Here is a 56,057-nt window from a genome sequence, read left to right as displayed (position 1 = left end):
CCTATGCCGTGCCGGTCGGCATGCGCGTCGTGCCAGGGTCGATCGTGCGCGTGCCGCTCGGGCCGCGCCAGGTTGCCGGCATCGTCTGGGATGGCGCGGTCGAGACTGTCGACGCGAAAAAACTGCGCGCGATCGAACAGGTCTTCGACTGCCCGCCGATCGACCGTTCGATGCGCCGTTTCGTCGACTGGGTGGCGCAATACACGCTGTCGGCGCCGGGCATGGTGGCGCGCATGCTGCTCAGAGCGCCGGAGGCCTTTGACCCGGAGCCCTGGATCGAGGGATTGCAACGCACGCTTATCGTTCCCGACCGGATGACGGATGCGCGGGCGCGCGTGCTGGAAACGGCCGAAGGCGGGCTGGCCTGGACGCGGTCGGGCCTCGCGCATGCGGCGGGTGTGTCGTCGACGGTGATCGAGGGGCTGAAGGCGCAAGGCGTGTTCGAGACGGTGATGATCCCGCCGCGCCCGGTCGTGGCAGCACCTGATCCGAGCTATGCCGTGCCGGAATTGATGCCGGACCAGAGCGACGCCGCATCGATGCTGCGCGCCAATGTCGCGGCCGGCGCCTTCAACGTCGCGCTGCTCGACGGCGTCACCGGGTCTGGCAAGACGGAGGTCTATTTCGAGGCGGTGGCGGCGGCGCTCGACCAGGGCAAGCAGGTGCTGATCCTTTTGCCGGAAATTGCGCTGACCCACGCTTTCCTCGAACGCTTCCAGCAGCGCTTCGGCGCCAAGCCGGGCGAATGGCATTCCGACCTGCCGCCCAGGATGCGCGAAAAAGTCTGGCGGCAGGTGGCGGAAGGCACGGTGCGCGTCGTTGCCGGCGCGCGCTCGGCGCTGTTCCTGCCGTTCAAGGAGCTTGGCCTGATCGTCGTCGACGAGGAGCACGACCCTGCCTACAAGCAGGAGGACCGTGTCTTCTACAATGCGCGCGACATGGCGGTGGTGCGCGGCCATATTGGCGGCTTTCCGGTGGTGCTGGCGTCGGCGACGCCTTCGGTCGAGAGCCGCGTCAATGCGAGCCAAGGCAAGTACAACAGGGCCATCCTTTCCGCCCGCTTCGCCGAGGCGGCGCTGCCGCAGCTGAAGTCGATCGACATGCGGCGCGCGCCACCGGCGCGTGGCGGCTTCCTGTCTCCGGTGCTGATCGACCATATGCGCAAGACGCTGGAGAAGAAGGAACAGTCGCTCCTGTTCCTCAACCGGCGCGGCTATGCGCCGCTGACGCTGTGCCGCGTCTGCGGCCACCGTTTCGGCTGCCCGGTCTGTTCGGCCTGGCTGGTCGAGCATCGCTTTCGCGGCCAGCTGGTCTGCCATCATTGCGGGCACAATGAGCGCCGCCCCGAAGCCTGCCCGGAATGCGGTACGCTCGACCATCTGGTCGCCTGCGGCCCGGGTGTCGAGCGCATCGCCGAGGAGGTCGTCACGCATTTCCCCGATGCGCGCACCATCGTCTTGTCGTCCGACCTGATGGGCGGGGTGCGGCGGCTGCGGCTGGAACTGGAAGCGATCGCCGATGGCGAGGCCGATATCGTCATCGGCACGCAGCTCGTGGCCAAGGGCCACAATTTTCCCAACATGACGCTGGTCGGCGTCGTCGATGCCGATCTCGGTCTTGCCAATGGCGATCCGCGCGCCGCCGAGCGCACCTTCCAACTGCTCAGCCAGGTGACCGGCCGCGCCGGCCGCACCGGCAAGAAGAGCCTCGGCCTGCTGCAGACTTTCCAGCCCGACCATCCGGTGATGCGGGCGATCGTCTCGGGCGATGCCGAGGCTTTTTACGAGCGCGAGATCGCCGAGCGGGAGCGGGCGGCCCTGCCGCCCTTCGGCCGGTTGGCCGGCGTCATCGTCAGCGCGGTGACGCGAGCGGAAGCGGAAGGGCATGCACGCGGCCTGCGCCGCGCTGCGCCCGAGGCGTCGGACCTGTTCGTGCTGGGGCCGGCGGAAGCGCCGCTCTCCCTACTCGGCGGTCGCCATAGGTTCCGCCTGCTGATCCAGGGCGAACGGCGCGCCGACATGCAAGGATTTATCCGCACCATGCTGGCCAATGGGCCGAAGCAGCGCGGCTCGGTCCGGGTGCAGGTCGACATCGACCCGCAGAGCTTTTTGTAAGGTCGCCATATCGGCGATAGGCTGCTGGCCAGCGAGAAACGGAAGATCACATGAAAACCCTTGGCTTGCTCGGCGGCATGAGCTGGGAATCGACCGCCATCTACTATCGCCTGCTCAACGAGATCGTGCGCGATCGCCTTGGCGGGCTGCATTCGGCGAAGCTGCTGCTCTGGTCGTTCGACTTCGCCGAGATCGCCGAGCGGCAGCATCATGGCGAATGGGACGGCGCCGGCGTGCTTCTGATTGATGCCGCGCGCAAGCTGGAGGGCGGGCGGCGCGGAGGGTCTGGTTCTGTGCACCAACACCATGCACAGACTGGCTGACCAGGTGCAGGCGGCGGTGTCGATCCCCTTGATCCATATCGCCGACGCCACGGCGGCGGCGATCAAACGCACCGGCATGCAGCGCCCGGCGCTGCTGGCGACGCGCTTCACCATGGAGCAGGATTTCTACAAGGGCCGGCTCGCCGACAAATACGGGCTGTCGCCGGTCGTGCCCGATGCGGCGGGGCGGGACATGGTGCATCGCGTCATCTATGACGAGCTCTGCCAGGGCATCGTCACCGAAGCCTCGAAGGCGGCTTATATCGAAGAGGCCGAACGCCTGCGCCGCGACGAGGCCGCCGACAGCATCATCATGGGCTGCACCGAGATCACCATGCTGATCGGACAGGACGATTTCGACATTCCGGTATTCGACACGACACGCATCCATGCCGAGGCGGCGGTGGAATTCGCTCTGGCTTGATGCGTTTCTCCTAAAGTGCCTGATGCCATCTGGCGCGCATTCTTTCCTTCGCTAGAATGCCGGCAATTTCAAAACAGGCATTTTGAGGGGACAAGATGGATTTTGCGCTTCCATGGCCGACGAGCCAGGGCGAATGGCTGGCCTGGTCGAGCGCCGTCTTCACCGTTCTGCTCGGGCTTGTGTTTTTCCTGGCACCCAGCCTGGCCTTCCGCATCCTGCGCCTGCAGGCGAAACCGGAGAAAGCGGCGGCGATCGCCGAAGGGCGCGGCAGGATGTCGGGCTTTTATCTCGGCGTCGGCCTGTGCTGCATCCTCTTGGCGCAGCCGCTGGTTTACATGGCGCTCGGCTTCTCTTGGCTGTTCACGGCCTTCGGCCGGCTGCTGTCGATGATGTCGGATGGCGCCAACACACCTTTCAATTGGGTTTCCATTGTGGTGGAATTGGTCCTGGCGGCGTTGCCGCTTGCCTTTGCCTTCGGCTTTGTGCCGTGAATCCAAGGGTATTCCGGCGCATAAGGCGCGAGTCTTTCGCCGGATGCGACAATAGTGCCTGAAAAGCATGCGGAACGACGCATTGCGGTCTTAAAATGCCTGTGCTAGACGGCAATCGACTTTCGGCCGGGGATAGCGGAAGCCGCGCCTCCGTGCTTGAAAAAATGCAGTAAGGTCAAAGATTTAGCCAGAGTTTTTGCTCGCGCCAACAATCTGCGGCCTGTCAGACAAGAGAAAAGACGGTCCGTGGCCCAATCGTCATCGCCAATCTCAAGTGTCGCAGAACGCTACGCGGGTTCGCTGTTCGAACTCGCCCTGCAGGCAAATTCCGTGGCCAAGGTCGAGTCCGACCTCAACAGTTTCGAGGCGATGCTGGCTGGCAGTTCCGACCTGACCCGGCTGATCAACAGCCCGGTGTTCTCCAGCGAGGAGCAGGCCAAGGCCATCGCGGCGATCGCCGACAAAGCGGGGATCACCGGCCTCACCGGTAATTTCCTGCGCGTCGTCGCCCGCAATCGCCGGCTGTTCGCCGTGCCCGGCATGATCAAGGCGTTCCGCCAGATCGCCGCCGAGCATCGTGGCGAGACCGCCGCTGAAGTGACGTCGGCTCATGAGCTGACGGCTGCCCAGCAGACCGAACTCAAGGCGGCGCTGAAAAGTGTTGCCGGCAAGGACGTGGCCATTTCCGTCACCGTCGATCCGTCGCTGCTCGGCGGGCTGGTGGTCAAGATGGGCTCGCGCCAGATCGATACGTCGCTCAAAACCAAACTTAATTCGCTCAAGCTTGCACTGAAAGAGGTCGGCTGATGGACATCCGCGCCGCGGAAATTTCCGCAATTCTGAAAGACCAGATCAAGAATTTCGGCAAGGAGGCCGAGGTCTCCGAAGTTGGACAGGTGCTGTCCGTCGGTGACGGTATCGCCCGCGTCTACGGCCTCGACAATGTCCAGGCCGGTGAGATGGTCGAATTCCCCGGCGGCATCCGCGGCATGGCGCTCAACCTCGAAGCCGACAATGTCGGCGTCGTCATCTTCGGCGCCGACCGCGACATCAAGGAAGGCGACACCGTCAAACGCACCGGCGCCATCGTCGACGTTCCGGTCGGTCCGGGTCTGCTCGGCCGCGTCGTCGACGCGCTCGGCAATCCGATCGACGGCAAGGGCCCGATCAAGGCGACCGAACGCAAGCGCGTCGACGTCAAGGCGCCCGGCATCATCCCGCGCAAGTCGGTGCATGAGCCGATGTCGACCGGCCTCAAGGCCATCGATGCGCTGATCCCGGTCGGCCGTGGCCAGCGCGAGCTGGTCATCGGCGACCGTCAGACCGGCAAGACCGCCATCATCCTCGACACGATGCTCAACCAGAAGTCGGTGCACGACAACGGCCCCGAGAAGGAAAAGCTCTACTGCGTCTATGTCGCCGTCGGCCAGAAGCGCTCGACCGTCGCGCAGTTCGTCAAGGTGCTGGAAGAGCGCGGCGCGCTCGAATATTCGATCATCGTCGCCGCCACCGCTTCCGATCCGGCGCCGATGCAGTTCCTGGCGCCGTTCGCCGGCTGCACCATGGGCGAGTATTTCCGCGACAATGGCATGCATGCGCTGATCAGCTACGACGATCTGTCGAAGCAGGCCGTCGCCTATCGCCAGATGTCGCTGCTCCTGCGCCGCCCGCCGGGCCGCGAAGCCTATCCGGGCGACGTCTTCTATCTGCACTCGCGCCTGCTCGAGCGCGCCGCCAAGCTCAATGACGATCTGGGCAATGGCTCGCTGACGGCTCTGCCGGTCATCGAAACCCAGGCCAACGACGTGTCGGCCTACATCCCGACCAACGTGATCTCGATCACCGACGGCCAGATCTTCCTCGAAACCAACCTGTTCTTCCAGGGCATCCGTCCGGCCGTCAACGTCGGCCTGTCGGTGTCGCGCGTCGGCTCCTCGGCGCAGATCAAGGCGATGAAGCAGGTTGCCGGCTCGATCAAGGGCGAGCTCGCGCAGTACCGCGAAATGGCGGCCTTCGCGCAGTTCGGCTCGGATCTCGATGCCGCCACGCAGCGCCTGCTCAACCGCGGATCGCGCCTGACCGAACTCCTGAAGCAGCCGCAGTTCTCGCCTCTGAAGACGGAAGAGCAGGTCGCGGTGATCTTCGCCGGCGTCAACGGCTATCTCGACAAGCTGCCGGTCAACCAGGTCGGCAAGTTCGAGCATGGCCTGCTCAGCCACATGCGTGCGGCGGGCAAGGACGTTCTCGACGCCATCCGCAAGGAAAAGGCGCTGTCGGACGATCTGCGCGCCAAGCTGAAGGCAGAGATCGACGCTTTCGCCAAGACCTTCGCCTGAGCGAAGCGACAAGACGGGATCAGGTTTGAAGCATGCCTTCATTAAAAGACCTTCGTAACCGTATCGCCTCGGTCAAGGCGACGCAGAAGATCACCAAGGCGATGCAGATGGTCGCCGCGGCGAAGCTGCGCCGTGCGCAAGAGGCAGCGGAAGCGGCGCGCCCCTATTCGGAGCGCATGGGTTCCGTGCTGGCCAACATCACCCAGGCAATCGGCGGCGGCGGCGATGCCCCGGCGCTGATGACCGGCACCGGCAAGGACAACGTGCATCTGCTCGTCGTCTGCACGGCCGAGCGCGGCCTGTGCGGCGGCTTCAATTCGCAGATCGCCCGCCTGGCCCGCGATCATATCCGGCGGCTTCTGGCCGACGGCAAGCAGGTCAAGATCATCTGCGTCGGCAAGAAGGGTTTCGACATCCTGCGCCGCGACTATGCCTCGATGATCCTCGACCGTGTCGACCTGCGCGAGGTCAAGACGCTCGGCTTCGTCAATGCCGACGCGATCGCCAAGAAGGTCATCCACCTCTTCAACGAGGGCGCCTTCGACATCTGCACGCTGTTCTATTCGCAGTTCAAATCGGTGATCAGCCAGGTCCCGACGGCGCAGCAGATCATTCCCGCCGGCGTCGCTTCGGCTCCCGCCGCAGCGGTGGATGGCGGCAATGCCGTCTACGAATACGAGCCGGAGCCGGGCGAGATCCTCTCCGACCTCATCCCGCGCAACATTTCCGTGCAGGTTTTCCGGGCGCTGCTCGAAAATGCGGCCGGCGAAATGGGGGCCAAGATGAGCGCGATGGACAATGCGACGCGCAACGCCGGCGAGATGATCAACAAGCTGTCGATCACCTATAACCGCCAGCGGCAGGCGCAGATCACCAAGGAACTGATCGAAATCATTTCGGGCGCCGAAGCGCTCTAGGCGCGGTTCGCGGGCCATCGGCCCGCTACCGGACCGCGTGAGAAACAAAGGACGAAAAAGGGTAAAGACGATGGCGAAAGCAGCGACCCCCAAGACGGCGGCCCCCAAGGCCGCAGCCCCCGCAAAGGCGGCCAAGGCTCCGGCAGCCGCCGCGAAGGCAGCTCCGGCAAAGACGGCGGCAGCGCCGGCCAAGGCCGCGGCGGCCAAGACTTCGGCCGTGGCCGCCAAGGCAACCGGCGTTGTCGGCAAGGTCCGCCAGGTCATCGGCGCCGTCGTCGACGTGCAGTTCGGCGATCACCTTCCGGCGATCCTGAACGCGCTCGAGACGACCAATGTCGGCAATCGTCTGGTGCTCGAAGTTGCCCAGCATCTGGGTGAAAACACCGTTCGCTGCATCGCCATGGACTCCACCGAAGGTCTGGTGCGCGGCCAGGAAGTGCGTGACACCGGTGCGCCGATCACCGTGCCGGTCGGCCCGGGCATGCTCGGCCGCATCATCAACGTCATCGGCGAGCCGGTCGACGAAGAGGGTCCGGTCGACGCGATCGAAATGCGCTCCATCCACCAGCCGGCTCCGACCTATGTCGAGCAGTCGACGGAAGCGCAGATCCTGATCACCGGCATCAAGGTGCTCGATCTGCTGGCACCCTACGCCAAGGGCGGCAAGATCGGCCTGTTCGGCGGCGCCGGCGTCGGCAAGACCGTGCTGATCCAGGAACTGATCAACAACATCGCCAAGGCGCATGGCGGCTATTCGGTGTTCGCCGGCGTCGGCGAGCGCACCCGCGAGGGCAACGATCTCTATCACGAGTTCATCGAATCCGGCGTCAACAAGAAGGGCGGCGGCGAAGGCTCCAAGGCGGCCCTCGTGTATGGCCAGATGAACGAGCCGCCGGGCGCGCGCGCCCGAGTCGGCCTGACCGGCCTGACGGTGGCTGAATATTTCCGCGACCAGGGCCAGGACGTGCTGTTCTTCGTCGACAACATCTTCCGCTTCACGCAGGCGGGTTCGGAAGTGTCGGCTCTGCTCGGCCGTATCCCGTCGGCCGTGGGCTATCAGCCGACGCTCGCCACCGACATGGGCGCGCTGCAGGAACGCATCACCACCACCACCAAGGGCTCGATCACCTCGGTGCAGGCCATCTACGTGCCCGCCGACGACTTGACCGACCCGGCGCCGGCGACCTCGTTCGCCCACCTTGACGCGACGACGACGCTGAACCGCGCCATCGCCGAAAAGGGCATCTATCCGGCGGTCGATCCGCTGGATTCGACCTCGCGCATGCTCGACCCGATGGTTGTCGGCGAAGAGCACTATGCGGTTGCCCGCCAGGTGCAGTCGATCCTCCAGCGCTACAAGTCGCTGCAGGACATCATCGCCATCCTGGGCATGGACGAGCTGTCGGAAGAGGACAAACAGACCGTGGCCCGCGCCCGCAAGATCGAGCGCTTCCTGTCGCAGCCTTTCTTCGTCGCCGAAGTGTTCACCGGCGCGCCGGGCAAGCTCGTCGACCTCGCCGACACCATCAAGGGCTTCAAGGGCCTCTGCAACGGCGACTACGATCACCTGCCGGAAGCTGCCTTCTACATGGTCGGCGGCATCGAGGAAGCGGTCGAGAAGGCACAGCGCCTGGCGGCCGAAGCGGCTTAATTTAGGGAATAGGGAGTAGTCAGTAGTGGGTAGGGAATAGCAGCTGCGTGATGCGGCCCGGTTAGGGCCACTTACTACTGCCTAATTCCTATTCCCTACTCACTAAATTGACATGGCTGAAGCTTTCAAATTCGAACTGGTCTCGCCGGAACGCCTGCTGGTTTCCGAGCAGGTCGAATCCGTCGTCATTCCGGGCGCCGAAGGCGAGATGACCGTGATGGCGCATCACGCGCCGGTCATGACCACGATCAAGCCGGGTGTCGTCACGGTGAAGGCCGCCTCGGGCGGCGAAGAACGCTACGTCGTGTTCGGCGGTTTCGCCGACATCGTTCCGGCCGGCTGCACGCTGCTGGCGGAATCGGCTGTCGCGGTGAAGGATGTCGACCGCGCCGATCTCGCCCGCCGCATCCAGGAAGCCAAGGAAGATGCAGCCGACGCCAAGGACGACCAGGCGCGCAGCAAGGCCGAGCAGTTCCTCAGCCAGCTCACCACGTTGGAAGGCGCGATTCTTCCGGCCTGAAATCCGCATCAGATGACTTGATGAAAAGCGGGGCCTTGCCTCGCTTTTTCGTTTAGATGCCCAAGGCGGCGAAGGCCAGCGTCGGACCGTCCCGCCGCAAATGCACCAGATGCACCGCCGTGAGCTCGATCAACGTCTGGCGTTCGGCGTGATCCCTGGCAAAGCCGGCCAGGTCGAACACGGCCGTTACGGTTTCGTTCGCCGGCATTTGCTGGTCCAAAAGTGCCGTCAGCGCCGCATCGAGCGGATCGGTGAAATGGTTTTCGGGCAAGGTTTTTCCGCGCGCGGCGCAGGCGGCGATCCAGGCCGCCACCACCAGCGTGAGATGCACGAACTCGGTGCCGGCTTCGAGGCACTCGATGGCGGAAGCGATGATGCGCTGCGGCAGTTTCTGGCTGCCATCATTGGCGATCTGCGCCGTGCGGTGCGCGAGCGCGGTGTTTGAAAAACGCTCGGCAAGCTCGGCTGTGTAGGTCGCCGTATCCAGTCCGGCATCTTCAGGCAATGTCGGGATGGCCTCGGCCCAGAGCCCGTCGACAAATCGCCGGATCGCCGGATCGGCGAAAGCGCGGTCGACGGTGGCGTGGCCGCTGAGCAGGCCGAGATAGGCGATGCCCGAATGCGCGCCGTTGAGCAGCCTGAGCTTCATATCCTCGAAGGGGCCGACATCGCCGACCATGGTGACGCCGAACTTTTCCCAGTCCGGCCTGCCGGCGGAGAAATTGTCTTCGACCACCCATTGGCGGAATGGCTCGGTCATCACCGGCCAAGCATCGTCGACACCGAGTTCGCCGGCAATGCGTGTCCGGTCGGCGTCGGTGGTTGCCGGTACGATGCGATCGACCATGCTCGACGGGAAGGCGACCTGGTTTGCGATATGGTCGGCGATTCCGGTGTCGCCTGCTGCGGAGAGGCTGCCGTCGCGCAACGCAGCGAATTCGGTCAGCAGCCGGTGCAGCGTGGCGCCGTTGGCAGGCAGGTTGTCGCAGCACAGCACGGTGAAGGGCGGGGTGCCGGCGGCCAGTCTGCGGGTAAGCGCCTCGGCGAGGAAGCCATGCGCCGTCCTCGGCATTTGCGGATTGGCCAGATCGTGGATGATGTCGGGATGGGCGGTGTCCAATCCGCCGCCCGCGGCCCTGAGATAGGCTTTTTCGGTGATGGTCAGCGTGACGATGCGGGTGCGCGGATCGGTCAGCGCGGCCAGCACAGCGCCCGGATCTTCCGGCGCCACCAGCATCGACTGGATAGAGCCGATGACGCGCAACTCCTCCTCGCCACTGCTGCGGATCGCCAGCGTGTAGAGCCCGTCCTGCGGCGACAGCGCGTCGCGCGTATCGGGGCTGCGCAAGGAGACGCCGACGATGCCCCAGCCCGTTTCGCCCGCCGCCAGGCACTCGTCGACATAGGCGGCCTGATGGGCGCGATGGAAGGCGCCGACGCCGAGATGCACGATGCCTGGAGCAACGCGGCCGCGGTCATAAGCAGGGATTTTGGTCCCGGCGGGCAGCTTGTGGAGCGTGGCGTCGGATAGATGGCTTCTGGTCATCAGCATACCGGGGCTGGGGGCTGTGGATGACAGGCGGGGTAACACCTGTTCGAGCCTGCCGCAAGGATGCCGCTTTGCCGACGCACATTGACATCGCCTAGGCCCGAACGTACCGGTATCCAGACTGGAGGAGCCGCTTTCCCCATGGTCGCGCTGACCGATCCGGACCTGCTGTTTCCGCCCGAAGCGCATTCGCGCTCGCTTGCCCGCGGCCTTTACGCCGGCATCAAGGACCTTCCCATCGTCAGCCCGCACGGCCACACCGATCCGCGCTGGTATGCGCTGAACGAGCCGTTCCCGGATCCAGCGCAACTGCTCATCGTGCCCGACCACTACATCTTCCGCATGCTGTTCAGCCAGGGCGTGCGGCTGGAGGATCTCGGCGTGGTCAGCCTGGATGGCGCGCCGGTGGAGACCGACGGCAGGACGATCTGGCGGCGCTTTGCCGAGCACTATTACCTGTTTCGCGCCACGCCGACCCGGCTGTGGTTCGACCATGTGCTGGCGCATCTGTTCGGCATTGAAGAGCCGCTGGATGCCACGACGGCCGACCGCCACTACGACACGATCGCGACGGTGCTGCAGTGGGAGAATTTCCGCCCGCGCGCCCTGTTCGAGCGCTTCAACATCGAGGTCATCGCCACGACCGAAGGCGCGCTCGACGATCTCAAATGGCATAAGATGATCCGCGACAGCGGCTGGGAAGGCCGCGTCGTCACCGCCTATCGGCCGGACGCGGTCATCGACCCCGATTTCGAAGGCTTTTCGGCCAATCTCGACCGGCTTGGCGAGATCACCGGCTGCGACACCGGCAGCTGGGCCGGCTATCTCGACGCGCATCGGCAGCGGCGCGCCTTCTTCAAGGATTATGGCGCGACCTCGTCGGATCATGGCCACCCGACGGCGGAGACCGCCAATCTTTCCGACGCGGCGGCGCAGGAGCTGTTCAACCGCATCCGCCGCGGCTCGCAGGATGAGCGCGAGCGCAAACTGTTCCGCGCCCAGATGCTGACCGAGATGGCCAAGATGAGCCGGGATGACGGGCTGGTGCTGCAGATCCATCCCGGTTCCTGGCGCAATCATTCGCCTTCTGTCTTCCAGAGGTTCGGCCGCGACAAGGGTTTCGATATCCCGATGCGGACCGACTATGTGACGGCGCTGAAGCCGCTGCTCGATTGCGTCGGGCTGGAGCGTGATCTGACGGTGGTCCTCTTCACGCTCGACGAAAGCAGTTACGCGCGCGAGCTGGCGCCGCTGGCCGGTGTCTACCCGGCGCTGAAGCTTGGCCCCGCCTGGTGGTTCCATGACAGTCCGGAAGGCATGCGCCGGTTTCGCGAGATGACGACGGAAACGGCCGGCTTCTACAACACTGTCGGCTTCAACGACGACACCCGTGCCTTTCCCTCGATCCCGGCCCGCCACGACGTGGCGCGGCGAGTCGACTGCGCTTTCCTCGCGCGCCTCGTCGCCGAGCATCGGCTGCGCGAGGACGAGGCGCATGAGCTGGCACGGGAATTGGCCTATACGCTGGCGAAGAAGGCGTACCGGCTTTGATGGCGGCGGCCCAATATCCCAACGGCGCCGGTGGTTGGATCAGCGTGACAGGCTGACATGAACAGCACCGGCATCGATCTCTCCGCCTTCAGCCTGGCCGGCAAGCGCATCCTGGTCACCGGCGCCAACACCGGCATCGGACAAGGCATCGTCCTCTCGATCGCGCGCGCCGGCGGCGCGGTGGTCGGCGTCGGTCGTTCGTCGATGGACGAGACGGCGAGCAAGGTCGCGGCCATCGGTGCCAGGTTCGAGGCGGTGAGCGCCGACCTTGCCGACACGGCGACCGCCGGTCCGATGCTGGATCGGGTGTGGGACGAAAGCGGGCCGCTCGACGGGCTGGTCAACAATGCCGGGATCATCCGGCGCGCCGATGCCGTCGATCTGGCCGAGACCGACTGGGACGACGTCATGGACGTCAATTTGAAGACGGTCTTTCTGCTTTGCCAGTCCTTCGCCAGGCGCGCGCTTGCCGAAGGTCGCCGGGGCAAGATCGTCAACATCGCTTCGGTGCTGAGTTTCCAGGGCGGCATCCGCGTCGCCTCCTACACCGCCTCCAAGCATGGCGTGCTCGGCATCACCCGGTTGCTCGCCTGCGAATGGGCGGCCAAGGGCATCAACGTCAACGCCATCGCGCCGGGCTATGTCGAGACCAACAACACGCAGGCGCTGCGCGCGGACCCCGACCGCAGTGCCGCCATTGTCGGGCGCATTCCGGCGGGGCGGTGGGGCGAGCCGTCGGACATTGGCGATGCCGCCGTCTTCCTGCTGGCACGGGCTTCCGACTATATGCACGGCGCGGCGGTGCCGGTGGATGGCGGCTGGCTGGCGCGATGAGGAGAGGACGATGACGAAGCCAAAGATCTTCGCGCATGCCGATGAGGGCGCCTGGACTCCGACGCCAGACGGCAACAGGCGTCGTGTTCTCCTCTCCACCGATGAGCTGATGCTGGTCGAATTCGGCTTCGACAAGGGCGGCGTGGGCGCCTTGCATTCGCACCCGCATGTCCAGTCAAGCTATGTCGCCGAAGGCCGTTTCGAGGTGACCATCGACGGGAGGACGGCGATCCTTGAAGCCGGCGGCAGCTTCATCGTGCCGTCAGGCCTGGTGCACGGCGTCAAGGCGCTGGAAGCGGGACGGCTGGTCGATAGCTTTACGCCGCACCGTGCCGATTTTCTTGCTATAAATCAAATAGATAGCCCGTGATGTCGTCCGAAGCCGCTTCACACTTTTCGGCATCATGCTTTGGCCGATGATTTGCCTAGCCAAGACTGGACGATCGAGTGCGGGCGAATGACCCGCGCCCCAAAAGAGGCGCGGGTTGTTGCCTGGGCGCTTGTGGCGCCGCGGTACTCAAGACATGACCGCAGGATGTGAAGCCTGCCGCATCGTGGTGAAGATAAGCTTAATGCGCCGTACAACCGATGGCTGTCCCAGAGCGGTTCCTGGAATTGCTCTGGGTCAGGTGATGTGCCGGAGAAGGCCGAAAAGCCGCTCGAACGTCTTGCCGTAGGGCGGGCGCAGCAGGGCGCCGGCGCTCAGGCGCGACTGCAGGAAAACCGGCTTCTCCTTGCTGAAGGTGCGGAACCCCCATTCGCCGTGATAGGCGCCCATGCCGCTGGCGCCGACGCCGCCGAAAGGCTGGTTCTCCTGCACCAGATGCAGCATGCAGTCGTTGATGGTGACGCCGCCGGCGGCGGTCTCGCGCAGGATGCGCTGGCGGTTGGTGCTGTCCTTGCCGAACCAGTAGAGCGCCAACGGCCGGTCGGCCTGGTTCACATGGCTGATCGCCTCGTCGATGGCGGCGTATTCGACGATCGGCAGCACCGGACCGAAAATCTCCTCGCGCATCAGCCGCAAATCCGGGCCGGCATTGCTGACCAGGGTCGGCAAAAGCTTGCGGCTCGTGGCGCCGAAGTCTTCGCCGGCCGGGTTGATTTCGACGACATCGGCACCGGCATCGCGGGCTTCCGCGATCATGGCGCGCAGGCGTTGAAAATGCCGGTCGCTGATGATGGCGGTGTAGTCGGGGTTGTCGCGCAAGGTGGGATAGAGCCGCGCCACCGCCGCAGCGAGCTTGGCGGCGACCGTGCCGGACTGTCCCTTGGGCACCAGCAGATAGTCCGGCGCGATGCAGGTCTGCCCGGCATTGAGCAGCTTGCCATAGGCGATGCTGGCCGTTGCCGCATCGAGATCGCAGGAGGGATCGAAGATCGCCGGCGACTTGCCGCCGAGTTCGAGCGTGACCGGGGTCAGGTTGGCGGCGGCGGCGACCGCGACCTGTCGGCCGACCGCGGTCGAGCCGGTGAACAGCAGGTGATCGAACGGCATCGAGACGAAAGCCTTGCCCATCTCGGCATCGCCGGTGATGACGCTCAACTCGTCGGGCGAAAAATGTTCGCTGGCCAGTCCGGCGAGCAGCGCCGAGAAGGCCGGCGTCAGTTCGGACGGCTTGACCAGCACGCGGTTGCCGGCGGCGAGCGCTGCCGTGACCGGCGCGACGGCAAGCTGGAAGGGGTAATTCCACGGCGAGACGATACCGACGACACCAAGCGGCTGCGGCAGGAGGCGATTGCGGCCCGGCAGGAACGGCAAGGTGGTGGCGACACGACGCTCGCGCATCCAGCCGCTCAGATGAGACAGTGTGTGGCGGATGCCGGCGCGCACGACAAACAGTTCCGCAAGGCGCGTCTCATGCGCCGAGCGGCCGCCGAAGTCGGCGTCGATCGCGGCGCAAATGTCGGCCTCATGCCGCTCGGTCAGGGCCAACAGGCGCTTCAGGCGGTCTTTCCGAACGCTTAGATCCGGAAAGGGCTGCTTTTCGAAGGCGGCGCGTTGCAGCTGGAACCGTTCGCCCAGGACATCCTGTCTCACCTGCAGCATCGCGCCCTCCCTGGCTCGTCCGACCAAGCTTACATCCTGGCGCGTAAAGGAATCCAGCAGGGGTGCGGGTGTCGCAGGGGAAGGTGTGCCTTCGCCAGCCGCTGCCAATCAGTCCGCCGTCAACATGGGATGACTGTTCCGGTTGTGTCCCGAGGGCGGCTGCGCTACTCCAAAGCGTCTCGCGGAGAGCATCTTGATCGATTCCCACATCCTCTCCCATCCCCGAAAAATCGCTTCCCGTCCGGTGTCCGCCTGATGTCGGCACAGGCAGCGAGTGTTCGGGCGGAGGATCCCAAGCAGCGCGTCCTGAAGGACGTGTTCGGCTTCGACGATTTCCGCCCCGGCCAGGCAGATGTCATGGACGCGCTGCTCGGCGGGCGCCATGTGCTGGCCGTCATGCCGACGGGTGCGGGCAAATCGCTCTGCTACCAGGTGCCGGCGCTGGTCATGGGTGGGCTCACCCTGGTCGTGTCGCCGCTGGTGGCGCTGATGCAGGATCAGGTCGCGGCCTTGCGGCTGGCGGGCGTTGGCGCCGATACGATCAATTCCTCGCTCGACCGGGAGGCCAATGTCGCCGCCTGGCGACGCGTGGCATCAGGCCAGACGCGGCTGCTCTATCTGGCGCCGGAACGGCTGATGACCGAGCGCATGCTCGAGGCGCTTTCCAGGCTCGAAATCAGCCTGATCGCCATCGACGAGGCGCATTGCATCTCGCAATGGGGTCCGGCGTTCCGGCCTGAGTATGAGGATTTGTCGCGCCTGCGCCACATCTTCCCCAACGTGCCGATCATCGCGGTGACGGCGACGGCGGACGAGAGCACGCGCAGCGATATCGAGGCGCGGCTGTTCGCCGAGCGGGTCGAAACGCTGGTGCTGGGTTTCGACCGGCCAAACATCAAGCTCGCGATCGAATCCAAACAGGACAGCAAGCGGCAATTGCTGCGTTTCATCGAGCGTCACCCGGGCAAGAGCGGCATCGTCTACTGCCTTTCGCGCAAGAAGACGGAGGAGATGGCGGCCTTCCTCGAGAAGAACGGCGTCACCGCGCTCGCCTATCACGCCGGCATGAGCAAGGACGCGCGCGAGGCCAATCAGAACGCCTTCATGACGCTGTCCGGCGTCGTCATGGTGGCAACCATCGCCTTCGGCATGGGCATCGACAAGCCCGACGTCGCCTATGTCTTCCACACCGACATGCCGGGCAGCCTGGAGGCCTATTATCAGGAGATCGGCCGTGCCGGCCGTGACGGGCGCAAGGCCGAGGCGCATATGCTGTATGGGCTTGGCGACATCCGCATGCGGCGGCTGTTCATCGACGACGAGGATGCTGCGGTCGAGCACAAGAAGCGCGCGCATCGCCGGCTCGACACCCTGATCGGCTATTGCGAGACTGCGCAGTGCCGCCGCCAGGTGCTGCTTGGCTATTTCGGAGAAGAAGCCGAGCCCTGCGGCAATTGTGACAACTGCCTCGAGCAGGTGCCGCGCGCCGATGGCGGCGCGGAAGCACGCATCATCCTGGCCGCGGTCGCGCAGAGCGGCGAGCGCTTCGGCGCCGCCCATGTCATCGATATCCTGCTCGGCCATGAGACCGAGAAGATCGTGGCCCGCGGTCACCAGAAGCTTGCCAGCTTCGGCAGCGGCGCGGCGCACAAGAAGGATCTCTGGCAATCGCTGATCCGGCAGCTCGTCGCCGGCGGTTTCCTCGAGCCGGATCCGAGCGGTCATGGCGGCCTCGCCATCGCCGAGAAAGGCCATGCGCTCGGCCGTGGCGAGATCCCGTTCCACTATCGTGTCGAGATGCGCAGCCGCGCCTTGCGCAAGATGCGAGCCGCGGAGGGTTCGGGTGCCGAAGGCGTCGATGCTTCGCTGCTGGCGACGCTCAAATCCCTGCGGCTGCGCCTCGCCAAGGAACGCCAGGTGCCGGCCTATGTGGTGTTTTCCGACCGCACGCTGATCGACATGGCCGAACGCCGCCCGCGCGACCTCGACGCCTTTGCCGAGGTCAATGGCGTGGGAGGGGCCAAGCTCAAGGAGTTCGGGGAGATTTTTCTGAAGGCGATTGCCGCGCACCGGTCCGAAGGATCGGTCTGAAAGCCCTAACCAGATCCTGCAGCAATCGTCACATCTGGATCGACGCCATCGACGGTCAGGCGGGCGTTTGCCCCTCAATTCGCCTTCCGCACATCGCGCCCAAAAAGCTAGATCAACCCGCCGCTACCGTGAATGAGCGGCGGGATTTTGTGTTGGAACTTTAGTTAGAAAGCGGCCCAGCATCGTGTTAGCTAAAATACAAGGAATCAAACCAGAGTGAATGCTTTGACGGCTTGCGCAAAGCAACCAACCCCTCCGCCGCTCGTTGACCTAAGCTGGGATGATCCCTAGCCACCTCTTGGCCCGCCCTTGGTCCCCATTCCGGGCGGGCTCTTTTTGCCTATTGGGCGCCAGCATTTCGATGCCGGGCAAGAACGCATCCTCAGCTCGTCCCTTGCTTTTTCGAGGAAGGTCGCCGCCGTGCAGTTGCCGGGGAGACCAAATACCTTCGTCGCGACCGCTCGACCTCGCGTCGCAATAAAAGTTTCGGAACCATTTTAGTGTATGCTAATTGAATCGCGATTGTCGCGGCCAGGTTTATGCGTTTCGCCACAAGATTTCGGGAGGAATGAAAAGGTGAGCGGCAAACCCGATGATCCACCAATCGAACGACGCTCACTTCCCCGGGCGGCCGTTCTAAAGGATGGAACCATTATCACGGAGGATACGACGATCGCTTGCTCCGTCAGAAATCAGCACGCTCATGGTGCGGAGCTACGGGTGGAGCCGGGCGTGGTTGTTCCCGAGCGGTTCGTCCTGCACGTCCCTGCGGATGGTGTCGAATATCGTGCCGTGGTGCGATGGAGGAAGAACGAGCGGCTTGGCGTACAGATCAATTGAAACAGGACGCCATTGACTAATCGGACGACGGAACCCAGGCAACTGGCCGAATTTATCGCGTCATCAGCACTCGCGGAGTGCGCGATCCTCGATGCGATTTGTCATTGGTGGCGGAGAGGGAGACCGCCGTAGTCGAGATGTCAGGAGGTGACATGCCGCGCCAGACTGGCGAAAAATCATATAATTTACAGCCGTTTGCCTATTTTCATCGAGCCGCGCACTGACATATACTCCCACCTGATGACGTCCTTGAGGTGCAAGGAAAGGTGCAAGAGATATGGCGCGCCCTATCAACAAACTCTCCGCTTTGGAAGTGAAGTCCGAAACGAAACCCGGACGCCATGGCGATGGCGGCGGCCTCTACCTGCAGGTTGAGCCGAGCGGGTCGAAATCTTGGGTCTTCATGTGGAAGCGTGATGGCAAGCGCACAGCGATGGGGTTGGGAGCATTTCCTGCCGTTGGCCTTGCTGATGCGCGGGAAAAGGCGGGGGCGGCTCGCAAAAACCTCTCTGCTGGCCGCGATCCCCTGCTGCATGCTCGTCAGGAGGCGGAACGAGAGGAGGCCGAGCCGACATTCGCCGAGGCTGCGGAGGCCTTTCTCGACGAGGACAGAATGGCTTCGTGGAAGAATGCTAAGCACCGGGCTCAGTGGCAAATGACGCTCGGCGACGCCTATTGCAAATACCTCGGCCAGATGAAGGTTTCGGCAATCGAAACCGCTGACGTACTTAAGGTTCTGAAGCCCATCTGGTCAGCCAAGCCCGAGACAGCCTCGCGACTTCGCGGTCGCATTGAACGGGTGCTCAGCTTTGCCAAGATGCGTGGCTGGCGGTCCGGCGAGAACCCTGCCATGTGGCGTGGTCATCTCGATGCCATCCTGCCAAAGCCTGAAAAGCTGAAGCGGCGTGGCCATCATCGCGCGATGGTCTATCAGAACGTGCCGGCATTGATACGGCGACTGCGCGAGGCCGGCGGCATGGACGCGAAGGTCCTTGAGTTTACGATACTCACCGCCGCACGGTCGGGCGAGACCGTCAACGCGATATGGGACGAGGTTGATTTCGAACAGAAGGTCTGGACGGTCCCGGCAAACCGCATGAAGGCCGGGCGCAAGCACGAAGTCCCACTGTCGCCTCGCGCCATAGCGCTTCTCCGCTCACTGCCGAGGCGGAGTGATAACCCGCATGTTTTCTCCGGCTTGCGCAAGGGTAGATCGATCTCTGCCGCCTCGATGGAGATGTTATTGCGCCGATGGGAACTCAAGGACCAAACGACAATCCATGGTTTCAGGTCCTGTTTCCGCGACTGGACTGGCGATTGCACCACTTTTCCGCGTGAGGTGGCAGAGGCTGCGCTAGCGCATGTCGTCGGCGACAAAGCCGAACAGGCATATCGACGCGGAACGGCATTGGAGCGTCGTCGCAAGCTAATGACAGCTTGGGCCGACTTTCTGGCCAGCGCCGATGGCAAAGGCAAAGTGATCCCGCTTGCCGGACGGCGCAAGGTGGCTGCAGAGTAGTCGCAATGGACAAAAGGCCCGACAGCGCGAAGGCCATCCGCGCCGCTTATTTGAAGGCGATGGCAGACGAAGCCGACGAGACCGGCGTCTTCGCCCATATCGTTCGGATGCTCTGGAGGTCCGACGACCCTGAGCAGCGCATGGCAGCCAAGCTCTTGCTCGGGTACTGCAGGACGGGCCAATTCTCTGAAGCAGCAAAGGCGATGATCGGTAGGCCGACTGGTTCGGTCAAATGCATAAGGACCCCGACAGGTGAGCGCAAGGCGTGCGAGGTTCCTCGCAACGAGATTGCACTTTCGGTGTTCCTTCGGCTTGGGCCCGACCCCAGGCCTCCCATGTTCGCGCTGGCAGCAATCTTCGACGCGGATGAACGCGGGCGCTCGCTGCGCCGGCGCAAGCTGGGGAAGGCCGTCGCCGACACGGCTCTCTTCTTCGGCATAAGCGAGAAGGTGGTGCGAGACTGTTTCGACGGGCACTGCAACGAACTTCTCCTGTTTGGCAACGTGATCACATGGTCATGACGAAAAGTGCGCCGGATTGACCGTCTTTATCGTTATGAAACAGCCAAATCGTTGTTTTGCCTCGCACTTTCATTAGTGCTGTCATGGGCTGACCACACCTCTCAAGGATTGCCAGCCATGAACACGACTGCAGGGGTTGAGCGTACCGATCCCATAGCGAACCTTCTTTCGACGATGCCTGACAACCGGCTTACCTATTCGATCAAGGAGGTCGCCGCCATGACAGGCCTGAGCCAGCGGACAGTTCTACGCCGCATCGCCGACGGCAGCCTCCCAGCGATCCGCAGCCACGGCAGAACGTTGATCCCGAAGCAAGGTGGCTACGAGGCAGCCTAAACCCGCCGGCAGGTTCCCAGCTCGGCGGGTCAAGGTTGTTTTCGGGCTGGTGAGAAGGTCCAAAATTACCCTCCGTTTGCAGTCTAGGTCAACTGCCCGGCACCTTACAATGTGAGGGCCGATGCCTGCACAGCTACCCGTAAAACTTCGCCCGGATCTCAGGCCGGATAATTCCGACCTGATGGTATCCGTCCGGCTGGTGCGCTTGGCGCGCAATGCTCTACAAGCGGCGACGCTAAAGCTCGATGAAGCCGGATATGCCTGCGAGGCGCTAGGCGACCTTTACGCTGACTGCGCCGGACTTATCGCCGACTGGGCCGGCCGTACACCCAAATCCATTCCCGATCACATCGTCCGCGCCGCTGTCGACTATCGCCAACAGCACGGCAGGAGCTATTGATGGACACCCTCCCGTACAAGCGCCGCCGCAAAGCCACCGACGATATCTCGACCATTACGGAAGACGGCGCTGCGCTCGCTTTCGCGACCTACTTTTCAGATAGACTTCGCTACGACCATGACGCCGGAATGTGGTACGAGTGGAGCGGCTCACACTGGCGGCCGATCAAGACGAAAACCGCCTTCCACTGGACGCGCGAACTGGCGCGGGAATTGGCCACAAGCATCTCCGACAAGGAGGCGGCCGCCGTGCGGAAGACCAGCTTCGCGGCAGGCGTCGAACGCTTCGCGCAAGCCGACCCGCTTTTCGCCGTTACGTCCGAAATCTGGGACGCGGACCCGTTGCTTCTTGGAACGCCGGGCGGCACCGTCGACCTTCGCGACGGCTTGCTGTTCGAGGCCCGTCCTGCCGACCACATCTCGAAGCTCACGGCGGTTGCGCCTTCGTCGACGGCCGAATGCCCGCTGTGGCTGCGCTTCCTCGGCGACGCGACCGGTGAGGATGCTGGAATGGTTCGTTTCCTGCAGCAGTGGTGCGGCTACTGCCTCAGCGGTGATATCAGGGAACATGCGCTTGTGTTCGTGCATGGCGACGGCGGCAACGGCAAAAGCGTGTTTATGAACACCATCGCCGGCATCATGGCCGACTACGCCACTACTGCGCCAATGGACACATTCACCGCTTCGATAGGCGACCGGCACCCGACTGACGTCGCCATGCTCAGGGGCGCACGTCTGGTGACAGCTTCCGAAACGGAGGAAGGGAAGCCGTGGGCCGAAAGCCGCATCAAGAGCCTTACGGGCGGTGACCCCATTACCGCGCGCTTCATGCGCGTCGACTTCTTCACCTACAGGCCTACGTTCAAGCTCATGATCGTCGGCAACCATCAGCCACAGCTTAGAACCGTCGACGAAGCGGCGCGCCGACGCTTCAACATCGTTCCGTTCACGCGCAAGCCCGCTGTGCCGGATCAGGAGCTTGTAACGAAGCTCAAAGGCGAATGGGCGGCGATCCTGCGCTGGATGATCGATGGCTACCTCGACTGGCAGGCGAACGGCCTTGTACGGCCCGCCAAAGTCGTCGACGCAACGGCCGGCTATTTCGCCGATCAGGACCTGTTCGCCCAATGGCTGGCCGACGAATGCGATTGCGAGCCCGGCAATTCCTACAAATGGGAAACGACTGCAAAGCTGTTCGCGAGTTGGGCCGGTTACTGCAAGGCGTCCGGCGAGGCGTCCGGAACCGCCAAAAGCTTCACTCAGGCTATGGGTCGGCACGGCTTGCGGCAACGTCGAACCATGAAGGCGCGCGGCTTCGAAGGCGTTCGGCTGAAGCCCTACAACACATTCGCGCATGACACATGACGCATCATGACACGTTTTTCTGTATCGCCCTTAGCCCTGCGCGCGTGCGCGGTGATATGGAAAAACGCGTCATTTCCCGTCATGCGTCATGCCATCTCAGGGCGCTAACCGAAGATCGACTACCGATCAGTTATAGCGCAATCCCAGAGTATGGGGTATTATGGCACCACAATGCGCAATGCAAAATTGAACACACGGCAGGAACGTTTCTGCCTCAGCCTTGCTGAGGGCCTCCCGCAATCTCGCGCATATGTTGACGCTGGCTATGCTGCGCGTGGCAATGCCGCTGAAGCAAGCGCTTCCCAGCTTCTAAGAAATCCTAAGGTCGTCCGCCGCCTTGCCGAGTTGCAGACGAAGGCTGCGAGGCGTTCGGAGATCACGGTCGACGATTTGATTGCAGAGCTCGATGACATGCTCAAGTTGGCGCGCGCGACCAAAAATCCATCAGCGGGCGTTACGGCCATCATGGGCAAAGCGAAGCTGCTGGGGCTGATCGTTGACAAAGCCGAAGTCGCCACCACGCTGCGAAAGCCCCTCCGTATGCCCGGCGATCGAGAGCAGATGAGCCTTGAAGAGTGGACGGCTAAGTTTGCGCCGAGGCGGCTGGCGTCCTAGGCGCGTGCGACATCTCGAAGAGTTTGCATCTTCTCGTAGTTCAATGGTCAGGTCATACCTGATATTGCTCGCTCAATTCAAAGCGGGTGACGAACGAGAAATGAGCAAAAAAAACAAAACACCAAAGCGACGGAAGGCCGCGAAGAAGGCTGCATATCGTGTCTTGGCAAGACAGCCGTTGTCAATCGACGTTGCCGTCAAACAAGTCGCCTTATCGATACAGGGGGTGTCATGCAGCATCGCGATCAGGCCTGCGCACTCAGAGCCGGCTCGTCAAAAAGAGGTCGGCGGATCAATTTTAGCTATCGAGTTCGAAGGAGAGGAAGATACAGATCTCATTGCTGCAGCCCGCGACGGATTTGAGCTAATCGAAGATTTTCTGTCTGCAGTCGCGTTGGTATCTGGCTCAACTTTTGGGCCGAGCACACTTGACCAAGTGGCCCGCCTTGGCACCGCCAAGAAAGAGAACTGCGAGTTTCTGCAATTCTTGGAACTCCCCAACCGCCATTGGCATGAAGCAATATCCGAACCGATGATCAAGACAGTGAGGGGTTTGCTTGCTCATTGGGATGGGTTGGAAAGCGGCAACCGGCTTCGACGCGCAGCGCGCCGATACCGAGAGGCAGCAGGACGTCTAGATGACATTGCTGCTTTCCAAGGGGCTTACGTAGGGTTGGAGGCGATGGAACCTCCATTAGCAAAGATGGTTGGTCTTGCGCCCGGGACAGAACTTGTAAAAGGGAGTTGTGAGCACTGCGGCAAAGATTACACACGAAAAAAGAGTACACTGGTGGGTGTCCGCGCCTTCGTCATGGAGAGCTTGGACCCTGCGAATGCCGATCCACAGCGCAAAGGCGACTGGAAGCTCATAAATACGCTTCGCAATGATCTAATGCATGGCCTGGCCGATGAAGGTGACCTTAAGAGCCGCCCATTTGACGCGCTTGTCGCGTCGATGCATTACCTCCATGACGCAATATTGGTTTGCTCCCACGCAACCGATCAGTACAGCGAGAAATATCGGCTTGTTCGAGCATTTCCGTGGGTTCTTGCCGGTTCGTATACGGCGAGATCGTGGAAAGAACTGAGTGAGTGGGACCAGATCATAGGAACCTCCGAGTTTAAATGGGTCAGTCATGCAGGCCATGGTCTTGTCCCGGAAATCCACATTGTAAACCATGAGAAGGACTTGGGAGCCGGTTTCGCACGCTTAACCAAGCCAATTTCATTCGCTACGATGTGGGACCTTCAGCCGGTACCCACTATGGGAATGGATTGAAACCGCGCTTAGGCGTGCGCTGCCTCTCAAGAACCGCCCAACCGAAATTGCTGGCTCGAACCGCACCACAGACTGCGAGTTGTAAACATTGTAAATGAGCGTATACAGTCATTACATGATGCAAAATCGCTCAATAAAATCCGTTATTTCCTATGTTCGCGTCTCGACCGACCGTCAGGGTAAAAGTGGGCTTGGCCTCGAAGCACAGCGTCAGGCCATCGTCCGTTTCGTAGAGGCAGAAGGCTCTGAGATAATCGGCGAGTTCGTCGAGGTCGAAACCGGCAAGGGCTCAGATGCTCTTGCCAAGCGCCCACAGCTTGCTGCAGCGCTGGCGGCAGCCAAGCGCAATGGGGGCTGCCCGGTAGTCGTTGCCAAGCTCGACAGGTTGGCGAGAGATGTCAGCTTCATCTCCAGCCTCATGTCTCGGCAGATACCGTTTGTCGTCGCCGAATTGGGCGCGGGCGTCGATCCGTTCATGCTGCACATTTACGCGGCCTTTGCCGAGCGGGAACGAACGATGATCTCCCAGCGTACCAAGGAGGCCCTAGCAGCGGCAAAGGCGCGCGGTGTCAAGCTTGGCGGCCCGAAGCTTGCTGAAGCGCAGCAAAAATCGATGGAGGTTCGCATGGCGCAGGCCGACGCCTTCGCTGCCAACATCCTCCCGATCATCCGCAACATCCAAGCGAGCGGGGTCAAATCCCTGAGGCAGATCGCGGTGGCACTCAACGCGCGCGGCATGGCGACAGCGCGCGGCGGAACGTGGACGGCTGTTCAGGTCACCGACATCATCAATCGCATTGCTCGTCTGAAATCTAATCCGCCCCCGCCGGTCGCTGCTGAACCGCAAAATGATCCGACGCGCGGTGCGGGGCCAATATTGCGGACGCCGCTCGGCTCGCGCTGGTAGCCCCCGGCACCCCCACCGGGGTTTGTCGGTGGCGGGGTAGGGGGCCACTTGTGGGGCCCCGGTGGGGCCTGCCCGAGACCATCGTCCGCAGTCCGGAATCTCCCATGTCCTGCCGCTTGTCGCGCGCCCGTTCATCCATTATCCGGGCCTGATCAAAAACGAGTGGGTGCTGCGTGCATATCGACCTTGATGATGCCCGGCTGCTTCTAAATCGCGCAAAGAAGCATATACAGGAAATCACGGACCTTTTCGGGAGGCAGTCTCCTGCGCCTGTTTGGTCAATTGAATGCCGCCAAGACACCCACGGTAAGTTCGTTTATAGCCTCCGAATCCATCGAGCCAAACTACGCGAAGTGAAGCCCGTCATGGCTGACGCGGCGAATAATTTGGTCCACAGCCTTGATCACGTAGCAGCCGCATGTGCCCGCTTTGCTAACACAGGCCGCAGCAAAAACCTCTACTTTCCCCTCGCAGATGACGATGCAAAATTCGCGAAGTTCGAAAGGGAAGTTCGCCCCTTGGTGGGTGCCCTCTACATGGATCTTTTCGCGAAACTTCGGACACAGAACAGAGGACCGTTTCATCCGAACAGGTATTCGTACTTGGCGCTAATGAGGGAGATGGCGCGTGACAATAAGCACTGGAATCTCTCTCTGGCGCACTCACGGGCAAACGCTATAGCGTGGGCGTTACCCGGCGCTCCAAGACAGACTATTGTGGAAATTCCCGAAGCTCACTTCGAAACTTCCGAAGAATTTGAGTTTTGGAAAACCGCTGAACCGGCTCCAGCGGGAATGGGTTTTTCGATACTTGTGGGACTAACCCTTAAGGGTTTTGCATCCTTCCCGGACGCCAGCATCGACAGTGCATTCGAAGAGGCAGCGCGCTTAGTGGAAGAGGTGATCATGGAAACCGAGGGGGCGGCGGCGAATACGCCATGATGCAGTTGCGGTCGAGCCCACTTAGATTGAGCTTAACGGCCGCCGCAGCCTTATGGAAGGCGGAGGGCTAGGCGCACCTGATAGCCCGGTTCCGTTCCTGCGCAGCTGCGTCTAGGTTGCTGGCAGGAGGGAGGATTCCGATGACGCTATGGCTTCTGGTAGACACCTCGGTATGGCTGGATCTCGCGAAGGACTGGCGGCAGCAGGCGGTTATCCGAGCGATGCGCGAAAGTGCCCGCCGCCCCGGACTCGAACTGGTCGTGCCAGACATCGTCAGGGATGAGTTCGCCCGCAACAAGGAGCGCGTGGCCGCTGAGGCGCGGCGCAGCTTACAGACCCATTTCCGGCTCGTTCGCGAGGCCGTCGACAAATTCGGCGACGATGCCACCAAAGTGGGCACATTGAGAAATTTGAGCGAAGTCGACCACAAGATCGTCGTCACCAATGGGGCCGTTACGGGATCCGTGAAGTGGATCGAGACTCTGCTCGCTGGAGGCCGCCGCATGCGGATCACGAACGCCATCAAACAGCGTGTCGCAGAAAGAGCGCTAACAGCGGTCGCTCCATACCATCGCCAGCGCAATAGTGCCGGCGACGCCGCTATCCTCGAATGTTATGCAGAGGTTGTCCGTAAGGGTGGTCAGTATGACACGTTCCATTTCGTGACCCATAATGCGGATTCCGACGTGAAGCCGGCCGCCATTCCGATCAAACACCGGCCACCATTCCGGTATGAAGCCGGCCACCATTCCAACCAAAGACCGGCCGGTTTTCGGCACTGAAGATTACCTCCTGGGTCAGCAACTTTGGCATCAATTACCTCGCGATGAACGAGGACATTTTGATGCCGGCAAAGAGAAGGCTGACCATGAGACAGTTGAGACAAATGCTTCGGCTTGCCGGAAGCGGGACCAGCTCCCGCGAGATTGCGGTCGTGCTGGGAATAGCACGCAGTACGGTGCAGGATAATCTGCGGCGCGCAGCGGCAATCGGGTTGAGCTGGCCCCTGCCAGGCGAGCTGACCGATGACGCGCTTGAGAACAAACTCTTCGCTCGCAATGGCGTCAAGCAGGGCACGCGGCGGCGCACAGAGCCGAACTGGGCCCATCTTGCCGTCGAGCTCAAGAAGCCGGGCGTCACGCTCCTCATCTTGTGGGAGGAGTATCGAGGAAGTCATCCCGACGGATATGGCTACAGCCGGTTCTGCGAGCTCTTTCGCAGCTTCGAACAGCGGCTTTCGCCGACGATGCGCCAGGAACACGCCGCCGGCGACAAGGTCTTCGTCGACTATTCCGGCAAGAAGATCCCGATCGTTGATCGAGACACCGGCGAGATCCGTGAGGCGGAGATCTTCGTGGCAGTGCTGGGTGCGTCCAGCTTGACCTATGCCGAAGCGACCTGGACCCAGACACTGCCGGATTGGATTGGTTCACACGTCAGGATGTTTCGTTTCTTTGATGGCGTTCCCCGCCTGATCGTCCCCGACAATCTGAAGTCGGGCGTCAGCCGCGCCAGCTTCTACGATCCCGAGATCAATCGCAGCTACGGCATGATGGCATCCCATTATGGCGTCGGCGTTCTTCCGGCACGGCCGCGACGGCCGAAGGACAAATCGAAAGTCGAGAACGGCGTGCGTTTCGCCCAGTCATGCATTCTGGGGCGGCTGCGCAACCAGACCTTCTTCTCGCTGGCCGAGGCCAATGCCGCAATTCGCCAGGCACTCAATCGCATCAATGATCACGTCATGCGTCGGCTGGGCGTCAGTCGCCGGCAACTGTTTGAGAGCGTCGAGCGTGCTGCGCTGGCAAGCCTTCCGAGCGAAGACTACGAATTCGCCGAGTGGCGTTTGGCCCGCGTCTCGACGGATTACCACGTCGAGTTCAAGACCTTCTTCTATTCCGTACCGCACAACCTCATTCGTCAGCAAGTCGATCTGAGGGCAACGGCACGCACCATCGAGATCTTCCACCGCGGCAAGCGCATTGCCGTCCATCAGCGCCGCTATGGCGGCCCTCGTCATGGGACGGATCCGGATCATATGCCCAGCTCCCACCGGCGATATGCCGAGTGGACGCCGGATCGTTTCCGTCGCTGGGCCGCATCCGTCGGGCCCGAGACGGAAGGCTTGGTTGTCGCAATCCTCGCCAGCCGCCCACATCCTGAACAAGGCTTTCGAACATGCCTGGGTGTCCTTCGCCTGTTTCGCGATGTCACACGCGATCGCGCCGAAGCCGTCTCAGCCCGCGCTGTCGAGATCGGTGGGCTGAACTGCAAGAGCATCGCCTCGCTCATCGCCAATCACAAGGCCGCAAGGCATTCCACCGAACCGACCGCCATCGTCGATCACGCCAATCTGCGTGGCCCTGATTACTTCCATTGAGGAGACATACCAATGCTCATCCATCCGACCATCAACATGCTGCGCGAACTCGGCCTTCATGGCATGGCCACTGCCTTCCAGGAACTCGACGCACAATCCGAAGCACGCGGCCTCGAGCATGGCGAATGGCTTGCCATGCTGCTCGAGCGCGAGGCTACCATGCGCCGCCAGAAGCGTTTCGAAGCCCGCGCCAGAGCTGCAAAACTTCGCCATGACGCACAGATCGAGAATGCCGACTTTCGTGCCGCACGCGGTCTTGATCGCAATCTGTTCATGGCGCTCGCCGGCTGCGACTGGATCAGAAAGCATCACAGTCTTCTCATCACCGGGCCGGCCGGCGTCGGCAAGAGCTGGCTGGCCTGTGCGCTTGGCCACAAAGCTTGCCGAGAGGATTTCTCCGTCGCCTATCACCGCGTTCCCCGGCTGTTTGCAACGCTTGCCCTCGCGAGAGGCGACGGACGTTATGGCCGGATCCTCAAGCAACTCGCCAAAACCGACCTTCTCATTCTCGATGACTGGGGACCGGAAAAACTCAATGATGACCAGCGGCGTGATGTGCTTGAGATCATTGAAGACCGCTACGAACGCCGATCGACAATCGTCACCAGTCAGCTGCCCCTGGATCGCTGGTACGAGATCATTGCAAACCCAACCCTGGCCGATGCCATCCTGGACCGCCTCGTTCACAACGCCTATCGCATCGATCTCACCGGTGAAAGCATGCGAAAACAGCGCTCGCCGAGAGCGTCCGAAACAGCGCACGCTTGACCTGAAACGAAACCCAATCCAAACATCAACGAGACCCAGGATCAGTCCGAAAAATGGCCGGCTTCAAATCGGAACACCGGCCGGAATGAAATCGGAATGACTGGCCGGCTTCAAATCGGAATCGATGGCCGGCTTCGTCGGAATACGCAACCCATAACACCAAGGACTTCAGCGAGGAGGCAGGAGACCGTCGAAAGCCCCACCCAGATCTCGCCCCCCTGTTCGACGGTGGGAGGTCCGTCTATTGGACATCACTTGTCGACGCACTGAACGGGTTCGAGCCGGGCTTGCTCGAAGAGATCGACGCGGAATTCAATTGGACCGATGCGCCGCGTGGTCTATCGGAAATCCTTGAGGCCGAACGCCTGCTGGAAAGGCAGATTTGGTATAACCGCCATCAGAACTTGCGCATCGGCATCGAGCGCGGCAACGAGAAGATCGTCACGAATGAGGAGTGGTCGGTAGCTGAGCCACGCCACCGCCAAAATATGACGACCGCCGGCACTTGGCGCATTGCTCAAGATTCTGCACGCAGGACCGAAGAAGAGATCGGTACCGACAAACTCGGCCCGTGGACGAACTTCGAATGGGGCATGCTAAATGGCAAACTGTCGGCACTGCGTTGGGTAATGGGCGATGAGTGGGACATGTTGGACACGTAGGGAGCGGAAGCGTGAAGGGGCTGCAAGCCCCCTCCCCGTTTATTGGCAGGCGCGGTGCGGGGGTGGCTTGTGGAGCCTCTTGGATATGCACACCGCGATTTAGAAGGCAGCATGATCCCGAGTATCTCGGTCCTATTGGTTCCTTTGTATCTACGCGGGAAGAGCAGGTTCCGCTTCCAAGGGACCGCTGTAGAGTTCCGCGCCAGTGCGTTTGTCAGGGCGCAGCTCTCTCATTCGCAACAGGACTTGGTTTTTGGTGAAGGAAAAAACACAGTAGGTGTTTCGTTCTGCTGCGGGGCGACGATCCGCCGAAACGCCAGTACTACCATTAGAAATTATCGTCATCGCCGGGTTTAATGCTCCCCCCATCAATGGGATAGTTTGGTAGCGGGACAACCGAGGTACATGCTGGTGTCCGTGTACCGCCAAATGGACCTTTGCCTCTTGCGCCATGTCAAGAAGTTTGGCCGCGTCAAGCGACAATGTAACGCCCTTTTCGTTCGGGGTCTCGACATCCGTTACAGGAAGCAAATGGTGGTGCAATGCCATGAGTCGAAACGTCGGCATTTCAACGGGTTCGTTTCCAAGTGCCTTGATAATATCTAGGCCACTTGGGCCGACATATCCGTACTCCGTCCACTTTGTCGCCAAAATTCGACACGAATTAAGGACCGCAATGATCACGTCGGTCTCAGCCAGCTTAATTCTCTGGATGTAATCGAGGGGTTCTTTCCACGATCTATTGGTTAATTTATCAACGAATAAGCGATACTGGTTCTCATGCTGGTATGAAATCTGATTGTTGACCGAAATCTCAGCAACATTTATCTTTTCACCTTCAGGATATCTTTGGACATCGTGATTTCCGGGCAGTGCAATTATGTGGGTCGCGTCAACGCCCAGCGCTTTCTGCAACGCGTGAAGCTCATTCACCACATCGCCGACGAGCTTATCGCTCCAGTCGCCGTTCGACGTGAAATCACCTGTGACGAGAATAGCGCTGATGTCGCCGTCGAGCCCAATGCGTGCCAAGTCGGCAAGGATGCAGTCAGTTAGAGTCCCCCTCGTATCGCCAACTTCTGGTTTGGAGTTTTGGACAAGAAAACCGTAATGAGCCCCGAAATGCAGATCAGAAAGGTGCAGGACGCTCGACTTTCTACTCCTGCTGTTGTCCTCAACAACCACTGGAGTCGGTTCTGCTTGCTCATCGGATAAGTTGACGAGAGTGCCGTCGCCGAACCTCTTCCCAATCCTATCGTCGTAGTCGATCTGTTCGAGCGAAACCAGCAAGAACCAGCCGAAGACGTCGCGCGCTTTAGCCCGATAATAAGAAGGCACAAGTCCAAGGTCAGGTTTAGCACCTTCTCCCATCTGTTGAGCTATCGATATGGCCTGAAACATCCGCTGAGTTGAACGATCCAATATCAGAACTTCCAGTTCCTGCCCCTCGGGCAAGCTCTTGAAGAAATCACTGTGGTCGTCCTCAAAGTCCTTTTTCCACCATCCCCACCAGACCGCTCCGTCGTGCGTAATGATCTCGCGGTGAGCCTGGATTGTGTCGATGTCCGGTGTTGTATCCCTAAACCGTAGCGCTATTGCCGGTGAGACCATTCGAGAAATCTCCAATATGGGGGCTTTGGAATGGCCCAATCTGCAAGCTGGGGAAGCTGACTTAGCTGAGTATCGAAAGAAACAGAGTTGTCCAACGACGCCAATCTCCGAAGAAATCCGGCTAGAGCAGCAGGATCTTTAACGAGTGCCACTTCGTTCCGTGAACTCCACAGATCAATTTCTCCGCGACCTGACGCTCGCTTGCTCACGGATGGCCACGTCCAGCCCACTGATCGTGAATGCGGTACGATTTGAACCGGGCCCCCATTGTATGTTTGTACGGAATGGTCGCCGTTGTATGGATGCATTCTCAGAGCAAGTTGATAGTTATTTAGAGTGAATCTCAACCACTGCTGAGGCCGATCTTCGAGGGAAGGAATTTTTGGTAGTTTTTTTACTTTAATGCTAAGTAGGCGGCCCCGACGGGGAGTGTGCGACAGCTCACGTCCCGTCGGTTCGACATCGGCTTGGCGCTCGAAGATTGGTGTTTCATAGATCGGACTGAATGAGGAAGGCTGGGCAGTTGCCCATTGCCTCAACCATTCCAACACGAATTGATACTCTATTTCATCGTTAGGCCGCGTTCCCGCCGGCCAAATGGTCGCCAAAATCTCACCGTCAACACCGACGCAGTTGGCCGTCCAAGCCAGCCAGCAAAGGACATGTTCGACATACCAAGGCGGGTCTACGATTGCCGCCGTGTAGCCGGACACGATGGGTGTATTTTCATCGATATCGATTGCGAGATGTTGGGAGACCAGTTGGATCGGCTGCCTGTCGATGAGCATCACGTCCCGGCCGATAGTCGATAGGTGCCGAGCCAAGTTGGGAGTGCCGACCGCGAGAACAGAGCCTTCAACGGGCAGGATCTTCGAAAGGGTGGCGATTGTGCCGGGCGTATACCTCCAATCAAAATCCAGCGGATGAGGCTCAGGTAGTTGACGCACGATCAGGTGCCCGTAGTACAAATTCGGATACATTCTGATGCCTGCGGAGCAGGCAGCGCGCAAGACGCTGATGCACAAAATTTGAAGGCGGGCACTTGCGTGCCAGAGAAAGCCGGCGAAGCGAAACGTCTGGCCAGTGCCCAATGGCAACCGGCGAGCTTCTGGCTGACGGGGTTTCCGTACGCGGGAGGGCCTCTCTTTGTCGGGCAGTTATCAGGGTCAAGCTCAGCAATTGTGTCCAGCGATAGCCGCCCGGCACTCATTGTCGCGGACGAAGCGCCTCGAAGCGCTTCAGAAACTCGCGACGCGCATCGGGGGGACTGAGATGACGAATCTTGATGTCTGCAGGAATGACACCTGCTTCCTTTGCCCAGCTATCGGTGCCTGGCGCCATCACTTGCGCCTGCTCGGCGGCCAATACGCTCAAATCGGCAGCCTTAACCGCATCACGGTAGCCACTACTTAGCCCGAAGCGCTTTGATATTGCGTCCTCCACGTTTACCTCGATGGCCTTGTATTCGGGTAGAAGTTGCTTCAGCGGACGGGTTACGTCCCCAATGAACGCTTCAGCCGCATCGTGGAGAAGGGCCTCATAAGGGTAATCAACAGCGACGTCGCTCACCAGCAGGCTATGTTCAGCAACTGAGTAGAAGTTGCGGCATTGCCCGGCGTAGCGGCAGATGTGCGCCAAGCCGTGCGCTACGTCCTCGATGGTAAAGTTACTTCCGTGGGGATCAAGAAAATCAAAGATTCTGCCGCTGGATAGCGTGATAGTCGGTCCGCGCGCGACATTCACGGCTAAGACATCTCTGCGCATGATATTCATCACCTTGTTTCGCACAATATGGGCGTTGGGCCAACATTGCGCGGTGGACAACTTGAAAAATATGGCATTCGAAGGATGAATGGCACCATCTGGCGAATCATGTATTTGTTTTGCTTGCAATTTCTGCGACGATCACCATTTTTTAACTGGCGCGCCATTTTGCGCGATATGGGGGGATATATGCGTCTGGTGATAGTTCTCTCCGGTCCCATTGGGGTCGGAAAGTCATGCTTCGGCGAGCAGCTGCAGGCTTTGTTTGGCGCAATGCGGGTCTCAACCAGCAATTGGATTGTAGAGCACCGTGGTGTTGAACGCGAGCGGGGTGCGCTTCAAGCTGCGGGAGATAGCCTTGATATCGAGACAGGCGGCGCTTGGGTCGCCGACGCGGTTACCGAGAAAGCCTCGTCGATGGGCGATGAGGCCATACTGTTGGTCGATTCAGCGCGAATTGCTGCCCAAGTTGAAAAACTTCGCGAGCGGTTCGGCGATCGTGTCTTCCACGTTCATCTCCACGCGGAGGATATCTTGCTGGAGCAGCGATATCTCGCACGCGATCCCGCACACAAGGAGTTTACTACCTACGCCGAGGTTCGGGCCAATGGCACCGAGGCGGCTGTTGGTAGCCTTGCTGAGATCGCAGATCTGGTTATGGACGCTGATTATGCCGACGCTCGCACTTTGGCCGTGTCGGCGATGGCTTTCCGAGGCGTGACGGCTCCTCAACCTCAACGCCTTGTCGATGTCATTATAGGCGGCCAGTACGGCAGCGAAGGAAAGGGCAACATCTGCGCACATTTAGCTAATAGCTACGGGGTGTTGATGCGCATAGGTGGCCCTAACGCCGGCCATCTAGTGAAGGATCCGCCTTATAAATACGTCCAGCTGCCTTCCGGCACCGGTACCAACAAGGGGGCTGCCATCCTGATCGGTGCGGGCTCAACCCTTTGGCTGCCACAGCTGATGCTCGAAATCATGGAGCAGGGGCTAACGCCGGACCGTCTGTCAATCGACTCACAGGCAATGGTGATCGACGATGAGGACCGGCGGATTGAAGATGCGTTGACGTCTATCGCATCCACTAAGCAGGGTGTTGGCTCGGCCACCGCACGTAAGATTGTAAATCGGGGCAAGGTCGCAGTCTTTGGCCCGCCGGTGAAGCTGGCGCGTGACGTCCCTCAACTTGCCAAGTTCGTTCGCGATGTTCGCGCTGAACTTGACCGCCATTTCGCCGCCGGGACACGGGTGCTGCTGGAAGGCACGCAGGGAACACTGCTCAGCGTCCATCACGGTTTCTGGCCTAGCGTTACCTCGCGCGAGACATCCGCTGCTGGTTGTCTTTCAGATGCTGGCATCGCACCAGCGCTGGTGCGTCGAGTTATTCTGGTTCTGCGTACGTATCCAATCCGCGTCGGCGGAAATTCAGGTTGGATGGGGCGGGAAATAGAGATGGAGGTCGTCGCCCAGCGTTCCGGCATTCCAATCGACGAGTTCTTGAGAGTTGAGAAGGGGACTATCTCAGGCAACAAACGCCGTATGGCCGAGTTCGACTGGGCACAGTTGCGGCGCTCGGCGGTGCTGAATGGTGCCACGGACGTTGCTGTCACGTTCGCTGACTATCTGGGAACAGACAATCGGGCCGCAACTTCATTTGACGAGTTGAACGAGCAAACGCGAACGTTTATCGAGCGCGTCGAACGCGTAGCTGGCGCTCCGGTCACGCTCGTTTCAAAAGAGTTTGCGTTGGATGGCGTTCTTGAAAAGGGTTTCAAACGTGACTGAAGAGGATCTTGTCCAGCAATATCCGCGGCTCTGGCACATGGCGCATTCGGGCGCGTGGCCGGCGATACGTGACTACGGCCTGATGAGCGCGGCCGCCTTGCTCGACGACTACGGTGTCGAGGGTGAAAGTCGTCACCAATGGGGTTCTTGTAGACGGCCGGAATCTGTCCCGCTGGAAGCCAAAGGCCGGCCTGGGACCGTTCTTCGCGACCAGAAGCCTATGGACGATGGCCGGCTCGCAGGCTGCCTCGACGACGGACTGACCCCGCGTGACTGGTATGAACTATTGAATTCGCGCACCTTCTTCTGGCTCTCCCGCTCGCGGATATGGACGCTTCTCCGCGCCAGAGCCTACCGCAATGTCTCGCAGACGGTGCTGACGCTTGATACGGCCCGGCTTGTGGCAGCGCATCGAGATCGTATCTGGCTTAGCCCAATCAATAGCGGGGCGACGCTGTTTAAGCCACAAAGACGAGGCCTCGATACGTTCCGAAGGATCGTTGACTTCCCTTTCGAACAGCGCGCTGAGACGCGACGCCCCGAGAATAATGTCGTCGAACTGGTAGTCGACCATTCGGTCCCCGACGTGGCCGATTATGTGTTGGCTGTACATGAAGTTCGGGATGACCAAATCCTCTCCGAGATATGGCGCAGCCCCGACAGCGGGCCGGGCGATAAGCCGTGACGCTCTCGGGTTAGTGTTGGCGGTATGGCCGGTACGGTTCTTACCGTGCGGGCAGTCTGGCTGGCAGACCAGCCCGTCGCAACACGTCTGCAATGTGGCTGGTCAGCCCGACCTCGCCGATGACTGTTACACCTGCGTCGGGTGGTAGTTGATCAAGAAACACGCGGAGACGGTCAAGACCCTCGTCGACTCTAAATTCTGCCCAAGTACGTGCCTCACCGGGGACAATGGTCGTTGCCGAGCTTGATGTAGCCCCCCGGTGCAACTGGATTACCCACACGCGCTCTCCGTCGTGTACCCATTCGAACTTCACTGGGCCAAGCGTGTCACGGAGCTTCCCATAGACTGATCGAACGCCGTCGGTCACGTTTGTAGGCAGCATCTCGGGGAGGTCGATGCCGAGCATGAGCCGATCGCCCTCGCCGGATCGCCCTTCGATTATGAGGTTGCCGTCCGCATCGACAATTGCCGCTCCAGAATGGCCGGCTGGAACGGCATCCTGCCGTAGCACTGAGGCGACGACCTTCCCCTCAGGGTCTTCATTTGCAAGCAGCGCAAAAGGATCTGTCCAACCCTTGACGGTGGTGTAGAGACCGGGGTGTGGCTCCACCGGACAGGTCCGCGTCCAGACTTCAGAGGAGCCTGTCGGTGTACCAAAGACGAACGGCGCCACTCGCCTGTTGATTACCATGGTGCGCGGCACTGGCATTCCAAGTGTCTGGGCCATGAGAAGGCCGAACGTCTTGTCACCGAGAAAGCGGCTGAAATGATTGGGCCAACGTTGTGCCGCTGTAGTGGCTCCGGGAACGTTAATCTCATGCTCCCAGAGTAGGGTATGCGCCTGCTGCCATCCCCTTTTTATCGGATGGATACTAAATTCAATTCGTTCACCCAGCGCGGCGCTGAGTTGCGGCTTGAATCCGTAAACAGTCGACAGAACGTCCATAGCTTGGCCAAACGGCAGCGAAGCTACGCCCGGTTTCTCTACGCATCGAGGCGTGTCGTCCGGCGCAAACTCAATAGTCTGGCCCTGCAGAACGCCCGATACCCCGCCATCATGAATGTCGATAGTTTCGTTGACGATTAGGTGAAGCCCGTCGGCGGCTAAGCGGTTTGCATGAGCGAGTACGTCGTCAAGCGATTCCAGTCCATAAACAAACTCACGGCTGCGAGGGTCGTGCGGGCGGTAGCTACGGACATTCACTTTGCCTTCGCCGCTTCGAGCAAGCAATTCGGCGATCGCTTCGTTGACAGTAGCGAAGCGATGGTTCGGCGTGGCGCCAGCTACGCGACTGTAGGATTGCCTGAGCGCTCCTGCATCTGGGCGAAGAGCGACGAACTGTGCCACATTGCCGACAGTTGCCAGCCCGTCGAGCACTTCGTCCTTCTGTAGCAGCATTCGAGTCTATTCCCCTTTTTCCTCAGCCCGATGATCGTGGCAATTCCGTTCAGCGCGAGCTGACATACCTGCAGAGAGCTTGTTTATCCACCCAGAGCAAGGCGAAGTGCGCTTGTCGATTTTGGCCACCTGTAAGCGTATTGTCACCTTGCGGCCAGACCTCACAGCGCGGCAATTGCGCCGGGTCGAGGCCTGAGCGCATTCAGTGCAGCCAAGCGCAACCGGGCGGGGCAAGGCCGATCCGTCACCTTGTTCTTTAAGCCGGACTTGAAGGCATGGTATCGAAGCGTCGGGATAGCGAAAATCGCGGCGGCCAGTCTAGCAGTTGGCTGAAGACAAAGTGTCATAGGGTCAGCGAATTGAAGCGGGAAAGCTAGTTTTGGCGCTAGTGACTGACCAGAGCTGGCCGCGATGTCGGGGGCAGCCTTCATCACATTGGACCGAGATATGCCACCAAGGATGAATTGGGCATCCGCGTCGTATGTGGCACTGCAGGCGCTGGCGATTGCGGTACGCGAGGCCGCAGTTTGCCTTCCTGTATGTTCGCAGACGTGGTTACTCAATCTAGCTTTGCGCCCTTGAGGTCTGCGTTCCGAGGGCCGCAATCGTCGCCTCCTTCGCTCGGCTGCGGCTATGAGTTTTGTCAGCATATGGGCAAGAATCGGCTACGGGCTGTTGTTTTCCTTTGTCAAGAGGGGAGAGAATCACTATCTTGACAAGAAGGAGGAGGTTGTTAGCTGCACTGAGTCGCAATGGGGGAACGGCGGCCAACAATCGAAATCAAGGCTCATGGAGTATACACCGCAGCATATCGCCAATTATTTTCTGGATAGGGCGAAGAAAGAAGGGCGTACGATCTCGCCAATGAAGCTGATAAAGCTTGTTTATATTGCCTATGGCTGGGTACTTGCTCTTACGGGAAAGCGTCTTTTTCAGGAAAAGATTCAGGCTTGGAAACACGGCCCTGTCATCCCTTCTTTGTATCATGAATTTAAGCACTTTCGTTCAGACCCAATCAATGAGAAGGCAATGAGGTTTGATCTCGACACGTTCGACGCAGTCGAGCCGCGCATTGATCCTGAGGATAAAGAATCTAATTTTATCCTAGACAAGGTCTGGTCGGTGTATAAGCATTTCTCGGGGTCGACTCTTCGCGCTAAGACTCATGAAGCCGATACGCCTTGGTCGCGAGTCTACAATCCTGAAGAGATGGATACGCAGATTCGTGACAAGGACATCGCGGAACACTATCAAAACCGAATTAAGCGATACCTCGACGCCGCCTCTTAGTCCGCAAGGCGAACGTGATCTTCTTGCGCGCCTAAAGGAAACTCCTGCCGACAAACTAGGCGAGGCCGTCAAGGCGTCGGAGGGATTTACGGCGGAAGACGAGGACAATGATAAGCGCGGGGTGAGGGCTCTAAACCGCGCCACACTCGCTAAAATCAAGCGTTGCTTCTTCTGGTTCCTTTTCATTTTGGTATGCATCACCCTTGCGATTTTCGCTTTCGGGTTCGTCTATCTAGTATGGATATGGGTAGCGTCGTTTATCGATAAGCCTGATGAAGTTGGGCAATTTCTAAAGAGCGGCATAACGGCGGTATTGTTGATTTTGGCGACATTGTTCGTCGAAAACGTCATCAAGAATCATGAATAGGCTAGTGGGCAGGGGTCCTTATCCACCGGACTCGCCCCGCGCCATCTAACGAATGCTGGTTACTTGCCGGTGGTGCAGCGCTGTGGAGCGAGCGCAGTTATCGCAGCTAGTCGAGATCAGCGTGCGGACAATGCTCTTATGCAACCGTTCTGCGCCCGCCAGAAATCGTGTGGGTCTGCCGGCGAAAGCAGATTAGGATTTGGGCTCGAATGCAACGTTAACCGCACGCCGAAGGTGCAAGGGCAAGTGCAAGCGGGTTCGAATTGAATCCGTAAAAATGAACGAAATCAATACGTTATCGGAATTGTCTGGCGGAGAGGGAGGGATTCGAACCCCCGATGGGCTTGCACCCATGCCGCATTTCGAGTGCGGTGCATTCGACCACTCTGCCACCTCTCCGCGGTCATGGTCGGCCGTTGCCGGCGCGGCGCACTAGATAACGGCTGAACGGGCAGGTTACAAGGCCAAATCCACCGATATTTGGCTTGTCATCCGGCCTGCCGGGCAAGCAGCTGAAACAGGGCAGGTCTTTGCGGTCGAACCCACGCGGTTTCACGGGCCAACCACGCATACCCGCCGCCAGGTGAAGGCAACGCCGGGCGGTCAAGTCGACATGCCTGGTCTTTGCCGGCCAATGACTTCCCCGGCAACGGCTGTTGCCTTGACTCCCACGCAACCTTCGGTTAGGGACAGCGCGCAATCGGCGTGGAGGGTTCTTCCGCGCCGCTTGTTTTTTGAACCCGCAGACTGACAAAAAGACGGCCGAACCGCCTCAGGCGGTTCATCGAGGCCGACCGAACAGCGAAAGGCAAAAAATGTTCGCAGTCATTAAAACGGGCGGTAAGCAGTATCGCGTTGCCGCCAACGATCTCCTGAAGATCGAAAAAGTCGAAGCCAATGTCGGCGATATCGTCGAGATCGGCCACGTGCTCGCGCATGGCGAGGGCGAGAATGTGACGTTCGGCGCGCCGTTCGTCGATGGCGCTCTGGTCACCGCCGAAGTCGTCGAGCAGGGCAAGAACCGCACGGTCATCGCTTTCAAGAAGCGCCGCCGTCAGAATTCGCGCCGCAAGATCGGCCATCGCCAGCTTTTGACCACCGTGCGGATCTCCGAGATCCTGCTGGGTGGCGCGAAGCCCGCCAAGAAGGCCGCCGTGAAGGCGGAAGCCAAGGCCGAGGTTGCTGCCGAGGCTGCGCCGAAGGAGGCCAAGGCCAAGAAGGAAGCTGCCCCCAAGGCAGACGTGACGGCCGAGACCGCCGCCGCGCCGCTGTTCAAGGCACCGAAGGGCGAGCCGGACGACCTGACCGTGATCAAGGGCATCGGCCCGGTCGCCGCCAAGGATCTCAACGAGCAGGGCATCATCACCTTCGCGCAGCTCGCCAAGCTGACCGACAAGGATGTCGCCAAGATCGACGAGCACATGCCGTTCAGCGCCGACCAGATCAAGGACTGGAGCGAACAGGCCAAGGAACTGGCGAAGAAGTAATTTTTCCGGCGAAACATCCGCCGGATCGGACTTGAAACGGAACGCGAACGCGTTCATAAGGCCTTTTAGGCGCCTTGCGGCGCAACGGAGTTAGTTAGATGGCACACAAGAAAGCTGGCGGCTCGTCGCGCAACGGTCGCGACTCGCATTCCAAGCGTCTGGGCGTGAAGAAGTTCGGCGGCGAAGCCGTCATCCCGGGCAACATCATCATTCGTCAACGCGGCACCACCTGGCATCCCGGCGTCAATGTCGGCATGGGCACGGACCATACCCTTTTTGCGCTCGAATCCGGCGCAGTCACCTTCAACAAAAAAGCCAACGGCCGAACCTACGTATCGGTCAACCCGATTACCAAAGCCGCGGAGTAGCCGGTTCCGCACTAGAACACCGGCGCCCATCTCGGGAACCGGTGTCTGGCAACGCCAGGAAAAGGATCAGGGGAGATGGGTTTCCATCTCCCCTTTTTTCTTGCCTGGAGGACTAAAATGGTTGCCGAAGCGGAAGACTCAGAAGACGAAAGTTACGCGATAGACTGCCCGGTGCTGGTCACCGAGCGGCTGGTGATGCGGGCGCCGCGCGAGAGCGACATCGCGCAACTGGTCGAGCTTGCCGACAACCGTCATGTCGCCGAAATGCTGGCGCGCATGCCGCACCCCTATGGCGAGACCGAGGCCCGCGCTTTCCTGGCCATGACACGGTCGCGCCGCGCCGGCATCGCCTATGCCTTGACGCTGGCCGGCACCGACACCTTCGTCGGCTGCGCGGGGCTCAACACCACCGATCGCGGGCTGGAGCTCGGCTACTGGATCGGCGAACTCTACTGGAAGCGCGGCTATGCGACGGAAGCCGCCCACGCGCTGGTCGACCTCGCCTTCCAGAAGACATCGGTCCAGGTGCTGCATGCCTCGACGCGGGTCATCAATCCGGCCTCGCGCCGGGTGATCCACAAGTGCGGCTTCCAGTATGCCGGGCAGGGCATGCTGAACTCGATCGTCGCCGGCCAGGTGCCGGTCGAGCGCTACAGGCTCGACAGGAAGACGTGGATCAGCCTGCGCAACTGGGTGCATTTTTGATGGATGGCGCTTTGATGGATGGCGCCGGGCAAGCCAATGGCCGATGACAGCAACAATATTGAAACGATCGCGATCGCGCCGATAACGCCGGGTTGCATCGAAAGTTTTCATCGCGCGCTTGATCTCGTTGCGCGTGAGCGGAAGTACCTGTCCTTCCTCGAGGCGCCGCCACTCGACCAAACCCGGCAATTCGTGTTGGACCGTATCGTGGCCGGCGATCCAGGTTTCGTCGCCGTTGTTCACGGCGAGGTGGTCGGCTGGTGCGATATCTCACGCCATGACCGGCTCATCCATGCGCATCGTGGCAGCCTCGGAATGGGGATTGTTGCCTCCCATCGCGGGCGTGGCCTCGGACTGCGGCTTATCAATGCCACCCTGGCGCAGGCACGCAAGGTCGGCTTTGCCCGCGTCGAGCTGTCCGTACATGCCGACAATGCCCGTGCAATCGCCCTTTACGACAAGGTGGGGTTTGTCAGGGAGGGCGTGCAGCGCGACGCTATCCGTATCGACGGGCACTACGGCGATACGATCATGATGGCTATTGTTGAACGCGAAAACGCAGCCGGATGAGGTGCGTCAGCCCAGTTCGGCCCACACCGGCAGGTGGTCGGAACCGGTTGCCTGGTGGTCGACCCACAGGCGCTTCAGCGATCTGGCAAGCGAGGCGCTGGTGAAGACGTAGTCGATGCGCTTGTGGCGGCTGGTGTTCGCCGGGTCCTTGGGGTCGACCCAACTGGCGAGATCGTCGCCGGCGACGTTGAGGCGCACGGCGGCGTCGACGGCGAAGTCGGCGGTCAGCGGCATACCGAACTGGTGATCCGGCCGGCCGGCCAGTTCGACATATTCGGGCGAGCCTGCCAGCATGTTGAAATCGCCCATGGCGACAAAGGCCTCGGGGTGCGGCAATTCCGGCAGTCCGATCTCGGCGACGCCGGACAGCGCGCCGCCTTCGAGCGCGTAGTTCAAAAGGCGCCGGCGCAGGAACTGGATCTGGCTCGCGCGTTCGACCGGGCTACGGTGATCGAGATGGATGGAATAGAAGCGGATGAACCCAAGCGGCGTCTCGATCAGCGCTTCCAGCGCGCCGCGCTGGAAGTTCATCATCTCGAAGCTGCGGCTGCGCGGCAAAAGCAGGTTGCGCGACAGATGAATGGGCGTCTTCGACAGCATCATGTTGCCGAGCTGGAAGGTTGTGGTGATGGCGCGGCCGTTGTCGATGCGCGAGCCGATATTGGCCTCGAAATTGCTGCCGTAGACGGCGAAATAGTCCGGCAGCGCCGCGCCGATCTCGGCGACCATGTCGCGCCCGCCGTTCCTCGGATTGTTGCGGGTGACCTCCTGCAGCGCGATCACATCGGCGCCGCGCACCGCGTCGGCAATGCGCGCGACATCGTATTGCCCATCAAGGCCGATGCCGTACTGGATGTTGTAGGTTACAAGCTTCATGCCAACATGTCTCCGGCCGACCCCAAGCGGCCATTGTCACAAAACGGTCTCGCCCTTGACCGCGCCTTGGTTTAGAGCAAGGCCCAAGGTTTAGAGCAATGCCGCAAGGCCAATAAAAGAAACTGCAATCCCATGAAATTTCTCGATCAAGCCAAGGTCTATGTCCGCTCGGGTGACGGGGGCGCCGGTTCGGTGTCGTTCCGGCGCGAGAAATTCATCGAGTTCGGCGGGCCGGATGGCGGCGATGGCGGCCGCGGCGGCGATGTCTGGCTGGAAGCGGTCGACGGCCTGAACACGCTGATCGACTATCGCTACCAGCAGCATTTCAAGGCCAAGACCGGCGTCCACGGCATGGGCCGCAACATGACCGGCGCAAAGGGCGCCGACGTGACGCTGAAGGTGCCGGCGGGAACGCAGGTGTTCGAGGAAGACAATGAGACGCTGATCTGCGACCTCACCGTGGTCGGCCAGCGCTTCCTGCTCGCCAAGGGCGGCAATGGCGGCTTCGGCAACCAGCATTTCAAGACCTCGACCAACCAGGCGCCGCGCCGCGCCAATCCCGGCCTTCCCGGCGAGGAGCTCAATATCTGGCTGCGGTTGAAGCTGATCGCCGATGCCGGGCTGGTCGGGCTGCCCAATGCCGGCAAGTCGACTTTTCTCGCCGCCGTCACCGCGGCCAAGCCGAAGATCGCCGATTATCCGTTCACGACGTTGCATCCCGGCCTCGGCGTCGCCCGCATCGATGCGCGCGAATTCGTCATCGCCGACATTCCGGGCCTCATCGAGGGCGCGCATGAAGGCGTCGGCATCGGCGACCGTTTCCTCGGCCATGTCGAGCGCACGCGCGTGCTGCTGCATTTGGTTTCGGCGCAGGAGGAAAACCCGGGCAAGGCCTACAAGACCGTGCGCGCCGAACTCGAGGCCTATGGCCACGGCCTGACCGAAAAGGTCGAGATCCTGGCGCTCAGCCAGGTCGACACGCTCGATGCCGATGAACGCAAGAAGAAGGTCGCCTCGCTGAAGCGCGCCGCCGGCCGCGCGCCGTTGCTTCTGTCCGCCGTCACCGGCGAAGGTGTCGAGGCCGTTCTGCGGGCGCTGATGACAGTGATTGCCGAGGCGCGCGCGGAGGCCGCGCCCGTGGTCGAGACGCGCTGGGAAAAGTAAGACCATGCAGTCGCTGAAAAAATACCGGCGCATCACCGTCAAGATCGGCTCGGCGCTGCTCGTCGACCGCGCGAGCGGCCTGAAGCGCGACTGGCTGGACTCGCTCGCCGACGACATCGCGGTGCTCGCTGAGGGTGGCGCCGAAATCCTCGTCGTCTCCTCCGGCGCCATCGCGCTTGGCCGGACCATCCTTGGCCTTGGCAAGCGCGCGCTGAAGCTTGAGGAGAGCCAGGCGGCCGCCGCCGTCGGGCAGATCGCGCTCGCCGGTGCCTGGTCGGATGCGCTTGGCAGGGGCGCCCTGAAGTCGGGCCAGATTCTTCTCACCCTTGGCGACACCGAGGAGCGCCGCCGCTATCTCAATGCGCGCGCGACGATCTCGACGCTGCTCAAGATGAAGGCGGTGCCGGTCATCAACGAGAACGACACGGTGGCCACGTCCGAAATCCGCTATGGCGACAATGACCGGCTGGCCGCGCGCGTTGCCACCATGATGGGCGCCGACCTTCTGGTGCTGCTCTCCGACATTGACGGGCTCTACACCGCACCGCCGGCGCGCGATCCGCAAGCCAAGTTCATTCCGGTGGTCGACCGTATCACGCCGGACATCGAGGCGATGGCGGGGGCTGCCGCCTCCGAACTGTCGCGCGGCGGCATGCGCACCAAGCTCGATGCCGGCAAGATCGCCACCGCCGCCGGCACCGCGATGATCATCACCTCGGGCACGCGGCTGTCGCCGCTGATGGCGATCGAGCGCGGCGAGCGCGCCACCTTCTTCCGGCCGAGCGCCAATCCGGTCAAGGGCTACAAGACCTGGATCGCCGGCCAGCTCGAACCGGCCGGCCGGCTGACGGTCGACGCCGGCGCCGTCGGTGCGCTCGCATCGGGCAAATCGCTGCTGCCGGCCGGCGTCAAACTGGTCAGCGGCAATTTCTCGCGCGGCGATACCGTGGCGATCCTGTCGCCAGAGGGCCGCGAGATCGCGCGCGGGCTGGTTGCCTATGATGCCGCCGATGCCGTAAGGATCGCAGGCCTGAAGACGGCCGAGATCGAAACCGTGCTCGGCTACGAAGCGCGTTCGGCGATGATCCACCGCGATGATCTCGTGGTGAGTCACGCGGGAGGCGACATAAGCGGAGGATGAGCCATGCTGAAGCTGCATGAAAAATCCGGGGATGACACCGTGGCGCTGATGGCCGATATCGGCCGCCGCGCCCGTGCCGCCGCCCGACCGCTGGCCATCGCCACCACCGCCGCCAAGAATGCCGCGCTGCTTGCCATGGCGGACGCGATCGTCGCGCGCGAGCAGGACATTCTCGACGCCAATGCCATCGACATCTCGAATGGTGAGGAGTCAGGGCTTTCCGCCTCCTTCATGGACCGGCTGAAACTCAATCCCGCGCGCATCCGCGCGGTGGCCGACGGCATTCGCGAAATCGCCGAACTCAAGGATCCGGTCGGTGACGTGATCGCCGCCTGGGAACGGCCGAACGGCCTGCGGATCGAGCGCGTGCGCACGCCGCTCGGCGTCGTCGGCGTCATCTATGAGAGCCGCCCGAACGTGACGGCGGATGCCGGTGCGCTCTGCCTCAAGGCCGGCAATCCGGTGATCCTGCGCGGCGGTTCGGATTCGCTCAATTCGTCCGCTGCCATCCATGCCTGCCTGGTCGAGGGCCTGAAGGCCGCCGGCCTGCCGGAAGACGCCATCCAACTGGTGCCGACCACCGACCGCGCCGCTGTCGGCGAGATGCTGAAGGGGCTAGGCGGTGCGCTCGACGTCATCATCCCGCGCGGCGGCAAAAGCCTGGTCGGGCGGGTGCAGAGCGAGGCGCGGGTGCCGGTCTTCGCCCATCTCGAAGGCATCTGTCACCTCTACATCGACCGCTCCGCCGATCTCGACATGGCCGTCAGGATCGCCGTCAACGCTAAGATGCGGCGCACCGGGGTCTGCGGCGCCGCCGAAACGCTGCTGGTCGACCGCGCTGTGGCGTCCACGCATCTGGCACCGATCCTCGATGCGCTGCGCGCCGCCGGCTGCGAGATCCATGCCGATCAAGAAGTGCTGAAGGTGTTTTTCGACGCCAAGCCGGCGACCGATGCCGACTGGGTGACCGAATATCTCGACGCCATCATCGCGGTGAAGCTGGTCGACGGCATCGGTGGCGCGATCGAGCATATCGAGACCTTCTCCTCGCATCACACAGAGGCGATCATCGCCGAGGACGCGAAGGCCGTGGAACGGTTCTTCAACGAGATCGATTCGGCGATCCTGCTGCACAATGCCTCGACCCAGTTCGCCGATGGCGGCGAGTTCGGCATGGGCGCCGAGATCGGCATCGCCACCGGCAAGATGCATGCGCGCGGGCCGGTCGGTGTCGAGCAGCTGACCTCGTTCAAATATCGCGTGCGCGGGTCGGGACAGGTGAGGCCTTGATTTTATTTTGCCACTAGAGCGTGAACCGTTGCGCCCAGGCACCCCCCTCTGTCCTACCGGACATCTCCCCCGCAAGGGGGGAGATCGGCTGGAATTTCCGGTTTCGCCAATCATCAGCGTTGCAGGATTTGCTCCTGCAGTCGAACTGCTAATCTCCCCCCTTGCGGGGGAGATGGCCGGCAGGCCAGAGGGGGGTGCCTAGCGCGATGCCATCCTCTTCCCCCCAGGCTGCCCCCTCCGCCTACCTGAAGATGCCGCATGCCGAAAAAGGTCTCGCCGTCGGCCTGTTCGGCGGCTCGTTCAATCCGCCGCATGCCGGCCATGCCCTGGTCGCCGAGATCGCGCTGAGGCGCCTGGCGCTCGACCAGCTTTGGTGGATGGTGACGCCGGGCAATCCGCTGAAGAGCACGCGCGAATTGGCGCCGCTGGCCGAGCGGCTGCAACTGTCGGAGCAGATCGCCAAGAACCCGAAGATCAAGGTCACCGCCTTCGAGGCGGCGCATCATGTGCGCTATACCGCCGACACGCTGGCGCTGGTCAAGGCGCGCAACCCGGGTGTCGACTTCGTCTGGATCATGGGCGCGGACAGTCTGCGCGATTTCCATCGCTGGCAGCGCTGGCGCGAGATCGTGCTGACGTTCCCCATCGCGGTCATCGACCGGCCGGGCGCGACGCTGTCGTTCCTGTCGTCGGTCGTCGCCAAGACCTTCGACTATGCCCGCATCGATGAAGGCGACGCGCCGCTGCTCGCCCGCATGAAGGCGCCGGCCTGGACCTTCATCCACGGCCCGCGCTCGTCGCTGTCGTCGAGCGCGATCCGCAAGATGGCGAAGGGGTAGGACCTGCACGGTCTTCCTTTCTCCCAGGGGAGAAGGGAAGACCGCCGATGTCGTTTTTGCAGGGGCTTTTCGCTGCCGCATAGGCGATCTTGTCTGAACATGGCCACTCCCGTGAAGCACAATACCAAAATCGATCCGGTGCATGGCAGTGCGCCGACGCCGCTGATCGCGATCGCCAGTGTCATCGTGTCGATGGCGCTGATCGCCATCGGCAACGGGCTGATGTTTGCCTACATCCCGGTGCGGCTCGGCGTCGAGGGCTTCGATCCGACCTGGGCCGGGCTGATCGTCACCGGCCTGTCGGCCGGCGGTCTTGCCGGCTGCATCCTGACCGGGCCGCTGGTGCGCAGGGTCGGCCATGCCCGCGCCTTCATGGTGCTGTCGGCGCTGATCGCGCTTTCCAACGCGGCCATCGGTGCCGGTCCGCACCCCGTGCTGTGGATCGGCGCGCGCGCCCTCTACGGCTTTGCCATATGCGGCCTGTTCATCGTCGCGCAGAGCTGGCTGAACGATGCCGTGGCCAACGCCATACGCGGCCGGGTGATGGCCTTTTTCTACGTCGCCTATGTCGCCGGGCTCGGTGTCGGCTATGCGACGCTGGCGCTGGTCGACATCAAGACCGCGGACGCGCCCTTGATCGGCATTGCCTTCACCGCCTTGTCGATCCTGCCCGTCGGCATGACGCGGCTGGCGCAGCCGCCGGCGCCGCAGGCCGCCTCGGTGGCGCTGGGCCGGGCCTGGCGGATTTCACCGGTCGGCGTTGCCGGCATGCTGGCGGTCGGTGGCCTGTCCATGTCGATTTCCGGTTTCGCGCCGATCCATGCCACGGCCAAGGGCTATAGCCAGGCCGATGTGGCATTGCTGCTTTCGGTGATGCCGCTCGGCACGCTGATCCTGCAGCTTCCCTTCGGCTGGATATCCGACCGCACCGATCGCCGCTACGTGCTGATCGGGGCATCCGCGCTGGCCGCGGTGGCCGGCATGTTCGCGCTCGGTTTCGACGGCGGCGCGCTGCCGGCGCTGCTGGTGATCTATGTCTTGTGGGACGGCGCCTCGGAATCGATCTATTCGCTGTCCAGCGCGCATGCCGCCGACCGCGCCGGCAAGGACGACATGGTGGCGCTGTCCAGCTCGCTCCTGTTTGCCTGGTCGCTGGCCGGGTTCGTGGTGCCGGGCATCGTGACGGCGCTGTCGGCCGTCTTCGGCACGCAGGCCTTCATCTATGTGGCCGTTGTCATCGCCTGCGCCTTCTGCCTGTTCGTGCTGTTGCGCGTGTTCACCACACAGGCCGTGCCTGCCACCGAGACCGGCAGCTTCGCACCGATGACGGCGCAGGCGCCGCTGCCGGTCGAACTCGCTTATGCGCCGGACGAGATCGCAGGCCGGACCAAGGACTGAAGGTTGTTGCTCTTCGCAAGGCCTTAGGGAAACCGCTCCGGGCGCCCCGCAATCGCCTATTGTTTGCGGGCCTCCGGCGCCGGCGCTTCCGGTGGCGGCAGTGGGATGGAGATGCCCTCGCTGTCGAAAGCCTGCTTTGCACGCTTCGTCATGTCGATATTCGTGGAGAAGTAGTCGGCCGCCGAAGTCCAATAGCGCAAGGTAAGCGAAACGGTCGTATCGCCGAGGCTGGCCACGAAGGCGATAGGCGCCGGTTCACGACGGATGCGCTTGTCGGCGCCGGCAAGGGCAAGCAATGTCTTCTGGGCGCCGTCGATGTCGTTCCACGAACCGATGCTCAAGCTGATGTCGCTGCGGCGCACCCCATTGCGCGAAAAATTGCGCACCGGCTGGTTCCACAGCGTCGAATTGGGCGCCAGTATGTAGACGCCGTCGGCGGTCCTGAGCCTGGTGGCGAACAGGCCGATTTCCTCGATCGAACCTGAAATGGCGCCGACCTCGACGGATTCGCCGATGCGGAACGGCCGCAGCGCCAGAAGCATGATGCCGGCGGCGATGTTCTGCAGCGTGCCTTGCAGCGCCAGGCCGATGGCCAGGCCGATGGCGCCGATCGCGGCGATGATCGAGGCGGTCTGCACGCCGAACTGGCCGAGCACCATGATGACGACCAGGATCAGGATGGCGTACCGGACGATCTTGGAAAAGAAATGCCGCAGCGTCGCGTCGAAACCGTGGATATGGCCGAGGCCGGCAAAGATCGAACGCTCGGCGAGGCCGGCGACGATGTAGCCGACCACCAGCAGGATGATGGCGCCGATGGCCGAGAAGGAATAGGAAACGATCAGCGTACTGAGCTGCGCCAGGCCGGCCTGGACGGTAAGAAGGGTGTTTTGCGGGTCGATCGGCATGGCGGGATTCCGGTTGGTCGGTCAGCCGATAACCCATGCCAGACGCCTGGGTTCCGCTTTTTTTTGCCTCCCTCTGGAACAAGCGGGCAACCGGCGAGTTCGCGTGAGTTGGGGCTGCGTCTTGAAACTGTCAGGGAACTCTGCCTATCTAAGTGGCGTCACCTGCTTTTGGGGGTGATTTGGTTGTTCTTGCTGCGAAAGGAAATACACTGAGAACAGCACTGCGGAAGAAGGCCGACATCGTGCCTTCGCCGGCCGGGATCAGCGTAAACGACGCCGTGTCCCGCGCCATCAACACAGTCCTTGCCAGTCTGGAAGACTCCAAGGCCGAAAACATCGTCTCAATCGACATTCAGGGGAAATCGAGCCTCGGCGACTACATGGTCGTCGCGTCGGGCCGATCGCACCGTCATGTCTCGGCTGTCGCCGACCATCTCCTCAAGGCGCTCAAGGATGCCGGCCTCGGCACGGCGCGCGTCGAGGGGCTGTCCGGCGCCGACTGGGTCCTGATCGATTCGGGCGACATCATCGTCCATGTCTTCCGCCCCGAAGTCCGCGAATTCTACAATCTCGAAAAGATGTGGCAGGCGCCGGATCTCGAGGAAGAGACCCTCCACTAAGCCGCCTTTGTTTTGATGCATGTCATTGTCCCAAAACCGCTTCCCACTTTGGGTGACATGCATTAGCGGCTTATAGAGGCGAGGATGAAGATTTCAGTTCATGCCGTGGGCCGAATGAAAGCCGGCCCCGAGCGGGAGTTGGCCGACCGCTATTTCGAGCGCTTCGCCAAGAGCGGGCCGGCGGTCGGGCTTGAATTCGCCGGGATAACCGAGATCACAGAGGGCCGGTCGCAGAGCGCTGTCGAGCGCCAGCGCGACGAAGGCTCCCGACTGCAGGCGCAGCTGCAGCCGGGCACGGCGCTGATCGTGCTCGATGAGCGCGGCAAGAGCCTTTCCTCGCAGGATTTAGCCAATCGCATCGGGCAGTTGCGCGACGGTGGGCGCAAGGCGCTGGTGCTGGCCATAGGCGGCGCCGACGGCCACGATCCGCCGCTGCGCGACCAGGCGGATCTGGTGCTGTCGTTCGGTGCGCTGACCTGGCCGCATCAACTGGTGCGGGTGATGCTGGGGGAGCAGCTCTACAGGGTGGCGACGATCCTTTCCGGCCACCCCTATCATCGCGCATGAGCCTGCCGCACAGTTGGCGCCAGCGGTGATTCGTCGCCCATTGCCCGGATTTCCGCCCCAATGCCGAGCTAGATTCAGAATCTGTGGTTTAATGCATGTCGTTGCCCAAAATGGGGACCACTTTGGGCAACATTCATTCGGGGACGGGCTGGTCGAACATGGTTGATGGTTCGTTAACGAAGCCGCGGATAGTATAGATCGCGAATGTCTGAGGGCTGGAAATCGACAACGGGCCCGACAGGGGGCTCCTGGCGCGCGCGCTGCGGCATCGCGGTGGCGGCGCTCTTTTTGTCGTTCCATGGCGCGCGGGCTGAAAACACGCTCGACATGGCGCCCGATCCGGACCAGAGCCGCGCCGAGTACGAGCAGGTTTCCAAGGAAATAACGCTGTCGTCCGAACGGCTTGCCAAGCTCGCCGCCGATATTGCCGCAGTCAAGAAGGACCATGCCTCGATCACCGCCGCGCTGATCCAGTCGGCGATGACCGAGCAGAAGCTTGGTCAGGACATCGAGGACATCGGCGCCAAGCTGGAAGGGCTGAAAGACCGGCAACAGAAAATCCGCGCCTCGCTCATGGCGCGACGCGATGTGCTGGCCGAGGTGCTGGGCGCGCTGCAGCGCATGGGGCTCAACCCGCCACCGGCGATCCTGGTCAAGCCGGAGGACGCGCTGTCGTCGGTGCGAAGCGCCATCCTGCTCGGCGCCGTGGTGCCGGAATTGCGCCAGCAGACCGACAGCCTGCTGGCCGACCTCAAGGAGCAGACCCGGGTAACGGCCTCGATCGAGGCCGAGCGGGCGCGGTTGACGGACGCTGTCGGCGAGCAGGTGGCGGAAAAGAAGCGGCTCGGCATGCTGCTGGAAGCCAAGCAGAAGCTCGAGGCCGACACGCAGGCGCAAATGGCGGCCGAACAGCAGCGTTCCGAGCAGCTGGCGGCCAAGGCCTCCAGCCTGAAGGACCTGATCGCCTCGCTCGAAGCGCAGGCCGACAAGGCCCGCAAGGCCGCCGATGCCGCAAAGGCAGCCGCCGCGGGCCAGCCGGGTGACGTTCCGAACAGTGATGGAAACGATGGCGGCGACAAAACGGCATCGCTGGCGTCGCTGCCGGTTCCCGAAGGCAACCGGCTCACCGCGACCGCCCCCTTTTCGGCGCTGCAGGGGCAGATCGCGCTGCCGGTCACCGGCCGCATCAAACGCCGGTTTGGCGCGGACGACGGTAATGGCGCGGTGATGCTTGGCGACATGCTTGCGACACAATCGGGAGCCATCGTCACCGCTCCGGCGGATGGGAATGTGCTTTATGCGGGGCCGTTTCGCTCCTATGGTCAACTCTTGATCCTCAATGCTGGCGACGGTTATCATGTCGTTCTGGCGGGGATGAGCAGAATCAGCGTCGTGACTGGCCAGTCAGTGCTCGCAGGAGAGCCGGTCGGTGCGATGGGAGAGGCCCGGGTGGCAAGCACCTCGGTTTCGAAGAATGGAAATGCCACGCCGGAACTCTACGTCGAGTTCCGCAAGGATGGAAAACCCGTCGATCCGACCCCATGGTGGGCGGACCGTTATTCTGGAAGGACGTGAAATGATGCGGAAACTGTCGCTTCTGTTTGCCGGTGCGCTGATGGGCGCATCCGCCATGAGCCTCGTCTATGGTGCTCCTGGCTCGTCGGCGAACGCTGCGGGATCGGAGACCTACAAGCAGCTGGCGATCTTCGGCGACATCTTCGAGCGGGTGCGGGCGCAATATGTCACGCCGCCCGACGACAAGTCGCTGGTCGAGAACGCCATCAACGGCATGCTTTCCTCTCTCGATCCGCACTCCTCCTACATGAATGCCGAACAGGCGCAGGATATGCGCGTGCAGACCAAGGGCGAGTTCGGCGGCCTCGGCATCGAGGTCACCATGGAGAACGACCTGGTCAAGGTGATCACGCCTATCGACGATACGCCCGCCGCCAAGGCTGGCGTGCTGGCCGGCGACTACATCGCCAAGATCGACGGCGAAGAGGTTCGTGGCCTGACGCTCAACGACGCGGTCGAAAAGATGCGTGGCCTGGTCAACACGCCGATCAAGCTCACCATCCTGCGCCAGGGCGCCGACAAGCCGATCGAGCTGACGGTGGTGCGCGACATCATCAAGGTCAAGGCGGTCAAGTTCCGGGTCGAGAACGACATCGGCTACATGAAGATCACCTCCTTCACCGAAAAGACCTATGACGATCTCGAGAACGCCATCGACACCATCAAGAAGCAGGTGCCGGACGACAAGCTCAAGGGCTATGTGCTCGACCTGCGCCTCAATCCGGGTGGCCTGCTCGACCAGGCGGTGAGCGTGTCCGACGCCTTCCTGAAGCGCGGCGAGATCGTCTCGACGCGTGGCCGTGATCCGAAGGACGTCACCCGCTTCGACGCCAAGCCGAAGCAGACCGACGACATCAACGGCAAGCCGATGATCGTGCTCGTCAATGGCGGCTCGGCCAGCGCGTCCGAAATCGTCGCCGGCGCGCTGCAGGATCTGCGCCGCGTCACGGTGGTGGGCACGCAGTCCTTCGGCAAGGGTTCGGTGCAGACCATCATTCCGCTCGGCGAGAATGGCGCGCTGCGGCTGACGACGGCGCTCTACTACACGCCATCGGGCAAGTCGATCCAGGGCAAGGGCATCACGCCCGACATCAAGGTCGACCAGCCGCTGCCGCCGGAACTGCAGGGCAGGGACCTGACGCGCGGCGAATCCGATCTCAAGGGCCACATCAAGGGCGCCGACGAGAGCGCGACCGGCTCGGGCTCGGCCGCCTATGTGCCGCCGGATCCCAAGGACGATCTGCAGCTGATCTTTGCCGAGAAGCTGCTGCGCGGCGAGAAGACCGATCCGGCCTTCCCGCCCAATCCGGAAAAGGCCGTGCTCAACCAGTAACGGTTTGGTCGGCCGGGTCTGGCCGCCTGAACGAAGCAATGCGATGCTGCCGGGACCGAAAGGTTCCGGCAGTTTGATTCGGGGAGGCAAGACCAGGCCTCCGGATGCGGCGCCAGGGGGCGCCAGGGTTGATGAATTCGCGCATGTCGTCGAAGGGGTCGCCTTCGCAACCATGCGCCCCGGGGACAGGGCTTGGCTGATATCGGCAAGGACATCGAACGCCCGCTTGGACAGACGCTCCGGGCGCCGCGCGCTGCCCGCAAGTTCAGCACTGGCGTGGTTGCGTCGACCGTTGTCGTGCTGGCGCTGGTCGGCGTCTCGGCCGCGATCGCGCTCCGGGAAAAGCCGTTTCGAAAGCCGCAAGAGGTCGCCGTTTCGACGCCGAAAGTGACGGCTGCGGCCGAGCCGGCCGCCGCGCCATCCGCTCTGGCCCCGGTGGCGGCGCCAAAGGTTGAAACGCCGTCCAAAACCGGTGGTCCTCAGATCATCCATGTGCAGAAGGAGGAGGGCGATGGCCCTCCGCAAGCCGCCATCGTCATCCGTGATCCATCGAGCATTGGGCAGAACCTGAAGATCGCGCATCTTCCCGACAAGGCGCTGATCGAAGCCAGCGACACCGGACCGCTGCCGATACGCTCCGCCGATGGAAGGCGGCCTTTCGATGTTTATGCACGGCCGTGGTCCGGCGCGCGCGGGGCGCGGGTGGCGATCGTCATCGGCGGGCTGGCCGTCTCGCAGACCGGCACCCAGGCTGCGATCGCCAAGCTGCCGGCGGAAGTGACACTGGCCTTCGCGCCGCAAGGCAACAGCATCGGCCGCTGGATGCAAGCCGCCCGGCAGGGCGGCCACGAGATCGTCATGCAGGTGCCGCTCGAACCGTTCGACTATCCCAACGTCAACCCCGGCCGCAACACGCTGACGGTGGCGGCGAGCGCCGAGGAGAACCTCAAGAGTTTGCACTGGGCGCTGTCGCGGACGACGAACTACACCGGCGTCATGAACTATATGGGCGCGCGTTTCTCCGCCGACCCGGCGGCAATGGGGCCGTTCATGGCCGAACTCGGCAAACGGGGTCTGGCCTATATAGACGACGGTTCGTCGGCGCGCAGCCTGGCGCCCGACCTGGCGCTGAAGGACGGCGTGCCCTTCGTCGCCGGCGATACGGCGATCGACGCCGTGCAGGATCGCGGCGCAATCCTGAAGAAACTCGACAGTCTCGAAGCCACAGCGCGGGCCAAGGGCACTGCCGTCGGCCTCGGCTCGGCCTTCGATCTCACGGTCGACACCGTGTCGTCCTGGATTGCCGAGGCCAGGAAGCGCGGCATCGAGATCGTGCCGATTTCAGCGGTGGCGATCGATCCGCAAAAGGGTTAGCCATCGCAAGATGGCTGGAGAGACTGACTGATGCCGAAGACGAAAATAGTCGACCGCGAAACGCTGCCCTATCGTCCCTGTGTCGGGCTGATGATCCTCAATGGCGAAGGCCTGGTCTGGGTCGGGCATCGCATTGCCGAGCCCGACAGCGAATTCGCCGGCACGACGCAGCTGTGGCAGATGCCGCAAGGCGGCATCGACAAGGGTGAGGAACCGCTGCAGGCGGCCGAGCGTGAGCTTTATGAGGAGACCGGCATGCGCAGCGTCTCGCTGCTCGCCGAGGCGCCGGACTGGATCAATTACGACCTGCCGGATCATCTCGTCGGCATTGCCTTCAAGGGCCGGTATCGCGGCCAGACGCAGAAATGGTTCGCCTTCCGCTTCCATGGCGAGAGCAGCGAAATCCACATCAATCCGCCGCCCGGCGGCCACACCGCCGAATTCGACAAATGGTCGTGGCGGCCGATGCAGGATCTGCCCGACCTGATCGTGCCGTTCAAGCGCAAGGTCTATGAAGAGGTGGTGGCGGCGTTCAGCCATCTGGCGCGGTAATCGCGCGTCGAGGTTGCCGCGTTGGTGCGAGGGTCGTATTGATGGCCGATGCAATGAGGGTCGCCATGAACGACGCCGTCAACCGGTCCGCTGCGAAAACCGTCACCGGGTGGCCGGTCAGCGAGGCGGCGGCCGGCGCGATCCTGACGATCGATCTCGGCGCGATCCGTGAAAACTACCGGCGGCTGAAGGCGCGGCTGGGCGGCGTGGCCTGCGCGGGCGTGGTCAAGGCCAATGGCTACGGGCTTGGCGCCGCCCAGGTGGCGGCGGCACTGACCCGGGAAGGCTGCGACATCTTCTTTGTCGCTCTGCTGGCCGAAGGCATTGCGCTGCGCAAGGCGATCGGAACCGGGCCGGATATCTATGTGCTGAACGGGCTGCCGCCTGGCTCCGAGCCGGAAGCGATGGCGGCTGGGCTTTGCGCGGTCATCAACAGTGGCGCGCAGCTGAAGGCCTGGCGCGGGGCGGCGCCGGCTGCCGGTCGCCGGCTGCCGGCTGCCATCCAGGTCGACAGCGGCATGTCGCGGCTCGGCATGGCGCCGGCCGAAGTCGAGGCGCTGGCCGGGGATAGCAGTGCGTTCGACGGCATCGACGTCAAATATGTGATGAGCCATCTGGCCTGCGCCGACGAGCCGCACCATCCGGCCAACGAGCAGCAGCGGCTGGCCTTTGAACGGCTGCGCGCCGTGCTGCCCGAGGCGCCTGCCTCGCTCGCCAATTCCTCCGGCATCTTCCTCGGGCCGTCCTACCATCACGATCTCGCTCGGCCGGGAGCGGCGCTCTACGGCATCAACCCGACGCCTGGTGAGGCCAATCCGATGCTGCCCGTGGTGCGGCTGCAGGCCAAGGTGGCGCAGACGCGCCGCGTCGAAAAGGGCGCCGGCATCGGCTATGGCCACAGCTATCACGCGAACGCTCCGCTGAGCCTGGCGACGATTTCGTTCGGCTATGCGGATGGCTGGCTGCGCCGCTCCGCTTCGGCGGCCTGGTTCGGGGGCGTGCGCTT

The 56,057-nt window shown here is 61.9% G+C and carries 53 protein-coding genes, 1 tRNA gene and 1 pseudogene (2 of these 55 only partly in view); 46 read left to right on the top strand and 9 right to left on the bottom strand.

The features are described from left to right. From ACVILI_RS02575 to ACVILI_RS02540, 8 genes and pseudogenes are all read left to right on the top strand, one after another. On the top strand, positions 1 to 2,114 hold the 3' portion of the coding sequence (locus ACVILI_RS02575) for a primosomal protein N' (protein ID WP_038650356.1). 70 nt of this gene lie to the left of the window's left edge; the window shows 2,114 of its 2,184 coding nt (coding positions 71-2,184); its start codon lies beyond the left edge, outside the window; it ends in the stop codon at positions 2,112 to 2,114. A gap of 50 nt (positions 2,115 to 2,164) precedes the next feature. Continuing rightward, positions 2,165 to 2,861: pseudogene (locus ACVILI_RS02570) on the top strand (aspartate/glutamate racemase family protein). A 95-nt stretch (positions 2,862 to 2,956) separates the two neighbouring features. Then, a complete protein-coding gene (locus ACVILI_RS02565; protein WP_027047509.1) occupies positions 2,957 to 3,352 on the top strand; it encodes an AGROH133_08824 family phage infection protein in 396 nt (131 codons plus the stop codon). A gap of 246 nt (positions 3,353 to 3,598) precedes the next feature. Continuing rightward, the gene (locus ACVILI_RS02560) at positions 3,599 to 4,159 is read left to right on the top strand and encodes a F0F1 ATP synthase subunit delta (RefSeq protein ID WP_019861846.1); all 561 of its coding nucleotides are present in this window, start codon (positions 3,599 to 3,601) and stop codon (positions 4,157 to 4,159) included. Then, positions 4,159 to 5,688 (top strand): F0F1 ATP synthase subunit alpha, encoded by a 1,530-nt coding sequence (gene atpA / locus ACVILI_RS02555; RefSeq protein ID WP_019861845.1) that lies wholly within the window; start codon positions 4,159 to 4,161, stop codon positions 5,686 to 5,688. Before ACVILI_RS02560 ends, atpA begins: the two co-directional genes overlap by 1 nt. 32 nt (positions 5,689 to 5,720) lie before the next feature. Beyond that, positions 5,721 to 6,605, top strand: coding sequence for a F0F1 ATP synthase subunit gamma (locus ACVILI_RS02550; protein WP_010912153.1), 885 nt, complete (start codon positions 5,721 to 5,723; stop codon positions 6,603 to 6,605). 70 nt (positions 6,606 to 6,675) lie between these two features. Next, positions 6,676 to 8,256: a F0F1 ATP synthase subunit beta gene (gene atpD, locus ACVILI_RS02545; RefSeq protein WP_038650354.1), complete on the top strand. Its 1,581-nt coding sequence runs from the start codon at positions 6,676 to 6,678 to the stop codon at positions 8,254 to 8,256. Positions 8,257 to 8,368: 112 nt separating this feature from the next. After that, positions 8,369 to 8,776 carry a F0F1 ATP synthase subunit epsilon gene (locus ACVILI_RS02540; protein WP_136622208.1) on the top strand — a complete coding sequence of 136 codons (408 nt, stop codon included), beginning with the start codon at positions 8,369 to 8,371 and terminating at the stop codon, positions 8,774 to 8,776. 52 nt (positions 8,777 to 8,828) lie between these two features. Here ACVILI_RS02540 and ACVILI_RS02535 read toward each other — a convergent pair whose 3' ends face one another. Continuing rightward, positions 8,829 to 10,328 carry a mannitol dehydrogenase family protein gene (locus ACVILI_RS02535; RefSeq protein WP_038650353.1) on the bottom strand — a complete coding sequence of 500 codons (1,500 nt, stop codon included), beginning with the start codon at positions 10,326 to 10,328 and terminating at the stop codon, positions 8,829 to 8,831. A gap of 138 nt (positions 10,329 to 10,466) precedes the next feature. Between ACVILI_RS02535 and uxaC the strand changes: the two genes are divergently transcribed. The 3 genes from uxaC to ACVILI_RS02520 are packed head-to-tail and all read left to right on the top strand — an operon-like array spanning position 10,467 to position 13,080. Next, positions 10,467 to 11,876 (top strand): glucuronate isomerase, encoded by a 1,410-nt coding sequence (gene uxaC / locus ACVILI_RS02530; protein WP_038650352.1) that lies wholly within the window; start codon positions 10,467 to 10,469, stop codon positions 11,874 to 11,876. A gap of 57 nt (positions 11,877 to 11,933) precedes the next feature. Then, positions 11,934 to 12,710: a 2-dehydro-3-deoxy-D-gluconate 5-dehydrogenase KduD gene (gene kduD, locus ACVILI_RS02525; protein ID WP_038650351.1), complete on the top strand. Its 777-nt coding sequence runs from the start codon at positions 11,934 to 11,936 to the stop codon at positions 12,708 to 12,710. Positions 12,711 to 12,720: 10 nt separating this feature from the next. Further along, entirely contained in the window at positions 12,721 to 13,080 is a 360-nt protein-coding gene (locus ACVILI_RS02520; RefSeq protein WP_038653493.1) for a cupin domain-containing protein, read from the top strand. A 255-nt stretch (positions 13,081 to 13,335) separates the two neighbouring features. Here ACVILI_RS02520 and ACVILI_RS02515 read toward each other — a convergent pair whose 3' ends face one another. Beyond that, positions 13,336 to 14,757, bottom strand: a complete 1,422-nt coding sequence (locus ACVILI_RS02515; RefSeq protein ID WP_240564710.1) for a coniferyl aldehyde dehydrogenase — start codon at positions 14,755 to 14,757, stop codon at positions 13,336 to 13,338. A gap of 255 nt (positions 14,758 to 15,012) precedes the next feature. Here ACVILI_RS02515 and recQ point away from each other — a divergent pair, with 255 nt between their 5' ends. The 15 genes from recQ to ACVILI_RS02440 all read left to right on the top strand — a co-directional run bounded on the left by recQ (position 15,013) and on the right by ACVILI_RS02440 (position 29,380). Further along, on the top strand, positions 15,013 to 16,848 hold the full coding sequence (recQ, locus tag ACVILI_RS02510) for a DNA helicase RecQ (protein WP_038650349.1): 1,836 nt from the start codon (positions 15,013 to 15,015) through the stop codon (positions 16,846 to 16,848). Between the two features lie 576 nt (positions 16,849 to 17,424). After that, positions 17,425 to 17,688 (top strand): PilZ domain-containing protein, encoded by a 264-nt coding sequence (locus ACVILI_RS02505; protein WP_084791704.1) that lies wholly within the window; start codon positions 17,425 to 17,427, stop codon positions 17,686 to 17,688. Between the two features lie 277 nt (positions 17,689 to 17,965). Next, positions 17,966 to 19,207 carry a tyrosine-type recombinase/integrase gene (locus ACVILI_RS02500; protein WP_457102316.1) on the top strand — a complete coding sequence of 414 codons (1,242 nt, stop codon included), beginning with the start codon at positions 17,966 to 17,968 and terminating at the stop codon, positions 19,205 to 19,207. A 5-nt stretch (positions 19,208 to 19,212) separates the two neighbouring features. Then, positions 19,213 to 19,728: a hypothetical protein gene (locus ACVILI_RS02495; protein ID WP_457102315.1), complete on the top strand. Its 516-nt coding sequence runs from the start codon at positions 19,213 to 19,215 to the stop codon at positions 19,726 to 19,728. A 117-nt stretch (positions 19,729 to 19,845) separates the two neighbouring features. After that, positions 19,846 to 20,064: a helix-turn-helix domain-containing protein gene (locus ACVILI_RS02490; RefSeq protein WP_457102314.1), complete on the top strand. Its 219-nt coding sequence runs from the start codon at positions 19,846 to 19,848 to the stop codon at positions 20,062 to 20,064. 121 nt (positions 20,065 to 20,185) lie between these two features. Continuing rightward, positions 20,186 to 20,464, top strand: a complete 279-nt coding sequence (locus ACVILI_RS02485; protein ID WP_457102313.1) for a hypothetical protein — start codon at positions 20,186 to 20,188, stop codon at positions 20,462 to 20,464. Continuing rightward, complete coding sequence (locus tag ACVILI_RS02480) at positions 20,464 to 21,828, top strand: phage/plasmid primase, P4 family (RefSeq protein ID WP_457102312.1); 1,365 nt, start codon at positions 20,464 to 20,466, stop codon at positions 21,826 to 21,828. Before ACVILI_RS02485 ends, ACVILI_RS02480 begins: the two co-directional genes overlap by 1 nt. 171 nt (positions 21,829 to 21,999) lie before the next feature. After that, positions 22,000 to 22,443 carry a terminase small subunit gene (locus ACVILI_RS02475; protein ID WP_457102311.1) on the top strand — a complete coding sequence of 148 codons (444 nt, stop codon included), beginning with the start codon at positions 22,000 to 22,002 and terminating at the stop codon, positions 22,441 to 22,443. A gap of 100 nt (positions 22,444 to 22,543) precedes the next feature. Next, positions 22,544 to 23,722, top strand: a complete 1,179-nt coding sequence (locus ACVILI_RS02470; protein WP_457102310.1) for a hypothetical protein — start codon at positions 22,544 to 22,546, stop codon at positions 23,720 to 23,722. A gap of 94 nt (positions 23,723 to 23,816) precedes the next feature. Then, on the top strand, positions 23,817 to 24,629 hold the full coding sequence (locus ACVILI_RS02465) for a recombinase family protein (protein WP_457102309.1): 813 nt from the start codon (positions 23,817 to 23,819) through the stop codon (positions 24,627 to 24,629). 173 nt (positions 24,630 to 24,802) lie between these two features. Next, positions 24,803 to 25,570: a hypothetical protein gene (locus ACVILI_RS02460; RefSeq protein WP_457102308.1), complete on the top strand. Its 768-nt coding sequence runs from the start codon at positions 24,803 to 24,805 to the stop codon at positions 25,568 to 25,570. Between the two features lie 140 nt (positions 25,571 to 25,710). Beyond that, positions 25,711 to 26,352 (top strand): PIN domain-containing protein, encoded by a 642-nt coding sequence (locus tag ACVILI_RS02455; RefSeq protein WP_457102307.1) that lies wholly within the window; start codon positions 25,711 to 25,713, stop codon positions 26,350 to 26,352. 86 nt (positions 26,353 to 26,438) lie between these two features. Further along, on the top strand, positions 26,439 to 27,950 hold the full coding sequence (istA, locus tag ACVILI_RS02450) for an IS21 family transposase (protein ID WP_148307437.1): 1,512 nt from the start codon (positions 26,439 to 26,441) through the stop codon (positions 27,948 to 27,950). A 12-nt stretch (positions 27,951 to 27,962) separates the two neighbouring features. Next, a complete protein-coding gene (istB, locus tag ACVILI_RS02445; protein ID WP_038646815.1) occupies positions 27,963 to 28,718 on the top strand; it encodes an IS21-like element helper ATPase IstB in 756 nt (251 codons plus the stop codon). Positions 28,719 to 29,005: 287 nt separating this feature from the next. Continuing rightward, on the top strand, positions 29,006 to 29,380 hold the full coding sequence (locus ACVILI_RS02440; protein ID WP_457102306.1) for a hypothetical protein: 375 nt from the start codon (positions 29,006 to 29,008) through the stop codon (positions 29,378 to 29,380). A gap of 150 nt (positions 29,381 to 29,530) precedes the next feature. Here the strand turns inward: ACVILI_RS02440 and ACVILI_RS02435 are convergent, their stop codons facing one another. The 3 genes from ACVILI_RS02435 to ACVILI_RS02425 form a co-directional block, all read right to left on the bottom strand. Then, positions 29,531 to 30,991, bottom strand: a complete 1,461-nt coding sequence (locus ACVILI_RS02435; protein WP_457102305.1) for a metallophosphoesterase family protein — start codon at positions 30,989 to 30,991, stop codon at positions 29,531 to 29,533. Next, positions 30,973 to 31,971 carry a hypothetical protein gene (locus ACVILI_RS02430; protein WP_457102304.1) on the bottom strand — a complete coding sequence of 333 codons (999 nt, stop codon included), beginning with the start codon at positions 31,969 to 31,971 and terminating at the stop codon, positions 30,973 to 30,975. Before ACVILI_RS02430 ends, ACVILI_RS02435 begins: the two co-directional genes overlap by 19 nt. A 226-nt stretch (positions 31,972 to 32,197) precedes the next feature. Then, positions 32,198 to 32,764, bottom strand: a complete 567-nt coding sequence (locus ACVILI_RS02425) for a hypothetical protein (RefSeq protein WP_457102303.1) — start codon at positions 32,762 to 32,764, stop codon at positions 32,198 to 32,200. Positions 32,765 to 32,839: 75 nt separating this feature from the next. Between ACVILI_RS02425 and ACVILI_RS02420 the strand changes: the two genes are divergently transcribed. Together ACVILI_RS02420 and ACVILI_RS02415 are read left to right on the top strand one after the other, a co-directional pair. Continuing rightward, complete coding sequence (locus ACVILI_RS02420; protein WP_457102302.1) at positions 32,840 to 34,543, top strand: adenylosuccinate synthetase; 1,704 nt, start codon at positions 32,840 to 32,842, stop codon at positions 34,541 to 34,543. Next, positions 34,509 to 35,228 carry a DUF7002 family protein gene (locus ACVILI_RS02415; RefSeq protein ID WP_457102301.1) on the top strand — a complete coding sequence of 240 codons (720 nt, stop codon included), beginning with the start codon at positions 34,509 to 34,511 and terminating at the stop codon, positions 35,226 to 35,228. The genes ACVILI_RS02420 and ACVILI_RS02415 overlap by 35 nt, the downstream gene beginning before the upstream one ends. A 40-nt stretch (positions 35,229 to 35,268) precedes the next feature. Here ACVILI_RS02415 and ACVILI_RS02410 read toward each other — a convergent pair whose 3' ends face one another. Beyond that, positions 35,269 to 36,627 (bottom strand): hypothetical protein, encoded by a 1,359-nt coding sequence (locus ACVILI_RS02410; protein ID WP_457102300.1) that lies wholly within the window; start codon positions 36,625 to 36,627, stop codon positions 35,269 to 35,271. Between the two features lie 633 nt (positions 36,628 to 37,260). Between ACVILI_RS02410 and ACVILI_RS02405 the strand changes: the two genes are divergently transcribed. Both ACVILI_RS02405 and ACVILI_RS02400 read left to right on the top strand, forming a co-directional pair. Further along, positions 37,261 to 37,917, top strand: a complete 657-nt coding sequence (locus tag ACVILI_RS02405) for a Panacea domain-containing protein (protein ID WP_457102299.1) — start codon at positions 37,261 to 37,263, stop codon at positions 37,915 to 37,917. Beyond that, positions 37,853 to 38,284, top strand: coding sequence for a hypothetical protein (locus ACVILI_RS02400; RefSeq protein ID WP_457102298.1), 432 nt, complete (start codon positions 37,853 to 37,855; stop codon positions 38,282 to 38,284). Before ACVILI_RS02405 ends, ACVILI_RS02400 begins: the two co-directional genes overlap by 65 nt. A 309-nt stretch (positions 38,285 to 38,593) precedes the next feature. Here the strand turns inward: ACVILI_RS02400 and ACVILI_RS02395 are convergent. Continuing rightward, positions 38,594 to 38,683 (bottom strand) — tRNA-Ser (locus tag ACVILI_RS02395). A gap of 416 nt (positions 38,684 to 39,099) precedes the next feature. Between ACVILI_RS02395 and ACVILI_RS02390 the strand changes: the two genes are divergently transcribed. The 4 genes from ACVILI_RS02390 (at position 39,100) to ACVILI_RS02375 (ending at position 41,414) form a co-directional block, all read left to right on the top strand. Continuing rightward, positions 39,100 to 39,771, top strand: a complete 672-nt coding sequence (locus ACVILI_RS02390) for a 50S ribosomal protein L21 (protein ID WP_457102297.1) — start codon at positions 39,100 to 39,102, stop codon at positions 39,769 to 39,771. Positions 39,772 to 39,869: 98 nt separating this feature from the next. Beyond that, positions 39,870 to 40,139, top strand: a complete 270-nt coding sequence (rpmA, locus tag ACVILI_RS02385; RefSeq protein WP_010912120.1) for a 50S ribosomal protein L27 — start codon at positions 39,870 to 39,872, stop codon at positions 40,137 to 40,139. 117 nt (positions 40,140 to 40,256) lie between these two features. Next, positions 40,257 to 40,844 carry a GNAT family N-acetyltransferase gene (locus ACVILI_RS02380; RefSeq protein ID WP_038650348.1) on the top strand — a complete coding sequence of 196 codons (588 nt, stop codon included), beginning with the start codon at positions 40,257 to 40,259 and terminating at the stop codon, positions 40,842 to 40,844. 36 nt (positions 40,845 to 40,880) lie between these two features. Beyond that, on the top strand, positions 40,881 to 41,414 hold the full coding sequence (locus tag ACVILI_RS02375) for a GNAT family N-acetyltransferase (protein WP_038653491.1): 534 nt from the start codon (positions 40,881 to 40,883) through the stop codon (positions 41,412 to 41,414). Positions 41,415 to 41,420: 6 nt separating this feature from the next. Here the strand turns inward: ACVILI_RS02375 and ACVILI_RS02370 are convergent, their stop codons facing one another. Further along, positions 41,421 to 42,290, bottom strand: coding sequence for an endonuclease/exonuclease/phosphatase family protein (locus ACVILI_RS02370; protein ID WP_240564709.1), 870 nt, complete (start codon positions 42,288 to 42,290; stop codon positions 41,421 to 41,423). Between the two features lie 132 nt (positions 42,291 to 42,422). Here ACVILI_RS02370 and obgE point away from each other — a divergent pair, with 132 nt between their 5' ends. From obgE to ACVILI_RS02345, 5 genes are all read left to right on the top strand, one after another. Further along, a complete protein-coding gene (obgE, locus tag ACVILI_RS02365) occupies positions 42,423 to 43,454 on the top strand; it encodes a GTPase ObgE (RefSeq protein WP_038650345.1) in 1,032 nt (343 codons plus the stop codon). Positions 43,455 to 43,458: 4 nt separating this feature from the next. Beyond that, a complete protein-coding gene (gene proB / locus ACVILI_RS02360) occupies positions 43,459 to 44,595 on the top strand; it encodes a glutamate 5-kinase (protein ID WP_038650343.1) in 1,137 nt (378 codons plus the stop codon). A 3-nt stretch (positions 44,596 to 44,598) separates the two neighbouring features. Next, the gene (locus ACVILI_RS02355; RefSeq protein WP_038650341.1) at positions 44,599 to 45,885 is read left to right on the top strand and encodes a glutamate-5-semialdehyde dehydrogenase; all 1,287 of its coding nucleotides are present in this window, start codon (positions 44,599 to 44,601) and stop codon (positions 45,883 to 45,885) included. 251 nt (positions 45,886 to 46,136) lie between these two features. Further along, a complete protein-coding gene (locus ACVILI_RS02350; protein WP_019861821.1) occupies positions 46,137 to 46,724 on the top strand; it encodes a nicotinate-nucleotide adenylyltransferase in 588 nt (195 codons plus the stop codon). Between the two features lie 99 nt (positions 46,725 to 46,823). Beyond that, a complete protein-coding gene (locus tag ACVILI_RS02345; RefSeq protein WP_038650339.1) occupies positions 46,824 to 48,122 on the top strand; it encodes an MFS transporter in 1,299 nt (432 codons plus the stop codon). 56 nt (positions 48,123 to 48,178) lie between these two features. On the opposite strand, the gene ACVILI_RS02340 is transcribed toward ACVILI_RS02345, so the two are convergent. Further along, positions 48,179 to 49,030, bottom strand: coding sequence for a mechanosensitive ion channel family protein (locus tag ACVILI_RS02340; protein WP_019861819.1), 852 nt, complete (start codon positions 49,028 to 49,030; stop codon positions 48,179 to 48,181). Positions 49,031 to 49,272: 242 nt separating this feature from the next. Here ACVILI_RS02340 and rsfS point away from each other — a divergent pair, with 242 nt between their 5' ends. The 7 genes from rsfS to alr form a co-directional block, all read left to right on the top strand. Further along, positions 49,273 to 49,650 carry a ribosome silencing factor gene (gene rsfS / locus ACVILI_RS02335; RefSeq protein WP_010912111.1) on the top strand — a complete coding sequence of 126 codons (378 nt, stop codon included), beginning with the start codon at positions 49,273 to 49,275 and terminating at the stop codon, positions 49,648 to 49,650. Between the two features lie 84 nt (positions 49,651 to 49,734). Then, positions 49,735 to 50,217 (top strand): 23S rRNA (pseudouridine(1915)-N(3))-methyltransferase RlmH, encoded by a 483-nt coding sequence (rlmH, locus tag ACVILI_RS02330; protein WP_019861817.1) that lies wholly within the window; start codon positions 49,735 to 49,737, stop codon positions 50,215 to 50,217. Between the two features lie 204 nt (positions 50,218 to 50,421). Further along, the gene (locus ACVILI_RS02325; RefSeq protein WP_038650337.1) at positions 50,422 to 51,792 is read left to right on the top strand and encodes a murein hydrolase activator EnvC family protein; all 1,371 of its coding nucleotides are present in this window, start codon (positions 50,422 to 50,424) and stop codon (positions 51,790 to 51,792) included. Between the two features lies 1 nt (position 51,793). After that, positions 51,794 to 53,125, top strand: coding sequence for a S41 family peptidase (locus ACVILI_RS02320; RefSeq protein WP_038650335.1), 1,332 nt, complete (start codon positions 51,794 to 51,796; stop codon positions 53,123 to 53,125). A 192-nt stretch (positions 53,126 to 53,317) separates the two neighbouring features. Continuing rightward, positions 53,318 to 54,499, top strand: a complete 1,182-nt coding sequence (locus ACVILI_RS02315) for a divergent polysaccharide deacetylase family protein (protein ID WP_457102296.1) — start codon at positions 53,318 to 53,320, stop codon at positions 54,497 to 54,499. Positions 54,500 to 54,529: 30 nt separating this feature from the next. Further along, on the top strand, positions 54,530 to 55,051 hold the full coding sequence (locus ACVILI_RS02310; RefSeq protein ID WP_019861812.1) for an RNA pyrophosphohydrolase: 522 nt from the start codon (positions 54,530 to 54,532) through the stop codon (positions 55,049 to 55,051). Positions 55,052 to 55,116: 65 nt separating this feature from the next. Further along, positions 55,117 to 56,057 carry the 5' portion of an alanine racemase gene (gene alr / locus ACVILI_RS02305; RefSeq protein ID WP_240564708.1) on the top strand. 205 nt of this gene lie beyond the right edge of the window, so the window shows 941 of its 1,146 coding nt (coding positions 1-941); the start codon lies at positions 55,117 to 55,119; the stop codon falls past the right edge of the window.

The organism is Mesorhizobium sp. USDA 4775 (genome assembly GCF_054062655.1).
This window is presented reverse-complemented; position numbering and strand designations above follow the sequence as displayed.

What these genes read in the sequence shown, in the direction of transcription:
- ACVILI_RS02390 (WP_457102297.1), top strand. Translation starts at nt 39,100, where the DNA reads ATGTTCGCAGTCATTAAAACGGGCGGTAAGCAGTATCGCGTTGCCGCC.
- ACVILI_RS02310 (WP_019861812.1), top strand. Translation starts at nt 54,530, where the DNA reads ATGCCGAAGACGAAAATAGTCGACCGCGAAACGCTGCCCTATCGTCCC.
- ACVILI_RS02425 (WP_457102303.1), bottom strand. Translation starts at nt 32,764, where the DNA reads ATGAATATCATGCGCAGAGATGTCTTAGCCGTGAATGTCGCGCGCGGA.
- ACVILI_RS02350 (WP_019861821.1), top strand. Translation starts at nt 46,137, where the DNA reads ATGCCGCATGCCGAAAAAGGTCTCGCCGTCGGCCTGTTCGGCGGCTCG.
- ACVILI_RS02415 (WP_457102301.1), top strand. Translation starts at nt 34,509, where the DNA reads ATGGCGTTCTTGAAAAGGGTTTCAAACGTGACTGAAGAGGATCTTGTC.
- ACVILI_RS02345 (WP_038650339.1), top strand. Translation starts at nt 46,824, where the DNA reads ATGGCCACTCCCGTGAAGCACAATACCAAAATCGATCCGGTGCATGGC.
- ACVILI_RS02475 (WP_457102311.1), top strand. Translation starts at nt 22,000, where the DNA reads ATGCGCAATGCAAAATTGAACACACGGCAGGAACGTTTCTGCCTCAGC.
- istA (WP_148307437.1), top strand. Translation starts at nt 26,439, where the DNA reads ATGAGACAGTTGAGACAAATGCTTCGGCTTGCCGGAAGCGGGACCAGC.
- ACVILI_RS02435 (WP_457102305.1), bottom strand. Translation starts at nt 30,991, where the DNA reads ATGGTCTCACCGGCAATAGCGCTACGGTTTAGGGATACAACACCGGAC.
- ACVILI_RS02320 (WP_038650335.1), top strand. Translation starts at nt 51,794, where the DNA reads ATGATGCGGAAACTGTCGCTTCTGTTTGCCGGTGCGCTGATGGGCGCA.
- ACVILI_RS02375 (WP_038653491.1), top strand. Translation starts at nt 40,881, where the DNA reads ATGGCCGATGACAGCAACAATATTGAAACGATCGCGATCGCGCCGATA.
- atpD (WP_038650354.1), top strand. Translation starts at nt 6,676, where the DNA reads ATGGCGAAAGCAGCGACCCCCAAGACGGCGGCCCCCAAGGCCGCAGCC.
- ACVILI_RS02465 (WP_457102309.1), top strand. Translation starts at nt 23,817, where the DNA reads ATGAGCGTATACAGTCATTACATGATGCAAAATCGCTCAATAAAATCC.
- ACVILI_RS02410 (WP_457102300.1), bottom strand. Translation starts at nt 36,627, where the DNA reads ATGCTGCTACAGAAGGACGAAGTGCTCGACGGGCTGGCAACTGTCGGC.
- ACVILI_RS02565 (WP_027047509.1), top strand. Translation starts at nt 2,957, where the DNA reads ATGGATTTTGCGCTTCCATGGCCGACGAGCCAGGGCGAATGGCTGGCC.
- ACVILI_RS02470 (WP_457102310.1), top strand. Translation starts at nt 22,544, where the DNA reads ATGAGCAAAAAAAACAAAACACCAAAGCGACGGAAGGCCGCGAAGAAG.
- rpmA (WP_010912120.1), top strand. Translation starts at nt 39,870, where the DNA reads ATGGCACACAAGAAAGCTGGCGGCTCGTCGCGCAACGGTCGCGACTCG.
- ACVILI_RS02490 (WP_457102314.1), top strand. Translation starts at nt 19,846, where the DNA reads ATGAACACGACTGCAGGGGTTGAGCGTACCGATCCCATAGCGAACCTT.
- ACVILI_RS02515 (WP_240564710.1), bottom strand. Translation starts at nt 14,757, where the DNA reads ATGCTGCAGGTGAGACAGGATGTCCTGGGCGAACGGTTCCAGCTGCAA.
- ACVILI_RS02355 (WP_038650341.1), top strand. Translation starts at nt 44,599, where the DNA reads ATGCTGAAGCTGCATGAAAAATCCGGGGATGACACCGTGGCGCTGATG.
- atpA (WP_019861845.1), top strand. Translation starts at nt 4,159, where the DNA reads ATGGACATCCGCGCCGCGGAAATTTCCGCAATTCTGAAAGACCAGATC.
- ACVILI_RS02325 (WP_038650337.1), top strand. Translation starts at nt 50,422, where the DNA reads ATGTCTGAGGGCTGGAAATCGACAACGGGCCCGACAGGGGGCTCCTGG.
- rlmH (WP_019861817.1), top strand. Translation starts at nt 49,735, where the DNA reads ATGAAGATTTCAGTTCATGCCGTGGGCCGAATGAAAGCCGGCCCCGAG.
- ACVILI_RS02540 (WP_136622208.1), top strand. Translation starts at nt 8,369, where the DNA reads ATGGCTGAAGCTTTCAAATTCGAACTGGTCTCGCCGGAACGCCTGCTG.
- proB (WP_038650343.1), top strand. Translation starts at nt 43,459, where the DNA reads ATGCAGTCGCTGAAAAAATACCGGCGCATCACCGTCAAGATCGGCTCG.
- ACVILI_RS02480 (WP_457102312.1), top strand. Translation starts at nt 20,464, where the DNA reads ATGGACACCCTCCCGTACAAGCGCCGCCGCAAAGCCACCGACGATATC.
- kduD (WP_038650351.1), top strand. Translation starts at nt 11,934, where the DNA reads ATGAACAGCACCGGCATCGATCTCTCCGCCTTCAGCCTGGCCGGCAAG.
- recQ (WP_038650349.1), top strand. Translation starts at nt 15,013, where the DNA reads ATGTCGGCACAGGCAGCGAGTGTTCGGGCGGAGGATCCCAAGCAGCGC.
- ACVILI_RS02430 (WP_457102304.1), bottom strand. Translation starts at nt 31,971, where the DNA reads ATGTATCCGAATTTGTACTACGGGCACCTGATCGTGCGTCAACTACCT.
- ACVILI_RS02380 (WP_038650348.1), top strand. Translation starts at nt 40,257, where the DNA reads ATGGTTGCCGAAGCGGAAGACTCAGAAGACGAAAGTTACGCGATAGAC.
- istB (WP_038646815.1), top strand. Translation starts at nt 27,963, where the DNA reads ATGCTCATCCATCCGACCATCAACATGCTGCGCGAACTCGGCCTTCAT.
- ACVILI_RS02420 (WP_457102302.1), top strand. Translation starts at nt 32,840, where the DNA reads ATGAATGGCACCATCTGGCGAATCATGTATTTGTTTTGCTTGCAATTT.
- ACVILI_RS02485 (WP_457102313.1), top strand. Translation starts at nt 20,186, where the DNA reads ATGCCTGCACAGCTACCCGTAAAACTTCGCCCGGATCTCAGGCCGGAT.
- ACVILI_RS02370 (WP_240564709.1), bottom strand. Translation starts at nt 42,290, where the DNA reads ATGAAGCTTGTAACCTACAACATCCAGTACGGCATCGGCCTTGATGGG.
- ACVILI_RS02340 (WP_019861819.1), bottom strand. Translation starts at nt 49,030, where the DNA reads ATGCCGATCGACCCGCAAAACACCCTTCTTACCGTCCAGGCCGGCCTG.
- ACVILI_RS02495 (WP_457102315.1), top strand. Translation starts at nt 19,213, where the DNA reads ATGGACAAAAGGCCCGACAGCGCGAAGGCCATCCGCGCCGCTTATTTG.
- ACVILI_RS02455 (WP_457102307.1), top strand. Translation starts at nt 25,711, where the DNA reads ATGACGCTATGGCTTCTGGTAGACACCTCGGTATGGCTGGATCTCGCG.
- obgE (WP_038650345.1), top strand. Translation starts at nt 42,423, where the DNA reads ATGAAATTTCTCGATCAAGCCAAGGTCTATGTCCGCTCGGGTGACGGG.
- ACVILI_RS02500 (WP_457102316.1), top strand. Translation starts at nt 17,966, where the DNA reads ATGGCGCGCCCTATCAACAAACTCTCCGCTTTGGAAGTGAAGTCCGAA.
- ACVILI_RS02520 (WP_038653493.1), top strand. Translation starts at nt 12,721, where the DNA reads ATGACGAAGCCAAAGATCTTCGCGCATGCCGATGAGGGCGCCTGGACT.
- ACVILI_RS02405 (WP_457102299.1), top strand. Translation starts at nt 37,261, where the DNA reads ATGAGTTTTGTCAGCATATGGGCAAGAATCGGCTACGGGCTGTTGTTT.
- ACVILI_RS02550 (WP_010912153.1), top strand. Translation starts at nt 5,721, where the DNA reads ATGCCTTCATTAAAAGACCTTCGTAACCGTATCGCCTCGGTCAAGGCG.
- ACVILI_RS02535 (WP_038650353.1), bottom strand. Translation starts at nt 10,328, where the DNA reads ATGCTGATGACCAGAAGCCATCTATCCGACGCCACGCTCCACAAGCTG.
- uxaC (WP_038650352.1), top strand. Translation starts at nt 10,467, where the DNA reads ATGGTCGCGCTGACCGATCCGGACCTGCTGTTTCCGCCCGAAGCGCAT.